We start from the raw sequence: 56,021 nt of genomic DNA, 5'->3' as shown, positions 1-56,021 counted from the left end.
GCGTGTCGTAGCTGCGGCGCCATACCAGCACCTGCTCGTCGCCGTACTTGGCGGCGGTCTCCGCCTTGTCCAGGCCCTGCAGCGCGCCGTAGTGGCGTTCGTTCAGGCGCCAGTCGTTCTTGATCGGCAGGTACATCATATCCATCTCGTCCAGCGCCAGCCACAGCGTGCGTACGGCGCGCTTCAGCACCGAGGTGTAGGCCAGGTCGAAGGTATAGCCGGACTCTTTCAGCACCTTGCCGGCCGCCTTGGCCTCGGCGACACCCTTTTCGGTCAGGTCGACGTCGGTCCAACCGGTAAAGCGGTTCGAGAGGTTCCAGGTGGACTCGCCATGGCGCATGAATACGATTTTATACATGTGAACTATCTTCAATAAAGGAGTGGACGGGACGGAAAACCGATGCTTTAAGAACTCTTCCAGCTTCTATTTTATAATGCGCGGATTGACTTAAACCATTGGAACCCTGTGAAATTCTTCATCGACAATATTTTACTCATCGCCATCGTGCTGATTTCGGGCGGCGCCCTGCTGTGGCCGGCCCTGACCCGGCGCGGCAAAAACGCGACCCCGCAGGACGTGACGATGTTGATAAACCGCAGCAAAGCCACCATTGTAGATGTACGCGATGCGAAGGAGTTTGCGGAGGGTCACTTGCCGGAAGCAAAGAATATCCCCCTGGCCGAGCTCGACAAGCGCATCGGCGAACTGGACAAGTTCAAGAGCAAGAGCGTGGTTGTGGTGTGCAAGAGCGGCGCGCGCGCCTCGTCGGCAGCGGCCAAGCTGGCCAAGGCCGGCTTCGCGGACGTAGTCAATCTGGACGGTGGTATTGCCGCATGGCAAAAAGCCGGCCTGCCATTGGCAAAATAAGAGGAAGGAAACAAGATGACTACCGAAGTGATCATGTATACCACCGCCGTATGCCCGTACTGCATCCGCGCCGAGCGCCTGCTGGAAGCCAAGGGCGTCACCGGTCTGAAGAAGATCCGGGTCGACCTGGATCCGGAGCAGCGCATGCTGATGATGCAAAAGACCGGCCGCCGCACCGTGCCGCAGATCTATATCGGCGAGACCCATGTCGGCGGTTTCGACGATCTGTATGCGCTGGATCAAGCTGGCGGTTTGTCGCCCTTGTTAAATGGCTAACGGCCCTCAAATACAACGCGCGGGCGGAAATCCTTTGAAACCATAATGGTTTTGATACAATTGCCCTCGCGTTTGATTTGAGCTGTCTTTCAAGCCATACCAAAACATCATTTGAGCGGCGCGTGCCGCTCGTTTTCACTATAACGAAAGCGTTCCATGTCTGAAGAAAACCTGCAACCAGTATTCCAAATCCAACGCGTCTACCTGAAAGACATGTCGCTGGAACAACCGAACTCGCCAGCAATCTTCCTGGAACAGGAAGCCCCGACCATTGAAGTCGCGCTGGACGTCGGCGCCGAGCCACTGGCCGACGGCATCTTCGAGTCGACCGTCACCATCACCGTGACCGCCAAAGTCAAAGACAAAGTCGCTTTCCTGGTTGAAGGCAAGCAAGCCGGCATCTTCGAAGCACGCAACATCCCTGCGGACCAGCTGGATCCGCTGCTGGGTATCGGCTGCCCGAACATCGTCTACCCTTACCTGCGCGCCAACATTGCCGACGTGATCACCCGTGCCGGTTTCCCACCAGTGCACCTGGCTGAGATCAACTTCGAAGTGTTCTACCAGCAGCGCATGCAAGCGATCGCCGAAGCGGCCGCGGCAGCACCAGCCGCCGATGGCGCGACCACGCACTAAGATGGTCCACGCTGCCGGACTCCGCGTCCGGCAGCAGTTTCACCCGACACGCCGCGCCTCCGCGCGCTGTCCCTCAGCAAGGTAAGCAATGACTATTCCCCGTTTGATCGCTGGTCTGACCATGATGCTGGCCGCAGCCGCCAGCCAGGCGTTCGACTTCAAAACGGTAGGCGCCGCCCCCGTCATCCTGTATGACGCGCCCTCGACCAAGGGCGGCAAACTGTTCGTCGTCCCGCGCGGCGCGCCGCTGGAAGTGGTGCTGGCCTACGGCGAATGGCTCAAGGTGCGCGACGTCAGCGGCGAAGTGGCGTGGACCGAGGCCAAGGGCCTGAGCGCCAAGCGCAACGTCATCGTGCGCGTCGCCAACCTGAAAATCCGCGCCACGCCGGACGACGCCGCCGCCGCCGTGTTCAGCGTCGACAAGGGCGTGCTGCTGGAATTGAGCGAAGCGGCCGCCGGCGGCTGGATCAAGGTGCGTCATCGCGACGGCCTGGTCGGTTACGTCAAGAATTCCGAAGTCTGGGGCATATAATTGCCGTAGCGGCGCCTCCCCTCAGCGCCGAATGAGATCCCATGCAAGATAAAACCAGCAAACAGGCGGCCAGCGTCCGCAAGGTGAGCGTGCTCGGCGCAGGCGCCTGGGGCACCGCCGTAGCCATCGCCCTGGCCCAGCGCCACGACGTGCTGATGTGGGGCCGCAACAGCGCCGCCCTGCAGGCCATGGGCGTCGCGCGTGAAAACACCGACTACCTGCCCGGCTATCCGTTCCCGGCCGGCCTCGGCGTCGCGGCCGACTTCGACGCCGCGCTGGCCCACGTGGCCGGCGACGACGGCCTGCTGATCGCCGCCTGTCCGGTGGCGGGGCTGCGGCCGTTGCTGGAGCAGCTCAAGCCGCACGGCATCCGCCACGTGGTATGGCTGTGCAAGGGCTTTGAATACGGCACCGGCCTGCTGCCGCACCAGATCGTGCGCGAAGTGCTGGGCAGCGGCGTCGCCGGCGGCGCCTTGTCGGGACCGTCGTTCGCGCAGGAAGTGGCCAAGGGCCTGCCGTGCGCGCTGACCATCGCCTCGGACTCGGCGGCGCTGCGCGAATGCGTGGTCGCGGCGGTCCACGGCGGCAACATCCGCGTGTACTCCAGCGAAGACCTGGTCGGAGTCGAAGTCGGCGGCGCGGTCAAGAATGTGCTGGCGATCGCCACCGGCGTGGCCGACGGCCTCGGACTGGGTTTGAATGCGCGCGCCGCGCTGATCACGCGCGGCCTGGCGGAAATCACGCGCCTGGGCACGACGCTGGGCGGCCAGACCGAAACCTTCATGGGCCTGACCGGCATGGGCGACTTGATTTTGACGTGCACCGGCGACCTGTCGCGCAACCGCCGCGTCGGTCTCGGCCTGGCGCAAGGCAAGTCGCTGGATGTGGTGGTACAGGAACTGGGCCACGTGGCCGAAGGCGTACCGTGTTCGAAAGCGGTACGCGAACTGGCGGCCAAGCTCGGCGTCGACATGCCGATCACCAACGCGGTCGCCGGCGTCCTGTTCGACGGCGACCAGCCGCAAGCGATGGTCGCCCGCCTGCTCTCGCGCGACCCGCGCGACGAAAAAGCCAAGCGCTAAACTCCGGGGTCAGGTCCAAAACCCGGACACGGCCCCGGCAATAGCAGCCGATACGGACCAGCTCGTGTCCGGGTTCTGGACCTGACCCCGGATTATGACCGAGGATTACTCTTCGACGTCTTCTTCCTTGGCTTCGCGCATCCAGGTTACCAGCGGGTAGGCGTCTTTCAGCCCCTGGGCGATCATCGGTACCAGCAGCTCGGGCTTGTTCATCGGGACGTCGATCTCAGTCCAGACGAAGAAACTCTTCAGCTTGATGTATTCGATGTGCTCGTGCTCGGCATCGAAGCCTTTCGGTGGGCGCATCAGCTTGCCTTCGTTCTGGATGTCGCCGTAGGTCGCCTTCAATTTCTTGTTCTTCAGCACCTTGCTGAAGCCGGCCGCGTCGTCGACCATATGCTGGCGCAAGGCCTTCAGCCGGTGCGGCGGCGGCATGTATTCGCCGGCGCCGAACAGCAGCTTGCCGCTGCCGTCGATCTGCATGTAGTAGGTCGGCCCGCCGGCCTTGCTCGGGCGGCGCAGGTCGTTCGGCGCCACCGCCGCCGAGAAGCGCGTCTTGTACGGGCTCTTGTCGTGCGCGAAGCGCACGTCGCGGTTGATGCGGAACATCGCCTTCTTCGGATTGCAGAATTTGACCGCCGGATCGAACTTGCCCAGCTCGACGATCATCTCCGTCACCACTTGCAGGAATTCTTCGCGCAGGATGTCGTAGCGGGGCTTGTTCATGATGAACCAGGGACGGTTGTTGTTGTCCGCCAGTTCCTTGAGGAATTGCGTCAGGTCGCGCAGATGCATGTTTTGGGAAGTCCTTATTTGGCGCTGGCCGGACGCTTGCCGACCGTGATGTCCAGCGTGGTTTCGCGGCTCTTGCGCAAGACCGTCATTTTAGCTTTTCCGCCGGGAACGAGTTGGGCGATCAAATTCAGCATGCCGTTGGTGTCGGTGACCGGCTTGTCGTCGACCGACAGCAGGATGTCGCCCGGCTTCATGCCGCCCTTGTCGGCCGGGCCGTTGCGCACCACGCCGGCGATGATGGCGCCGCTTTGCCGCTTGAGCCCGAAGCTGCTGGCCAGCTCCGGCGTGATCTCCTGCGTCTCGACGCCGATCCAGCCGCGCACCACGTGGCCGGACTTGATGATGGCTTCCATCACCGACTTGGCGGTCGAGACCGGGATCGCGAAGCCGATGCCGACCGAGCCGCCGGTCTGCGAATAAATCGCCGAGTTGATGCCCAGCAGGTTGCCGCTGGCGTCCACCAGCGCGCCGCCGGAATTGCCGAAGTTGATCGCGGCGTCGGTCTGGATGAAGTTCTCGAAGTGGTTGATGTGCAGGTTGTTGCGCCCCAGCGCGGAGATGATGCCCATGGTCACCGTCTGGCCGACGCCGAAGGGGTTGCCGATGGCCAGCACGACGTCGCCCACCTGCGCCTGCTCGGCCTGGCCCAGCACGATCACCGGCAGCTTGTCCAAGGCGATCTTGATGACGGCGAGGTCGGTCTCGGGATCGGTACCGACCACCTTGGCGGCGGCCTTGCGGCCGTCGGCCAGCGCCACTTCGATGTCGTCGGCCGCCTCCACCACGTGGTTGTTGGTCAGGATGTAGCCTTGGGCCGAGACGATCACGCCCGAGCCCAGGCTGGCTTCCTCGTCGTCGCCCTCGCCGTCGCGGTCGCGGTCGCCGAAGAAGCGTTTAAAGAAGGGATCGCGCAGCAGCGGATGCTTGCCGCGCTTGGGTTTCTTGCTGGTGACGATGTTGACCACGGCCGGCATGGCGCGCCCGGCCGCCGCCCGGTAGGACCCGGACGCCGACACCGGCGGCTTGGCCGGGCCGGCCTCCAGCATCGCCGCCGGATGGTCGAGACTGCCCATCTGCTGGACGCGCACCGGCGCGCTCCGCTCCGGCGTCACCGCCGAGTAGACGAAATACAGTGCCAGTACGACGGTCACCGTTTGCGCAAACAATAACCAGAGTCGTCGCATAGCTTCCAGCCTGCCGCCCTAGAGGCGGCGTCCTATCATTTCTTGAGGGAGTCGCGGATTTCGCGCAGCAGCACGATGTCTTCCGGCGTCGGCGCCGGCGCGGCGGCGGCTTCCTCGGTTTCCTTGGTCGTGCGCAGCGTGCGCGCCTTGTTCATCAACCGCACCATCTGGAAAATCACAAAGGCCAGGATGACGAAGTTGAGCAGGATAGTAGCAAAATTACCGTAAGCGAATACGGCGCCCAGTTTTTTTGCTTCCACCAGGCTGAGGCCGGTCGCCTGGCCGTTCAGCGGCAGGTAGTAGTTGGCGAAATCCAGGCCGCCGAACAGTTTGCTGATCGGCGGCATGATGATGTCGGCCACCAGCGAATCGACGATCTTGCCGAAGGCGCCACCGATGATCACGCCGACGGCGAGATCGACCACATTGCCCTTCATTGCGAATTCTTTAAATTCTTGCATCATTGCCATTTTTTTATCCTCGCGGTGTGGTCAATTGTGAACAAAACTGCGTCTGGATCATACTATTTTTTCAATTAGATTCCAAACACGCTTGCCCTTTGCGCATTTGGACAGCGATTTACGTTATAAGTTTGACTTGCATCAATATTCATTGTCCATGCTTGCGTCTGCGCGCCCAAAATGGTGCGCAAACGGGCTGAATTGGGGTTACAGCAACGTTTTTGCTTTAATTCGTAACACGGTTACCTTATAATTTAAGGTTGCTAGAAGCTATATTCGTGCTTCAACAAGTTTTCAGTTTTCAGGTTTGTACACGGTTTTCAGATTTTGTTCGCACTTTGACTGATTGGGGTTTGTATGAGTAACGAAAAGCAGGTCGATTCCGGCCGCCGCGGATTGCTCGTCGCAACAGGCGCGGCGGGTGGTGTAGTGGGTCTGGCAACCGCCGGAGCGTTGGTAAGCACTTTCCAGCCGTCGGAGCGCGCGAAAGCCGCCGGCGCACCGGTAGAGGTGGATATTTCCACGCTCAATCCCGGCGAAATGAAAACCGTTGAGTGGCGCGGCAAGCCGGTCTGGATCATCAAGCGCACGCCGGAAATGGTGGAGTCGCTGAAGAAGACCGACGGCAAGGTGGCCGACGCCGACTCCAAGCGCAATCCCGAAGAATTCACACCCGAGTACGCCCGCAACGAATGGCGCTCGCGCAAACCTGAAATCCTCATCGCCGTCGGCATCTGTACCCACCTGGGCTGCTCGCCGTCGTCGAAATTCACCCCGGGCCCGCAGCCATCGCTGCCGGACGACTGGGAAGGCGGCTTCCTCTGCCCTTGCCATGGCTCGACCTTCGACATGGCCGGCCGCGTGTTCAAGAACAAGCCGGCGCCGGACAATCTGCAAGTCCCGCGTCATATGTACCTGAGCGATACCAAGCTGGTCATTGGTAAAGACGAGAAAGGCGAGGCGTAAATCATGGCGGCTTTCAAAGAGACAAAATTCCCCGCAGATGCACCAGCCGCACAAAAAGCCTTGGGCTGGGTCGATGACCGCTTCCCGCTGACCAAGCTGTGGAACGACCAATGGGGCAAGTACTACGCTCCGAAAAACTTCAATTTCTGGTACATCTTCGGCTCGCTGGCCATGCTGGTGCTGGTGCTGCAGATCGTCACTGGCATCTTCCTGACCATGCACTACAAGCCGGACGCCAACCTGGCCTTCGGTTCGGTCGAATACATCATGCGCGAAGTGCCATGGGGCTGGCTGGTGCGCTATATGCACTCGACCGGCGCCTCGGCCTTCTTCATCATCGTCTACCTGCACATGACGCGCGGCCTCTTGTACGGTTCCTACCGCAAGCCGCGCGAACTGATCTGGCTGTTCGGTTTCGCCATCTTCCTGTGCCTGATGGCCGAAGCGTTCTTCGGCTACCTGCTGCCATGGGGCCAGATGTCGTACTGGGGCGCGCAGGTGATCGTCAACCTGTTCGGCGCGATTCCGCTGATCGGACCTGACCTGTCGCTGTGGATCCGCGGCGACTACGTGGTGTCCGACGCCACCCTGAACCGCTTCTTCGCCTTCCACGTGATCGCCATCCCGCTGGTGCTGCTGGGTCTGGTGGCCGCCCACCTGATCGCGCTGCACGAAGTCGGTTCGAGCAACCCGGACGGCATTGAAGTGAAGGACAACCTGGGCGCCGACGGCCACCCGGTCGATTCCATCCCTTCGCACCCTTATTACACGGTGCACGACCTGTTCGGCGTGTCGGTGTTCCTGCTGATCTTCAGCACCGTGGTGTTCTTCGCCCCGGAAATGGGCGGCTACTTCCTCGAGTACAACAACTTCCTGCCGGGCGATTCGCTGAAGACCCCGCTGCACATCGCGCCGACCTGGTACTTCACCGCGTTCTACTCGGTGCTGCGCGCCACCACGGCCGACTTCATGTGGGTGCTGATGTTCTTCGTCGCCGCCTATGTGGTGTTCGTGTGGCTGAAATCGCAACTGCCGCGCCTGGTCAAGATCGCCATCGCCGTCATCGCGCTGGTGGCCATCGTCGGCATGCTGCCGCAGATCCTCGACGCCAAGTTCTGGGGCGTGGTGTTCTTCGGCGGCTCGGTGGTGATCCTGGCCTTCCTGCCATGGCTGGACAAGTCGCCGGTCAAGTCGATCCGCTACCGTCCGGACTGGCACAAATATGTGTACGCCGTGTTCTTCATCTCGTTCCTGACGCTGGGCTACCTCGGCACGCTGGCGCCGACCGACACGCGCACCATCGTCTCGCAAGTCTGCACCCTGCTGTACTTTAGCTTCTTCCTGTTCATGCCGTGGTGGAGCGCCATGGGCACGTTCAAGAAGGTCCCTGACCGCGTTGTGTTCCACGCGCACTGATCGACGACCCGGCTAAAGTACATAAAGGACACGACATGAATTTTGCTAAGAAACTCCTCGCTACCCTGGCATTGTTGCCGGGCCTGGCCCTGGCCAACGAAGGCGGCGTCGCGCTCGACAAGGCGCCGGACCGCTCGAACAACATGGCCGCGCTGCAGCATGGCGCCAAACTGTTCGTCAATTACTGCCTGAACTGCCATAATGCGTCCTCGATGCGCTACAACCGCCTGCGCGACCTGGGCCTGACGGAAGAGCAAATCAAATCCAACCTGCTGTTTACCGGCGAAAAGGTCGGCGAAATGATGACCACCACCATGAAAGCGAGCGATGCGAAAGCATGGTTCGGCGTGGTGCCACCGGATCTGTCGGTGATTTCGCGGGCCAAATCGTCGGGCGCCGGCACCGGCGGCGACTACCTGTATACTTACCTGCGGACTTTCTACAAGGACGACACCCGACCAACCGGCTGGAACAATCTGGTGGTCAACAATGTGGCGATGCCGCATGTGTTGTGGGAACTGCAGGGTGTACAAAAGGTCAAGATGGAAGAAGTGGCCGACCCGCACGAACATGGCAAGACGACGCACCAGTTTGCCGGCTTCGAGCAGGTGTCGCCGGGCAAGCTGAGCAAGTTGGAATATGAAACTGCGGTGGCCGACCTGGTCGGTTACATGGAGTGGATGGCGGAGCCTGCGGCGCAGACCCGCAAACAACTGGGCGTATGGGTCGTGCTGTTCCTGACCGTATTCGCCTTCCTGGCATGGCGCCTCAACGCGTCGTTCTGGAAAGAAGTGAAATAATAGAGAGCGCCGGCTGGCCGGCGCTTGTTTTGCGATGCCCGCGCTGGCGGGCGATCGATCCGGGGTGATCCGTTTTCGGGTTCACCCCCTTTGTTCTTCTAAGGAACTATAAAAATGATGGTTCTCTACTCGGGTACGACCTGCCCATTCTCGCAACGCTGCCGCCTGGTCCTGTTTGAAAAAGGCATGGACTTTGAAGTGCGCGATGTCGACTTGTTCAACAAGCCGGAAGATATCTCGACCATGAATCCGTATGGTCAGGTGCCGATCCTGGTCGAACGCGAATTGATTTTGTACGAATCGAATATCATCAATGAGTACATCGACGAACGTTTCCCGCATCCACAGCTGATGCCGGCCGACCCGCTGATGCGCGCCCGCGCGCGCCTGATGCTGTTCAACTTTGAAAAAGAGTTGTTCGTTCACGTGCACGTGCTGGAAAGCGAACGCGCCAAGGGCAACGACAAGAGCCACGACAAGGCTCGCGCGGAAATCCGCGACCGCCTGACCACGCTCGCACCGCTGTTCCTGAAGAACAAGTACATGCTGGGCGATGAATTCTCGATGCTGGACGTGGCCGTCGCGCCGCTGCTGTGGCGCCTGGACCACTACGGCATCGAACTGTCGAAGACCGCGGCCCCGCTGATGAAATACGCCGAGCGCATCTTCTCGCGCCCAGCGTACATCGAAGCGCTGACGCCGTCGGAAAAAGTGATGCGCCGCTAATCGCGGACGCAGCTCGTCTTACTTGAAGTGTAGCGGCGCGTTTGCCGGCCTTGACTGGCGGCGCGCCGTGTTCTACAGCAGCCCTGGAATACCATGTCCGAAATCTCAACCAAGCCCTACATGCTGCGCGCCATCTACGAATGGTGCACCGATAGCGGCTACACGCCCTACCTCGCCGTCAAGGTCGACGCCTCGACCACGGTGCCGATGGAATACGTCAAGAAGGGCGAAATCGTCCTCAACATCAGTTTCGGCGCCACCTCCGGCCTGAAGATGGACAACGACAGCATCCGCTTCCACGCCCGCTTCGGCGGCGTCTCGCGCGAAATCTACGTCCCGGTCAACAACGTCATGGCGATCTACGCCAACGAAAACGGCCAGGGGATGGCGTTCGAACCGCAGGTCGGTGGCCCGGCCGAAGCGCCGCCGCAAGCGGACGAAACCAGCGCCCCGGCGCCGGTGCTGTCGGCTGTTCCGGCAGCGCCGCCGCCGGCGCTGGCAGAGGCGAAAACCGAGGCGCCAGGCGCCCCGGACGACGATAGCGACCCGCCCAAAAAGGGCGGCCGCCCAACCCTTACGCGAATTAAATAGCGTATAATTCGCCCCGTACAAGTTTCGCCGACTTAGCTCATTTGGTAGAGCAGTTGATTTGTAATCATCAGGTGGCCAGTTCGAAACCGGCAGTCGGCACCAGCAACATCGCTCTCAAAGCCCAGCCCTCACCGGCTGGGCTTTTTTGCTATTCAGGGTGGCGCTTTAATGACGGACGATAGCCGCCGCATGCGATTCGATAGCAATATGCAATCACTCGAATATCGCTATCTGATATATTCGGTTGGAACTGTGCTTTGCGCTCCGACCCCGCGCACCTCGCCACAGCACCATCACCCAGCCCCGTGCCCCTCTTGTCCGCGAAGCGGAAATTATTCTGATACACGGCTCAGTATGCTACTACGAACGAATCTAGATATGGCCCAAACCGTCGAAAACGGCTTAGTGGTGGATGAAGTGCACGGCTCTGCATCGGCTTGGAAGTACCTTGCCGAGCACGGGGTGCCGACGCAGGTGATTTTGCGTATTCTGGTCTCCCAGGCCCGCCGGCGACAAACCGACCCCATCTACTCAACGAACCCGCGCTGAGAAATAGAAGCGGACAGGCGGCGCGGCGTCCGGTATGTCGAAATCACGCTTGGATATGCATAAATATTCCGCGCGGCTGCGCGGCGGTAAGAGAATCTCTGCGCTACACTGGGCTACCCATTACCAGCCCATGGAGCCGAGACATGACCCGCAAGACCGCCGCCGATTTTGATCCGGAAGTATTGAAGCTGTTCGACCAGTACGTGCATGGCGGCATCACGCGCCGCGATTTCCTGGCGTCCGCGGCACGCTACGCCGTGGGCGGCGCCACCGCCGCCAGCCTGCTCGGCGCGCTGAGCCCGAGCTTTGCGGCGCCGCTGGTCACGCCGGAAGACAAGCGCATCAAGGCGCGTTTCGTCGAACTGCCTTCGCCGCAAGGCAACGGCACGGTGCGCGGCTACCTGGTCTCTCCCGCCGACGCAAAGGGCAAGCTGCCGCTGGTGCTCGTGGTGCACGAGAACCGTGGCCTGAATCCCCACATCGAAGACATCGCGCGCCGACTGGCGCTGGATGGTTTCATCGCCTTCGCACCGGACGCGCTGCATACGCTCGGCGGCTATCCGGGCGACGAGGACAAGGCGCGCGCCTTGTTCGGCAAACTGGACCAGGCCAAGACACGCGCCGACTTCGTCGCCTCCGCGCAGTGGCTGAAGCAGCTACCTGAGGGGAATGGCAAATTCGGCGTGGTCGGCTTCTGCTTCGGCGGCGGCATCTCCAACTACCTTGCCACGCAGCTGCCGGACCTGGCGGCGGCCGTGCCGTTCTATGGCTCGCAGCCTCCGGCTGCGGACGTGCCTAAAATCAAAGCGCACCTGCTGATACACGACGCCGGCAAAGACGAACGCATCCGCGCCGGCTGGCCAGCTTACGAGACGGCGTTGAAAGCAGCCGGCACGTCCTACCAGTACCACGTCTATCCTGACGTCGAGCACGGCTTCAACAACGACACCACGCCGCGCTACGACGCCGCCGCCGCCAAACTGGCATGGCAGCGCACGACGGACTTCTTCCGCGCCAGGTTAGCTTAGGCCGGAACGCTATTCATACTTCGCGGCGTTGCGCTGCCACTCGGGATCGTCCTTCAGCTTGCGCAGCACCGGGGCGATCTTGTTGTAGATGGCGGTCTTGGAGTGGGGCACCAGGAAGCGCCGCTCGGTTTGCCGCGACGGCAGTTCGTGCAATTGGAATTGCCCCTTCAGCGCATGCACCTTCATGTAGTAGCGCACGATGGATTCGGCGGCGGCCACGCTGTCGACCCGATGCAGCCGCAGCTTCTCCAGGTTGTGCTCGTCGCTGATGGCGTCGCTGCGGACCAGGCCCTGCCTGCGTATCCAGTCGTCCAGGTCGGGATAGCTATAACCCAGCACCATGCCCAGCGAGCGGCCGGACAGCGCGCCCGGCACCGAGGCGCTGTAGGCCTGGCCGGGCGGCAGCACGACCACGTAGCGGTCCAGCGCAAACGGCGCGGTCCACAAATATTTTTTCTGCGCGACGTCGTCAAACCAGTGCGGCATCATGCCGATGACGATGCCGTCCAAGCCGCCGCTTTCAACCTGCAGCTGCAGCCGCTTGCGTGGCAGGTAAATCAACTTGAAACTAAGGTTGTCCAGCTTTTGCCGGTTCAGGTATTCGACCATGTCGGCGTAGATGCCGCGCCCATCGTCAAGCAACAGTGGCGCCACACGCGCGCTGGTGTAGACGTTGACCACTTCGCCCCGGGCCGCCCCGTGGAGTGCGCCGGCATACAACATTATGAAGATAACCATCAGCCTGTTCATGCGCGACTCCGTTTCACTACCGCAGAGTATAACGCTGCTCGAATGCACGGATGCGTGAAAAGGGCCCGCAAATTTTGCGGGCCCTTTTGCTTTAGGACTTGGCGAACGCCAGGAAGTCGGCGTTGAACTTGTCCTTGTGCGTATCGGTCAGGCCGTGCGGCGCACCTGGGTAGATGATCAGCTTGGCGTGCTTGACGATGGCGGCCGAGGCTTTGCCCGCCGCATCGATCGGCACGATCTGGTCGTCGTCACCGTGGATGATCAGGGTCGGCTTATCGAATTTTTTCAAGTCGTCGCGGAAGTCGGTTTCCGAGAAGGCCTTGATCGAGTCATAGGTGTTTTTATGACCGCCCTGCATGCCCTGTGCATACCACGCCTGGATGATGCCTTGCGACGGCTTGGCGCCCGGCCGGTTGTAGTTGTAGAACGGACCGGAGGCGATGTCCAGGTAGAGCTGCGCGCGGTTGGCGACCGAGCCGGCGCGGATGCCGTCGAACACTTCAATCGGCAGGCCGCCTGGATTGTCGGCGGTTTTCAGCATCAGCGGCGGCACCGCCGAGATCAGGCCCAGCTTGGCGATGCGCTTGGTGCCGTGGCGACCCACATAGCGCGCCACCTCGCCGCCGCCGGTCGAGAAGCCGGCCAGGATGATGTTCTTCAGGTCCAGCGCTTCGATCAGCTGCGCCAGGTCGTCGGCGTAGTGGTCCATGTCGTTGCCATCCCACGGCTGGCTCGAACGGCCATGGCCGCGACGGTCGTGGGTGATGACGCGGAAGCCGTTGTTCGCCAGATGGAAGGCTGCCGATTCCCAGCTGTCGGCATTCAGCGGCCAGCCGTGGCTCAGGATGACCGGTTGGCCTGTGCGCGGACCCCAATCCTTATAGTAGATCTCGACGCCGTCGCGGGTGGTGATGGTGCTGGCGGTCTTGGCGACCGCGCCGCCGCGAATCGCTGGCGCGGCTTGCACGCTGCCGCTGGACAATGCTGCCAGTGGTACGGCGACGGCTGCTACTGCGGCGGTGGCGCCACCGAACAGGGCGGAACGACGGGAGATGCTGACTTGGTCTTGGGTATCTTTGCTCATGATGGACTCCGTATTTAGTAGATAACGATTTAGTAGCGAACTATGTTTTTACAGCTTCCGGGGCGGTTGATTGCTGCCCATGTGCTCAATATATATCGCGCACTATTCAATAGCAAGCTATTTTTTAAGATTTTTATGGACCGCCCGGAAGCGGCCCGGTGTTTCAGGATTTGGCAAAGGCCAGGAAGTCGGCGTTGAACTTCTCCTTGTGCGTGTCGGTCAGGCCGTGCGGCGCGCCCGGATAGATGATCAGCTTGGCGTGCTGGACGATCTTGGCCGAGGCTTTGCCCGCCGCATCGATCGGCACGATCTGGTCGTCGTCACCGTGGATGATCAGGGTCGGCTTGTCGAATTTTTTCAAGTCGTCGCGGAAGTCGGTTTCCGAGAAGGCCTTGATCGAGTCATAGGTGTTTTTATGACCGCCCTGCATGCCCTGTGCATACCACGCCTGGATGATGCCTTGCAACGGCTTGGCGCCCGGACGGTTGTAGTTGTAGAACGGACCGGAGGCGATGTCCAGGTAGAGCTGCGCGCGGTTGGCGACCGAGCCGGCGCGGATGCCGTCGAACACTTCAATCGGCAGGCCGCCTGGATTGTCGGCGGTTTTCAGCATCAGCGGCGGCACCGCCGAGATCAGGCCCAGCTTGGCGATGCGCTTGGTGCCGTGGCGGCCCACATAGCGCGCCACCTCGCCGCCGCCGGTCGAGAAGCCGGCCAGGATGATGTTCTTCAGGTCCAGCGCTTCGATCAGCTGCGCCAGGTCGTCGGCGTAGTGGTCCATGTCGTTGCCATCCCAGGGCTGGCTCGAACGGCCGTGGCCGCGACGGTCGTGGGTGATGACGCGGAAGCCGTTGTTCGCCAGATGGAAGGCTGCCGATTCCCAGCTGTCGGCATTCAGCGGCCAGCCGTGGCTCAGGATGACCGGTTGGCCGGTGCGCGGACCCCAATCCTTATAGTAGATCTCGACGCCGTCGCGGGTGGTGATGGTGCTGGCGGTCTTGGCGACCGCGCCGCCGCGAATCGCTGCTGCGGCTTGCGTCTCGCCGCTCAGGGCTGCAAGCGGCAGGACCACGGCGGCGGCGGCAGCGCCGGCGCTGCTGAACAGCGCGGTACGGCGGGACAGGTTGACGGTTTCGTTGGAGGTTGCGTTGTTCATGATGTTCTTCCTTTTAGTCGATGTATGGATAACCAGTGTTGTGCTACAGTCGTTTGTGACTGCGGCTGCGATGGAGTGAATCTTAGGCTTGCGATCACGTTTGTGGAACAGACACCCCTGCAAGACGACTTTGCAAATATGCAGACCCCCTCATGGCGACAAGCAACGACTTCGACTGGAACGACATCCCGCTGATCCTGGCGCTGGCCCGCAGCGGCAGCATGAGCGCCACCGGCCGCCAGTTGGGGGTGGACGCCTCCACCATCAGCCGCCGCATCGCCGCCGCCGAGAAGGCGCTCAAGCTGCGCCTGTTCATCCGCGATAACACCGGCTACCAGTTGACCGACGCCGGCCAGGTCTTCGTCGAACATGGCGAAGCGGTCTACGGCAACGTCCAGAGCATGCTGCAAGCCTCGTCGCAGGAGGCCGACGCCACCGCCGGTCCGGTCAACATCACCTCCATCGACTTCCTGTTCGACTACTGGCTGCTGGACCACGTTCCCGCGCTGCACGCCCAGCACCCGCATCTGCAGCTGACGCTGCAGGCGGAGAACCAGAACCTGTCCTTCACCCGCCGCGAGGCCGATTTCGCCCTGCGCCTGGGCAAGCCGGGCGAGGATGCGGCGCTGGTGATGCGCAAGCTGGGCGACCTGGGCTTCGCCGTCTATGGCCACGCCCAGTTCGCCGACACGCCGCGCGCCTGCTGGGGCACGCAACCGTGGATCGCCTATGACGACACGCTGGCCGGCACTGCGGAAATGCAATGGCTGGCGCAGATGGACCCGCAGCCGCGCAAAGTGCTCAAGGTGAACAGCCTGAGCACGATGGTGCGCGCCTGCCGCGCCGGTGTCGGCATGGCGCTGCTGCCCTGCCTGATGGGTCAGCAGGAGGGCCTGCAGCGCATCGGCGCCGGCGTCGAGGTGCAGCGCGATATCTGGCTGCTCAGCCACCGCGACGCCGGTTCAATCGCCCGCTTTAAAACCGTCTCCGCCTGGCTGTCGCAGCTCTACGCCAGCAACCAGGACCTGCTTTGCGGCGCGGCGCTCAGTCGCTAAACCCGCTAAATCGCATTCTGACCCCTCGTTTTTGCAGTTCGTCACATCCCGGTGGATGGACGGATAGCCCTTGTCTATAGTTCACTCAACGCAACGAACTATTCACCCACAAGGAGCTCAAAATGAACATCGCAAAAAACATGGAAGCCATCTTCGTAGCCGCTATCGTCATCGCCAGCGCTACCACCTTCGCCACCGCCGCCGTCCCTGCATACGTGGCGGCACCAGTCGCCGCCAAGGCGGACACCAGCAAGATGCCAGTGGTGACCGTCACCGCCAAGCGCCTGACCGCCGCTGAAAAAGCCGCACTGTAATCCCACCGACGACAACGGAGCGCATGATGAAAAACCACCTGAAGGCTGCGATGCTGGCCACGGTCCTGAGCTGCGGCGCACACGCCGCGCTGGCCGCCGATGTGATCAGCGAAAGCCGCAGCGTCGATGCGCGTGCCGTCAACATCGATCTGGATGGCGTCATCAGCCTCAAGGTCAAGCAAGGCGCCGTGGCATCACTGACGATCTACGGTGAAGCCGATGCGCTGAAAAAAGTGGTGATCGAACAAAGCGGCGAGACGCTGCACATCGGTACCACGAAAATGAACACCTTCAACTTCGGCAACAAGCGCGAACTGCGCGCCGAACTGACGCTGCCGAATCTGCGCGCGCTGGCATCGAGCGGCGTGGGCGCCACCGAAGTAAGCGGCTTCAAAGGCGACAATCTGCGCCTCGCCCTGGAAGGCGCGGGCTCGGTCAAGGTCAATGCGCAGTACCGCAACGTCGATGTGCGGCTGGGCGGCGTGGGCGGCATGACCGTCGATGCGGGCAGCAGCGACAACGTCGACCTGCACCTGAACGGCGCCGGCCGCATCGAGATGAGCGGCCAGACCAAGCAGCTGCACGCCAGCCTTGGCGGCGTGGGCAGCCTGGATGCGCAGCAGCTGCGCGCCGACACCATCGACGTCAACATGACCGGCCTGGGTAGCGCGTCCGTGTACGCCAAGAGCAGTGCCAATCTCAAATTAACCGGCCTGGGTTCAGCCACCGTGTACGGCAACCCGACCAATCGTAATGCCAGCGCCCGCGGCTTGGGCAGCGTGAGCTGGCAGTAAGGAATGCGCCGGCCCTGGCGGCCGGCTGCAGCAGGAAACACATGGGTGTGTTTTTACCGTCCGGGAGGATGATCTCCACTCGGACGGTTTTTTTATTTCAGATACCGCACGTCGTGCCCCAGCACGATGCGCATGTCGGCATAGGCCGGATTGCCGCGCAACCTATGCAGCGGCAGGCCAAGACGCTGTCCCAGTTGCCGCGCCATCGCGGTTTGTTCGCGCTGGTATTCGATGCGGCTGAGCGGCACGGTGAACGGGCGCACGTTGGTCAGCCGCACCGTCTTCAATCCATCGCCATCCAGCGAACGTGCCAGCCGAGCGGCGGCACCGGCAACGCCGTTGCCGTTGCTGATCTCCAGGCGGATGACGGCCGATCCCGGCGCGGCAGCCGGCGGCAATGGCGCCTGCGCGGCGCCGCTCGCCGGTATGCGCAGCACTTCCACCAGCGCCGCGCCGATCCGCCGCACCTGCGTGCGCGGCATGGCAGCGGCTTCGGCGACGCGCGCATCCTTCCGCTCCTCCTTTAGCTCCTCCTTCAACCGCGCGTAGTCGTCGCGGATGTCATGCGCGCGCAGCGTGGCCGCCTGCAGATACATGGTCGCCGCGCGTTCACGCTCGCCGCCGGCGGCCAGTACCGCCGCCAGCTGCTCCCAATTCGCCGGATCCAGCGGATCGCGCACACAGGTCCTTTCCAGCGCGGTGATATCCGCTTCGACCGGCGCCATGGCTGTCGTCTGCATGCCGCCGCACGCCATCAGCAGCGCGCCGGCGCATGCCGCGCCTAGTGTCTTTTTCATGCTGGCCTCCTAGTGTGGAATGACAGACGGCAGCACCATGCGGTAGATCTGTATCCCCGCAGGCCCGATCAGCACCAGCATCAGCGTCGGGAAAATGCAGAAGATCAGCGGGAAAAGCAGCTTCAGCGCGATCTTGGCCGCTGCCTCCTCGGCCAGCACGCTGCGCTTGCTGCGCAGGTTATCCGAATGCACCCGCAGCGAATCGCCCATGCTGGTGCCGAAGCGTTCCGACTGGATCAGCATCGCCACCAGCGTATCGACATCCTCGACGCCGCTGCGCAAGGCCAGGTTGCGCAAGGCGCGTTCCTTGGTGAAGCCGGCGCGCATCTCCATCAGCACCAGTTGCAGCTCCTGCGCCAGCGCCACGCTCTTGATATGGATCTCGCCGGCCACCTTGGCCAGCGCGCGCTCCAGGCTCAGGCCCGCTTCCACGCACACCGTCAGCAGGTCCAGCGCATCGGGGAAAGTTTCGAAGATCTCGCGGCAGCGCGCTTCGGCCTTGTGCGACAGGACGGCGTTCGGCAGGTAGTAGCCGATACCCGCCACCAGCAACAGCAAATACATGAAGCCCTTGTGCGACTGGTCCAGCGTGACCGCGCCGAACAACGCCAGCAGCGCCGGCAAACCCAGCGCCAGCAGCGTCTTGGCGGCGAAGTACAGCGACGGCGCCGACGCGCTGCGCCAGCCGGCGTTCATGAAACGGGTACGCAACGGCGAACGCTCCCAGCCCTCCTCCGGCAACGACAGGCGCGAGATCGGCTGCGCCGCGTGCGCCACCTTCTCGACCCAGCCGCCGGCGCCCGGATCGGAGTTGGCCGCAGTCGGCTCCACCACCTCGTTCAGGCGCTCGCGCAGCGCCACCGGGGCAAACGCCATCAGCGCCGCCACGGCGATGGCTGCGGCCACCAGAAAGACGATGGCCAGGAAGACGATCTGCGATCCGCTCATGTGTTTCTCCTGTCGCTGTCAAATTCAGATACGGATGCGTATCAGCTTGCGCATCCACAGCACGCCGCCACCGGCGATGGCCACCGCGTACCACATCAGCCGCACGCCGACGGGATCGGTCCACAGCACGCGCACGTAGGCAGGATTGGACAACGCCATCAGCGCCAGCACGCCCAGCGGCAGCAGGCCCAGTATCCAGGCCGACATGCGGCCCTCGGCGGACATCACCCGCACCTGCGCCAGCAACTTGAGGCGCGCGCGTATCAGCCGGCTGATGTTGCCGAAGACTTCGGCCAGGTTGCCGCCCGACTCGCGCTGGATCAGCACCGCGATCACCAGGTAACGCAGGTCGGTCAGCGGCACGCGCAGCGCCAGGTTGTGCAGCGCCTCGTTCATCGGCACGCCGTAGTTGACCTCCTCGTAGGCGAACTTGAATTCGCCGGCGATCGGCTCCGGCATCTCCTCGCCCACCATCTGCATCACGTTGGCGAAGGAATGGCCGGCGCGCAGTGCGCGGCCGAGAAAGTCCGCCGCCTCCGGCAGCTGTTCCTCCAGCTTGCGCAGGCGCGCGCGGCGCGCGCGCATCAGCATTATCAAGGGCAGCCCCCCCGCCAGCGCCAGTGTGCCGATGGCCGGCACCAGCGGCATGCCGGACATCCACGGCAGCAGCAGGCCAATCGCCAGCATCAGCAGCGTACCGCCGAGGAACTGCGCCACCGACCAGCGCACGCCCGCCTGCAGCAGCAGCCTGTCCAGCAGCGCCAGGCGGGCGATGCGGCGCAGCTGTTTTTCCAGCGCCGGGTTGCGGCTGTAGGTGCGGCGCTTGAGGATGTCGATCCGCTCGCTGCCGCCGTCGGCGCTGGCCGCCATCAAACGCAGCCGCTTGCCGATGCGTCGCGCGGCGCTGCCGTGTGCGCCCGACCACCACAGCCAGGCGCCTTCGATCATCAGGATCACGGCGGCGAACAGGAACACCGTAAATGCGGTGAAGATGACATCCATGGCGGCTACTCGTAGATCTTGTCTGGGTCGAACACGGAGTCCGGCACCGCGACGCCGAACATGCGCAGCCGGTCGGCAAAGCGCGGCCGCACACCGGTCGCGTAAAAACTCCCCTGCACCGCGCCGCTCGCATCGACGCCCTTCTGCTCATAGCGGAAAATCTCGTGCATGGCGATCACCTCTCCTTCCATGCCGGTCACCTCCTGCAGGCTGACCAGCTTGCGCGTGCCGTCGGTCAGGCGCGACACCTGCATCACCACCGTCACGGCGGAGCAGATCTGCTGGCGCGTGGCGCGCGGCGTCAGGTTGACGCCGGCCATGCCGACCATGTTCTCCAGCCGCGACAAGGCGTCGCGCGGGGTGTTGGAGTGGATAGTGGCCAGCGAACCTTCATGGCCGGTGTTCATCGCCTGCAGCATATCGAGCGCCTCGGCGCCGCGCACCTCGCCCAGGATGATGCGGTCGGGCCGCATGCGCAGCGCGTTGCGCACCAGCGAACGCTGGTTCACCTCGCCCTTGCCCTCGATATTCGGCGGCCGCGTCTCCAGCCGCACCACGTGCGGCTGCCGCATCTGCAGCTCGGCCGCATCCTCGATGGTGACGATGCGCTCGTGCGCGGGGATGAAGCCGGAGATCACGTTCAGCATGGTGGTCTTGCCGGATCCGGTGCCGCCGGAGATCAGGATATTGATCTTGGCCTGGCCCAGCGCCTGCAGCACCTGCATCATCGGCGGCGTCAGGCTGCGGTATTCCAGCAGGTTCTCGACCGTCAGCGGATTGACCGCGAAGCGCCGTATCGACAGGATCGGCCCATCGATCGCCAGCGGCGGGATGATGGCGTTGACGCGCGAGCCGTCCGGCAGGCGCGCATCGACCATCGGGCTCGATTCGTCCACGCGCCGGCCGACCCGCGAAACGATCTTCTCGATGATCTTCATCAGGTGCGCGTTGTCGTTGAAGGTGACATCGGTCAGTTCCAGCTTGCCGGCGCGCTCGACGTAGACCTTGCTGCAGGTGTTGACCAGGATGTCCGACACGCCGGGATCGGCCAGCAGCGGCTCCAGCGGACCGAAGCCCAGCATCTCGTGCTGGATGTCGAGCACCAGGCTGTGGCGCTCGTGCTGGTTGAGCACGATGCGCTCTTCCTCGATGATGCGCTGGACCAGCAGCGCCAGCTCGTGCTTGAACTGCTCCGGCGTCAGCCGCTTCAGCCGCTCCAGGTCGATGCGGTCCAGTATCGTCTGGTGCATGCTCTTCTTCAGCTCCTGGTAGGCGGCCGCCGCCAGTCCCGGCGGACCGTTGCTGCCCTGGCGGCCGTCATCCGCGGTGGCGAGGCGTTCGCGTAAGCTCATCTCATCTCCCCTGCTAATCGTGATCGTTGCGGCCGAACAGCCGGTCGAACAGGCCCTTGCTTTCCGAGACGCGGCGCGCCGTCACCAGCTCCACCAGCTCCGCCAGGCTGCGTGCCACCGTGCTGCTGCGCGACAGCTGCAGCACCGGTATGCCCTGGTTGACCGAGTCGGTCGCCGACAGGTAATCGTTGGGCACCGTGTGCACCACGTCCGCGCCCAGCGCCTGCTCCAGGTCCATCAAGCGCAGCTTGCCGCCCTTTTCGTAGCGGTTGACGATCAGGCGCGTGCGGTCGCTCGGATAGCCCAGCGAGCGGAAAATGTCCAGCAAACGGCGACCGTCGCGGATGTCGGGCAGCGCCAGTTGCAGCACCGGGTAGATGGTGTCCGCCTGGTCCAGCGCGCGCAGCGAGATGGCGTCGATCTGGCGGCCGACATCGAGCACGATGTAGTCGTAGTGCTGGCGCGCCACGCGCAGGATGGTGTCCATATGCTCCGGCTTCATGTCGACCACGCGATTGGGATCGTCCGCCGCCGCCAGCACGCCGAAGTTGGAAGCCACGTGCACCAGGCAGGAATCGAGGAAAGAGCCGTCCATGCGGCTGATCTGCGCGCAGATGTCGGACAGTGTCATCGCCGGCTTCTGGTCCGACACGTATAGCGTGGCGTCGCCGAACTGGCCGTGCAGGTCGATCAGCAGCACCTTCTTGTCGGCCAGCGCGGCCAGCGCATAGCCGAAGTTCGTCGACAGGAAAGTCGCGCCGCTGCCGCCTTTGCAGGAGATGAAGGCCAGCACCTTCCCGTCGCGCATCTCGCTCACGCCCGCCGCCACTTCGATGCGGTCCATCGCCTCATGGAAGGCGCTGTACACCAGCGGCAGTTGCAGCACCTCGCGCATGCCGGCGCGCATGGCGCGTATCAGCAGGTCCTGCTGTGGCTCGCGCGTCAGCAGCATGAAGGAGGCCGTGGGATATTGCTTGCTCAGGCGCTCGACCAGGTCGCCCTCGTCCGGCTCGACGTCGCTGGCGTCGAACACCACCAGCTGCGGTGCTTCCGGCAGCGTACGTTCGACCGCGTCGCGCAGGCCGCTGCGCGACGCCACCAGTTGTACCGCCGGCATGCGCGACGAACCTTGCGCGGCGATTTCCGCGTGCAGCAGGGCGTCACTACTGATCATCAGTGCTTTCATGTCCTGCCCCTACTTCGCGCCGCTGACGCCGATGGTGAAGCTGGACGGCTGCGGCGCCGGCTCGCTGGACGCTTTCTGATAGCGCTCATAGGCGGAGCGCGCCGCGCGGCCGTCCATGCCGGCCACCGGATCGGCGTTGCGGCCCGCATCCGGACGGATGGTCTGCTGCGCCAGCGCGACGCGCACGTCGGCGCCGAAATGGCTGTCCCATTGCGGGGTGGTCTGGACCACGGCGGAAGTACAACCGGACAGCGTCGCCGCCGCCAGCAGGTAGAGTGGGTATCGCATGATGGTTCCTTGGTTATTTGCGTTCCGCACCCAGGACCGGCGGACCTTCCATCTGGCCGCCGAGGAAAAGCCGGGCGCGGCTCGGTGTGGCGACGCTGTCGGTAGGCAGCTTGTAGTTGGCCGGAAGCGGCTGCACCAGGCGGGGGGTGACGACAAACAGCAGCTCGGTGCGGTCCTGCTGGAAGTCTGTGCTGCGGAACAGCGCCCCCAGCACCGGCAGCTCGCCCAGGATCGGCAGGCCGTGGATGTTGGTGGTCTGGTTGTTTTTTATCAGGCCGCCGATGGCGAAACTCTGGCCGTCGAACAGCTCCACCGTGGTGGCGGCGCGACGCGTGGTAATCAGCGGCAGGATGGAACCGCCCGAGAACCCCGCCGCCGAGATGCCGATGCCTTCTCGCGACAGCTCGGAGACCTCCGGCGCCACGCGCAGGTTGATGCGGCCGCCCGCCAACACCGTCGGCGTGAAACGCAGGCCGACGCCGAACTCCTTTTCCTCCAGCGTGACCTTGTTGTTGTCCTGCGCGACCGGGACGAAGATCTTGCCGCCGGCGAGGAAGCTGCCTTCCTGGCCGCTGATCGCCATCACGGTCGGTTCGGCCAGGATGCGGACCAGGCCATCCTGCTTGTCGGCACCGAGGGCGAAATTGTCGCCGGTGGCCTTGCCGACAGTGAGCAGGCCTTTCAAGGTGCCGCTTAAAAAATTCGAGGTCAGCGCGGTGGCCCAGCTGCCGCCGCCGAACCGCAGCGCCAGGTTGGACTCAAGCTTGTCCAGCAGCGACTTGGAGACTTCGGCGATCTTCACCTCCAGCATGACCTGCTGCGGCGCGCTGATGTTGAGGAAGTTGACGATGCGCGTGCCGGCCTGCGCGGCTTGCGCGGTCGACGGCTGCGCTGCGGCGGACGGCGCGGCGGCGGCCTTCTCCCCTTTGGCGGTATCGAGCGCCTGCGTGGGACGGCGCACAAAGGCTGTCGCCAGCTCCAGTGCGCGCGATGCGGCCTGCGCATCGCTCACCATGCCGCTGAGGACCAGCGTGTCGCCGGCTGCGCTGACGTGGATGTCCTTTTGCTCCGGCATCAGTGCCGCCAGCGACTGCTGCAGGGCCCCCGGGTCGATGCCGACCACCACTTCGATCACATTGCACAAGCCGCTGCGGCCCTGCACGATCATATTGCTGCTGCCGATGTCGACGCCCACCACATACAAGGTATCGGGCGCCACCAGCATCGCCTGCAGCACGGCGGGATTGCCGACGCTGCGCGCCTGCACCGCTTCCGGCATGCGCATCAGCGTGGACTTCCCCAGTTGCAGCGACATGCCGCCCGGTGCCGCCGCCTGTCCGCTGCAGCGCAGGCCGCCGCTGTCGCCCGCCGCCGGCGAGGCAACGGGCGCCGCCGCATGCAGCGGCAGCGCCGGAATCAATAGTGCCAGCAGCGCGCAGGAACAAGCGCGCCGTGCGTGCTGCGGAATGCGCGCGATGCGGCCTGGCGGCGCGGCGTGTGGGCGTGGGTCCATGGCCGGCTCACAAGCATTCCTGCGTGCGTTGCACGCCCGCGATGACGCCGATGCAGGCGCGTGGCGTGGCCGATGCCAGTTGCGCGCGCGGTTTCGGGGGCGCGGCAGGTTCAAGCGGCGTCTGCGCGGGCGCCGGGGCGGCAGGCGCTGCGTGCGCGCCGAGCAGCGTGCTCTTGGTCGCGCCGTCCGTCACCCCGGGGCGCGGATCGACCTGGTTGCGCAGCACCAGCGACAAGGTGCCGACGCTGCGCGCCAGGTCCAGGTTCTCGGCCTGGGCCGGCGTCACCTCCAGCGTGACGGCATTGACCACGCGCGGCTTGGTCTCGTCGCGCCCCACTTCCTGCGCCACCGCCAGCACCAGTATCCGCTCCAGCACGATCTTCGAAATCGCATTCTCGCTGCCGCCCCCGGCCGACTGCGTATTGACGATGATGTCGACGAAATTGCCCGGCAGCGCAAAGCCGGCCACGCCGACCACGTCGTTGACGCGCACCGTGATCGCGCGCTTGCCTTCGGAGATCAACGCCGACAGTCCGCCCAGCGTGCCGGCCGGCGCCAGCTTGGCTTCGCTCAGCGGCTCGTCGCGCAGCACGCTGGTTTTCAGCACCCGCCCGACCAGCTTGGCGGCGTCGGTCAGCGCGCCGCGCGGCAGGCTGTCGGCCGGCCAGTCCAGCGGCTTGAGCATCTCCGGCGTCAGGCGCTGGCCCAGGCTGACGTCGGCCGCGGCCACCACGATCTTGTTCGAGGAGCCTGGCGTTTGCCGCAGCAGCCAGCGCGAGGCCAGCACCACCGCCGCCAGTCCGAACACGACGGCCAGCGCCATCATCAACAGTGCGCGCCGGTTCTTCATGCTATCCGCGCCTCCAGCTGGCCGGCGCCGCCAGGCAGCGTGTCGCAGGTGGCGAACATGCTGATCCAGGCCTGGTCCAGCGTGGCGATCGACAGCCGCGCGGGCTCGCCCATGAAGCCGGCGAAATCGGCGATGCGGCCGATGATCTCGCGCGGATAGCAGGCCAGCAACGGCAGGCCGCTGCCCGCGTGCAGTTCGTCGAGCAGATGGCGCAACGCCGCATCGTCGTAGGCCACGCCGTTGCTCAGGCACTGCTGGCGGAACAGGGTGCGGTAGTTGGCGGCGCTGAGCGGCCCCACCGGCACCTTGTAGCCGACGCGGCGCAGGGCTGCGGCGTCGAGCAACGACTCCGGCGCCGCGCTGGTGGCGAACACCAGCCGCATGCGGCACGGCGCGTTGAAGTGATAGCCGCCGGCCAGCGACAACTGGCTGCGCGCCAGCTCCTGCGCCTGCGCGAAGCGGTTCAGCAGTTCGGCCGCCGGCATGCGCTGGCGTCCGAGGTCGTCGACGATCAGCAGGCCGTTGTTGGCCTTCAGCTGCGGCGGTGCGCGATAACAGCCGCTGTGGCTATCCAGCTGCAGATCCAGCATGTCGGCATCCAGTTCCGCGTCCAGCGCCACCACCGGCCGACCGCACAATACCCAGCGCGGATCGCTGCTGCGCCGTTCCTGCAGCTGGCGCGCCTGGCGCTGAGGCAGGCCACGCGGCGGGCAGTGCAGCGCCGGGTCGTAGACCTGGACGATGTCCTGCCCCACCACCAGCGCGTGCGGCACGACGATCAGCCCCGGCAGCAGGGCGCCCAGCCGGCGCGCCAGCAGCGATTTGCCGCCGCCGGACGGGCCGTACAGCAGCATGGTGCGGCCCGAATACATCGCCGCGCCCAGCATGCGCTGCACGGCCGGCGCCAGGAAGTCGTCGGCGAATTCGGCGGCCAGTTCATCGGCGCACGGCTGCTGCGCCTGGCCGGCCTGGCGCTCGACCATCGCGCGGTAGGCCTCCAGCGTGACGGGCGCCGGGCCGACGTAGGGACAGCGCTCCAGCCACGCGCTGGCGCGCTGCTTGCCGGCGCCGGTCAGCTGGTACTGCACGTCGATGTCGGACTCGCCGCGCCACGCCACTTCGGCCACGTGTTCGCTCACCATGAAATCGAGCACTTCGCGCAGCACGTTGATCGACAGGTGCAGCCTGGCGGTGAGCACCGGCAGATGGGTTTTGCCGCCGACGTACATCGCCTTGGCGATCAGCTCGACGATCAGTTGCTGCGGCAGGCCGGTATCGCGCACCGATTTCGGCTGCGGCGGCAGCACGTCGTCCGGCTCGGCATCGAGCGGCTGCGTATAAGGCGATGGTGGTTCTAGAGCAAGCATGATCATCTCCGCAGAGAAATTTGTTACGCTGAGGAATCAAGTTTATCGGGCCGTGCTTGGGGTACATTGACATGCAGCAAGAGAGTCGCCGTCTTGCATCAGCGATGCCCCCACGCCACCACGCCGACGGTGCCGAGCGCGATCGCCAGGCCGTAGGGAATGCCGCCGACGCTGGCGGACGGCGCCAGCGGCACCGGCAGCAGCGGCATGCCGAGCAGGCGCAGCAGCAACGGCGTGCAGATCTGCGCCAGGTTGCGGCCGCTGTCGCGCCAGCGGCCGCTCAACAGCAGCATCAGCAGCGCCATCAGGCCGCCGATCAGGTAGGACAGCACGGCGATCTGCAGCGCCGCCAGCGGCCCGCTGAAGGCGCCGACCATGGCCATCAGCTTGACGTCGCCGGCGGCCATGCCGCGCAGCAGGTACAACGGCAGGAATAAAAAAAAGCCGGCCAGGGAGCCGGCCAGCCATTGCGACACGGGCGCCCAATGCGGCCCGCCAAGCAGGTGCAGTATCAGCGCCAGCAACAAGCCGCTCAGGATCAACACATTGGGAATCTTGCGCATCGCCAGATCGGTCACCGCCGCTTGCGCAACCAGGCAAATCAGAATCACTTCGATGGCGTTGAACATGGCATGTCTCCGTCGAAAGGCTTTCCAGCCCGATCGCGACTGGAAAGCCCGCCGCCTTACGGCGTCGTGATGCGGGTCGCGATGGCTTGGAACGCCGTGCCCAGCGCCGGCGTCAGAAAGCCGAACGCCGTGACCACGGCGGCCACCATCGTTGCCGCGATCAGGCCGTATTCAATGGCCGTGATGCCGTCCTCGTCGCGTGCAAACCCCTTTGCTGCTGCAATAAGCGAGTTCATGATGTACTCCCAGGTTGAGTCATAAAAAAACCCCTGGCGCGGGCGGCCGGCTGATGCTGTGCCGCCGTTACCGCGCCATTGGGGTCACTATACGGACCGGGGGCAATGGGAGAGTTGACGTGACGCAAGTTTTCCATGTGGAATTATTTTATGCGCTATGATGAAAATATCTCAGCCGGACACACGTGGCCGCTGGCTTATGTCAAACTGCATCAGTTTTCATGCTAGTACGCTGGAAACCATGTGCGGCCGGAAACAGCTGTCGGAAAAAGGTCGCATTCAATGGCAATGGAAGTTCTTTTTCGCACACATGAATTGCCTTGATTGCAAAAAGCTATTATCCTGCTTAGCTGTTCTTTGGAAAGGCCCCGTGTTCAAGCTTCACAGTGCGCCTGACTATCAAAGATATTGGCTTGATAGGCGTGAACAAAAACGTGGCGGACGCAATGCTTGTGTGATTATTTTCCAGAGAAGAAAATGGATTCCCTACTGAAACACATGGTGGACATGACCGGTCACCGCGATCATACGATGCTCGACATCTCGGTGATCTCGGCGGTGCAGGAGCTTGCCCGCGCCAATCAGGTCCGCGTGCTGACCCTGGCCACCGTGAGAGGGAAGATTTTCGTCCGGCCGCGCGCCATCATCAGCGCCGGCGAAGCGGCCCGCATGGTCGACACGTCCGACCTGCACAATCCTGGCATCCCCATCGAGCGCATCCCCGCGCTGGCGCAGTGCATTGTCCGCCACGAATCCGGCGCCGATATCGCCAACGAAGCGGGCGAGCACACGCTGTGGCTGCCGATCTGGCTGGGCGACAAAGCGGACACTTGCCTGGAAATCGTCAACCCGACGCCGTACACCAGCGATACCATCCATGTCATCGGTGGCATCGTCAGCGTCTACCGCAATTTCCAGAACTTGCTGGACTACAGCGAACGCGATTCGCTGACCGGCCTGCTCAACCGCAAGACCTTCGACGACCAGCTGGCCAAGATGCTGGCCGCCAGCACCGAGCAGGATTCGATCACGCTGCCGGGCGAAGCCGAGCGCCGGCATCACAGCGACGAGGAAAAACAATGGCTGGCCGTGGTCGATGTCGACCATTTCAAGCACGTTAACGACAGATTCGGGCATTTATACGGCGATGAGGTGCTGATCCTGATCGCCAACCTGCTCACCTCCTCGTTCCGCGCGCAAGACCGCGTGTTCCGCTTCGGCGGCGAGGAATTCGTCGTCCTGCTGCGCTCGACCACCCTGGACAACGCCAAGAAGATCATCGACCGCTTCCGCATGAACGTGGCGTCGCATGACTTCCCGCAAGTGGGCAAGGTCACGGTGAGCGTGGGCTTTGTCAGCATCAGCGCGCTGGAGGCGCCGGTGATCATCCTGGGACACGCCGACCAGGCGCTGTACTACGCGAAAAGCCACGGCCGCAACCTGGCCTGCCACTACGACGAACTGGTCACCGGCGGCCTGCTGCAGACCATCGAATCCAACGATACCGCCGAATTCTTCTGATTTCCGGGGTTCAGGCTTCGGCCAGGGTCAGGAAACGCATGGGATCGACGTTCCACTTGGCTGCCGACTCGTGGCCGACGATCTTGTCGCCGCCGCCAAAGCCCAGTCCACGCGACAAATCGATGGTTTCCGGCTTGATGTAGAGATTCTTCTTGGTATTGAAGAAAACATTGACCTTGGGCGCCAGCAGATTGGTTTCGTGTGGTTCGATTACCACACCCAGGCGCCCGGACTCCAGCAACACCATCGTGCCGACCGGATAAATCCCCACGCAGCGCATGAATTCCTGCGCGTACTGCGGGTTGAAGTGGAATTTGCTCCATTCGTAGATCTTGCGCAGCGCCGCCGCCGCCGACATGCCCTTGTGATAGCAGCGGTCCGCCGTAATGGCGTCGTACACGTCGACAATCGCCGCCATCTGCGCCAATTCGCTGATATCGTCGCCACCCTGCTTGTCCGGATAGCCGCTGCCGTCGCGCCGCTCGTGGTGGTGCAGCGTGATGTCCAGCGGAATCGGGCCGACGTCCGGCGACTGGCGCAGGATGTTGTAGCCGTCCTGCGGATGGCGCTTGATGATGGCGAATTCCTCATCCGTCAGCGGACCCGGCTTGTTCAGGATGGCGTCCGGCACCAGCGCCTTGCCGGTGTCGTGCAGCAGGCCGCCGAGCCCGGCCTGATGGGTAATGTCGGCCGGGATATTGCGCGAGCGACAAAATGCAACCAGCAGCGTACAGACGCTAACGGAGTGCAAAAAGGTGTAATCGTCTTTGTTCTTGATCCGCAGCAGGCCGACCAGCGCGCCCGGGTTGCGCAGGATGGATTCGGTGATGTTCTGCACCACCGGCTGCACCTGGTCCAGTTCGATGGCCTTGCCGAGGCGGGCATCCTGCATCACGGTGCGCACCAGCGTCGATGCCTGGTGGCGGATCTGCACCGCGCGCTTCATCTCCTCGCCCAGCGAGACGCGGGTGACGACCGGCGCCTTGGCGACGATTTCCACGATCTCACGCTCGGTTGCTGCTTGCGCTTCGGCCAAGGTGGGTGCATCCTGCACGTCCAGGCCTTTGGAGCTGTCTATGACAACGTCGTGAATGCCGGCGTTGTGGATCTTGCGGATTTCATCTTCGCTGGACAGCAGGAAACGGTTCCGTACGAACGGATGGGTCATCCAGTCGCAGCTCAGGTCATGTATGTACATGCCTACTTTTAGCTGGGAAGAGTCGACTTTCTTTAACATACGGATACCCACAAAGAGAGACTGCGGCAGCGGAAGCGTGCTGGTAGAAGTATAACAAATAGTTTCCTGCCGGGATTAGATTTACACATGCCACGGCTTGTTTGTCTATGCTAACACCGCCGCCCACTTATTGATGTAGCACATTTTTTCTACATGGAATTACGCCAACTTCGCTACTTCGTTGCCATCGTCGACCACGGTTCGCTGTCGCGCGCCGCGCTGGTGCTGCACATCGCCCAACCGGCGCTGACGCAACAGCTGCGCCAGCTGGAAGAGGAACTGGGCGTGCAGCTGCTGCACCGCTCCGCCCAGGGCGTGCTCAGCACGGACGCCGGCAAGATCTTCTATGAGCACGCGCAAGCCATCCTCAAGCAGGTGGCCGACGCCCGCTCGGCCGTCGCGCAATCGGCCGAACGGCCCAGCGGCAGCGTCACGCTGGGACTGCCCCACAGCATCTCGGGCGCGCTGGCCCTGCCGCTGCTGACCGCGGCCCGCGCCCAATACCCGGAAATCACGCTGCAGCTGACCGAGGAACTGACCGGCAACCTGGCCGAGCAGCTCAAGTCCGGCCGCGTCAACCTGGCCGTGCTGTTCGACGACGGCCAGCTGGCGCAGTTCGCCACCACGCCGCTGGTCGAGGAAGAACTGCGTTTCATCTGCCGCACCGATGCGGCCTATGCGCAAGGTGAGCATTCACTTACCCTGGAACGGGCGTTGCGCACCACGCTGATCCTGCCCGGCCTGCAGCATGGCGTGCGGCCGCGCATCGAGAGCGTGGCGCGCGCGGCCGGCCTGGCGCTGGCCAATGTCATTGAAATCAATTCCATCGCCATCCTCAAGTCCGCGCTGCTGGCCGACATGGGCGCCACCATCCTGCCGTCGGCGCCGGTACTGGACGAACTGGAGCGCGGCACCCTGCGCGCCCAGCCCATCCACAGCCCGGCGATCTCGCGCACTGTTGTTTTATGCGCATCCAAGAACATCCCGCTGACCAATGCGGCGGCGGCGGTCAGCCGGCTGGTGCAGCAGGTCAGCGCGCAGTTGTGCGCGGGCGGCACCTGGCCGGGCGCCAAGGCGATCGGCTAGGCCATCAGTTTTTCTTATACCCCCATCGGCAAACGGTATTTCCGTATACGTCAAGCAGCGCTCATACTTCGCTCCAAAGCAGATTTTTTAAGCCTAAAATATCTGTACCACCGCTAACCATGCGGCTTATGGCCTGATCCTGGCGCGCCTACCCGGCGCCACCAAGCTTGGGCGCGATCTGATACCAAAAACGGAGACACCGCCATGCCAGATAACATCACGGCAAACGGCCCTGCAATGTCCGCACCGGACGACAGCGCCGCATCCCGACTCACGACCGTGAGCCTCGACGACAAATACACAGCAACCAAGGGCGACATCTTCCTCTCCGGCATACAGGCGCTGGTGCGCCTGCCGATGATGCAGCGCGTGCGCGATGAAGCAGCGGGCCTGAACACGGCCGGTTTCATTTCCGGCTACCGCGGCTCGCCGCTGGGCGGCCTGGATGAAAACCTGTGGAAGGCCAAGCCCCACCTGGAAGCGCATCATGTGCAGTTCGTCCCCGGCGTGAACGAGGACCTGGCGGCGACCGCCGTGTGGGGCTCGCAGCAGGTCGACCTGATCGGCGAAGCCAGGTACGACGGCGTGTTCGCCATGTGGTACGGCAAAGGCCCGGGCGTGGACCGCTGCGGCGACGTCTTCAAGCATATGAACCACGCCGGCACCTCGAAACACGGCGGCGTGCTGCTGGTGGCGGGCGACGATCACGGCGCGTATTCGTCGACGCTGCCGCACCAGTCCGACCATCTGTTCTCGGCCTCGATGATCCCGGTCCTGTATCCATGCAATGTGCAGGAATACCTGGACCTCGGCATCCACGGCTGGGCCATGTCGCGCTTCTCCGGCTGCACGGTGGCGTTCAAGGCGCTGGCCGACACGGTCGAATCGTCGGCCTCCGTCGACGCCGATCCGTTCCGCGTCGAAGTCAAGATCCCGCACGATTTCGTCATGCCCGAAGGCGGCCTGAATGCGCGCTTGTCCAGCATCCCGCTGGGCCAGCAGGCGCGCAACCAGGAAGCGCTGATGCAGGACTATAAGATCTACGCAGCGCTGGCCTATGCGCGCGAGAACAAGCTGAATCACACCACCATCACCAGCCCGAACGCCAAGCTGGGCATCATCGCCTCCGGCAAATCCTACCTGGACGTGCTGGAAGCGCTGGAAGAACTGGGTATCGACGAGAAGATGGCGGCCGACGTCGGCCTGCGCCTGTTCAAGGTCGCGATGCCATGGCCGCTGGAGCCGGACAGCGTGCGCGAATTCGCGCAGGGCCTGGACGAGATCCTGGTGGTCGAGGAAAAGCGCCAGATCGTCGAATATCAATTGAAGGAACAGCTGTACAACTGGCGCGACGACGTGCGTCCACGCGTGATCGGCAAGTTCGATGAAAAAGGCGAATGGGTCGCGCCGCGCGGCGAATGGCTGCTGACGTCCAAGGCCGACTTCTCGGTCTCGCAAGTGGCGCGCGTGATCGCTTCGCGCGTAGCGCGCCTGATCTCCGATCCGGTCACCTGCGATCACATCAAGGCCCGCCTGACCTTCCTCGACGCCAAGGACGCGGTGCTGAAGAAAGCCATCAGCACGCCGTTCCGTCCAGCGTTCTACTGCTCCGGATGCCCGCACAACACCTCGACCAAAGTCCCTGAAGGCAGCCTGGCGCTGGCCGGCATCGGCTGCCACGTGATGGCGACCTCGATCTACCCCGAGTTCAACAAGCTGACCACGCACATGGGCGGTGAAGGCGCGCCGTGGATCGGCCAGGCCGCGTTCTCCAAGATCCCGCATGTGTTCCAGAACCTCGGCGACGGCACCTATTTCCACTCCGGTTACCTGGCGATCCGTGCGGCGGTGGCGGCCAAGGTCAACATGACCTACAAGATCCTCTACAACGACGCCGTCGCCATGACGGGCGGCCAGCCGGTGGACGGCATCACCTCGGTGCCGATGATCGCGCAGCAGATGGCCGCTGAAGGCGTCAAGCGCATCGCCCTGGTGACCGAAGACCTGAACCGCTACACCGACCGCAGCGCGCTGCCGTCCATCGTCAGCCTGCACGACCGCAAGGACATGGACGCGGTCCAGCGCGAGCTGCGCGAGATCGGCGGCGTATCGGTGCTGATCTACGACCAGACCTGCGCGGCCGAGAAGCGCCGCCGCCGGAAGAAAGGGGAATTCCCCGACCCGGCGAAGCGCATGGTCATCAACGAAGCCGTCTGCGAAGGCTGCGGCGACTGCGGCGTGCAATCGAACTGCACGTCGATCCTGCCGAAGGAAACGGAATTCGGCCGCAAGCGCACCATCGATCAATCGTCGTGCAACAAGGACTACTCGTGCGTGAAGGGCTTCTGCCCGAGCTTCGTCACGGTCGAAGGCGGCGCGCTGAAGAAGACCAAGACCGGCGTCACCAAGGACAATAGCGACGACGGTTTCGGCGCCCTGCCGGAACCTGTGCTGCCGTCGTGCGAGCAGCCGTACAACATCCTGATCAACGGCATCGGCGGCACCGGCGTGATCACCGTCGGCGCCCTGATGGGCATGGCCGCGCATCTGGAAGGCAAAGGCGCGTCGGTGCTGGACATGACCGGCATGTCGCAGAAAAACGGCTCGGTCACCTCGCACGTCAAAGTCGCGAAGACCCCTGCCCACTTGCGCGCGCAACGCATCGCCACCGGCGAAGCGGACGTCATCCTCGGCTGCGACATGCTGACCGCCGGCGCCGCCGACGCGGTCTCGAAGATGCGCCCGGGCCGCACGCTGGCCGTGATCAACCTGCACGAGCAGCCGCCAGGCACCTTCGCGCAGAACGCCGACTGGCAGTATCCGGTGGAAGAAGTGCGCGCGCTGATCGAGGAATCGGTCGGCGCCGGCGCCGCCGATTTCATCGACGCCACCAAGCTGGCCACCGCGCTGATGGGCGACTCGATCGCCGCCAACCTGTTCATGCTCGGCTACGCATGGCAGAAAGGCCGCATCCCGCTGAAGGAAGCATCGCTGCTGCGCGCGATTGAACTGAACGGCGTCGGCATCGCGTCGAACAAGAAGAGCTTCCTGTGGGGCCGCCGCGCCGCCGTGGACCTGAAGCGCGTCGAGCGCGTCGCCACGCCTGCCCAAGCGATCATCGTGCAGATGCCGCAAAGCCTGGAGAACGTCATCGCCAAGCGCGTCGAGTTCCTGACCGCCTACCAGAACGCCGCCTACGCCTCGACCTACGAGCAGCTGGTGTCGCAGGTCCGCGCCAAGGAAACGGCGCTTGGCCTGGGCAACAAGCTGTCCACCGCCGTCGCCAAGTACTACTTCAAGCTGATGGCCTACAAGGACGAATACGAAGTCGCGCGCCTGTACACGGACGGCCGTTTCGTCGAGCAGTTGAAGCAGCAGTTCGAGGGTAACTTCTCGGTCAAGTTCAACCTGGCGCCGCCGATGTTCGCCAAGAAGGATGCCAAGGGCCATCTGGTCAAGGCGGAATTCGGCTCGTGGATGTGGGGCGCGTTCAAGCTGCTGGCCAGGTTCAAGGGCCTGCGCGGCGGTGCGTTCGACGTCTTCGGCTACACCGAAGAGCGCAAGATGGAGCGCGCGCTGATCGCCGAGTACCGCGAGCTGGTCGTCGTGCTGATGGACAAGCTGACGCCGGAAAACCACACCGTCGCCGTCGAACTGGCCGGCCTGCCGGAAAAAGTGCGCGGTTTCGGCCACGTGAAGGAAAAGGCCGTCGCCACCTTCCGCACCGAAAAAGCCCGTTTGCTGACGCAATTCAGCCAGCAACGCGCCGCCTAAGCCGCCACGTCGTCCCCGCGAAAGCGGGGACCCATAGAACGCATGCTCAGCATGGGTCCCCGCCTGCGCGGGGACGACGATTTTTCGCTTGACTTGACGTTAACGTAAACGTCATATAATGAATCGATAAAGCATAAAAGCACAAGGGACACCAATGAACGACCTCTCCGCTCCTCAAATTGCAGCCGTGCCGGATCAGCCGCGCCTGGCCAACAAAGTCCGCTTCGTCACCGCGGCCTCGCTGTTCGACGGCCACGACGCCTCGATCAACATCATGCGTCGCATCCTGCAATCGAACGGCGTGGAAGTGGTCCACCTTGGTCACAACCGCTCGGTAGACGAAGTCGTCACCGCAGCGCTGGCCGAAGACGTGCAAGGCATCGCCATCTCCAGCTACCAGGGCGGCCACGTCGAATACTTCAAATACATGATCGACCTGCTGCGCCAGCGCGGCGGCGCGCACATCAAAGTGTTTGGCGGCGGCGGCGGCGTCATCGTCCCCGACGAAATCGCCGACCTGCACGCCTACGGCGTCACCAAGATCTTCAGCCCGGAAGACGGCCAGCGCATGGGCCTCGTCGGCATGATCCAATGGATGGTGCAGCAATGCGACATCGACCTGTCGCAATACTCGCCAACTTCGCTGGCGCCGCTGCGCGAAGGCGACATCGCCGACCGCCACCGCCCGCTGGCGCAGCTGATCACGGCGCTGGAAAACGAAAAAGCCTCCCCTGCCCTGCGCGCCGAAATCCTCGCCGCGGCCGAAGGCTTGGCCGTGCCGACGCTGGGCATCACCGGCACCGGCGGCGCGGGTAAATCCTCGCTGACCGATGAACTGATACGCCGCATCCGCCTCGACCAAGGCGACGCGGTCAACATCGCCATCATCTCGATCGACCCGTCGCGCCGCAAATCCGGTGGCGCGCTGCTGGGCGACCGTATCCGCATGAACGCCATCAATGCATGGGCCGGCCAGACGCGTGTCTTCATGCGATCGCTGGCCACGCGCGAAGCGGGCTCCGAGATTTCGCAAGCACTGCCGGACGTTATCGCCGCCTGCAAAGTCGCGGGCTTCGACCTGGTAATCGTCGAAACTTCCGGCATCGGCCAGGGCGACGCCGCCATCGTGCCGCACGTCGATGTCTCGATGTACGTGATGACGCCGGAATTCGGCGCCGCCTCGCAGCTGGAAAAAATCGACATGCTCGATTTCGCCGACTTCATCGCGATCAACAAGTTCGACCGCAAAGGCTCGCAGGACGCGCTGCGCGACGTCGCCAAGCAGTACCAGCGCAACCGCGAGATGTGGAGCAAGCGCCCGGAAGAAATGCCGGTCTACGGCACGCAGGCGTCGCGCTTCAACGACGACGGCGTCACCTCGCTGTATCAGGGGCTGCTGCCCAAGCTCGCGCAATTCGGCCTGCAAGCCAAGCCGGGCAAGCTGCCGGCGGTCGACGTGCGCTACTCCAGCGGCAAGAACGTCATCGTGCCGCCTGCGCGCGCCCGCTATCTGGCGGAGATCGCCGACACCGTGCGCGGCTACCACCGCTTCACGCGCAAGCAGGTGACGCTGGCGCGCGAACGCCAGCAACTGACGGAATCCAAGCGCATGCTGGCCATCGCCCACAAGACCGCCGACTTCGATGAGCTGATCGCCGAGCGCGACGCCGAGATGGACGGCGGCGCCAAGAAGCTGCTGGCCCAATGGCCGGACATGCAGGCCGCGTATGCGGGCGATGACTATGTCGTCAAGATTCGCGACAAGGAAATCCGCACGCGCCTGATCCAGCACACGCTGTCGGGCACCAAGATCCGCAAGGTCGCACTGCCGCGCTATGAAGACCATGGCGAAGTGCTGCGCTTCCTGATGCTGGAGAACGTGCCGGGCTCCTTCCCGTTCACGGCCGGCGTGTTCGCCTTCAAGCGCGAAGGCGAAGACCCGACGCGCATGTTCGCCGGCGAAGGCGATGCCTTCCGCACCAACCGCCGCTTCAAGCTGGTCTCGACCGGCATGGACGCCAAGCGCCTGTCGACCGCGTTCGACTCGGTGACCCTGTACGGCGCCGATCCGGCGCTGCGTCCCGACATCTACGGCAAGGTCGGCAACTCCGGCGTTTCGATCGCCACGCTGGACGACATGAAGGTGCTGTACGACGGCTTCAACCTGTGCAGCCCGAGCACCTCGGTATCGATGACCATCAACGGCCCTGCACCGACCATTCTCGCGATGTTCATGAACACCGCCATCGACCAGCAGGTCGACAAGTTCGTCGAAGAGAACAAGCGCCAGCCTAGCGCCGATGAAGCGTCCAAGATCAAGGACTGGGTACTGCAGAATGTGCGCGGCACCGTGCAGGCCGACATCCTCAAGGAAGACCAGGGCCAGAACACCTGCATCTTCTCGACCGAGTTCTCGCTGAAGGTCATGGGCGACATCCAGGAATACTTCGTCCACCACCAGGTGCGCAACTTCTACTCGGTATCGATCTCCGGCTACCACATCGCCGAAGCGGGCGCGAACCCGATCTCGCAGCTGGCGTTCACGCTGTCGAACGGTTTCACGTTTGTGGAGGCGTATCTGGCGCGCGGCATGCACATCGACGACTTCGCGCCCAACCTGTCGTTCTTCTTCTCGAACGGCATGGACCCGGAATACACGGTGCTGGGCCGCGTCGCCCGCCGCCTGTGGGCCGTGGCGATGCGCGACAAGTACGGCGCCAACGACCGCTCGCAAAAGCTCAAGTACCACGTGCAGACGTCGGGCCGTTCGCTGCACGCGCAGGAGATCGACTTCAACGACATCCGCACCACGCTGCAGGCGCTGATCGCGATCTATGACAACTGCAACTCGCTGCACACCAACGCCTACGACGAAGCGATCACCACGCCGACCGACGAATCCGTGCGCCGCGCGCTGGCGATCCAGCTGATCATCAACCGCGAATGGGGCCTGGCCAAGAATGAGAATCCGAACCAGGGCTCGTTCATCATGGAAGAGCTGACCGATCTGGTGGAAGAAGCCGTGCTGCAGGAGTTTGAACGCATCGCCGAACGCGGCGGCGTGCTGGGCGCGATGGAAACCGGCTACCAGCGCGGCAAGATCCAGGAAGAGTCCATGCTGTACGAGCACCAGAAGCACGACGGCACCCTGCCCATCATCGGCGTCAACACCTTCCGCAATCCGAAAGCGACGGGCGAGCCGCAGAAGATCGAACTGGCGCGCTCCACCGACGACGAAAAGCAATCGCAGCTCAAGCGCCTGGAAGACTTCCACGCTCGCAATGCGGGCGCCGCGCCGGCATCGCTGGCGGCCCTGCAGCAAGCCACCATCGACAACGCCAACGTGTTTGAAAAGCTGATGGACGCCGTGCGCGTCTGCTCGCTGGGCCAGATCACGACGGCGCTGTTCGAAGTCGGCGGCCAGTATCGCCGCAATATGTAACGCTACTCGAAGTGAGGCCCGGCACCCTGCCGGGCCATCGCATCATCGGCGTTACTTTCATGACCGCCAGCCGCCGCAGGACCGAGCGTGCATAGCGGCGCTGGTTGGCCGGTGGAACGAACCGAATGTATCAGCCCCTTGGCCTCGTAAAAATGCAGCGCCGATAGCGCCACGCCGCTACGCTCGGCCAGCTCGCCGAGGCCCAGTTCTTTCGGTTGATCGAAAGTCCTTGACCTCAAGTTAAGCAGCCACGTCGTCGTGGCGGAAGCGCCCGCCCGCATCGTCTACATCTCCGGCCAGGGCGGCGAAGACGCAAGCGGCGTGCTATGCGAAGACTTCGCCACGCAAGTTCAGCAAGCGCTCAGCAATTTGCAGACCGCCCTGCAGGCAGCCAACGCCAGCCTCGCCGATGTCGCCAAGATCAGCGCGCTGATCGTCGACCACAGCGAAGCGCGCCTCCACATCTTCAGCAGCGCACTCCGCGCCGCCTGGGGCGACCATCCAGCTCCCGCCTGCACACTGATCCCCGTGCCGCGCCTTGCGCTCGACGGCATGCTGTTTGAGATTGAGGCAACCGCCGTGCCGGCAGCGCAGCAAGAAATATACTGAACTGGCGACGGCGGTTCCGCCGCCTCATCAGTTTTCCATTACTGGCCCAGCAAAATCTCGCCTTGCAGCACGCCAAGCATGTAAGCCCGCCAATCCCCAACGGCCTGGAAGCCCACGGTTTCCAGGTAGCCCACACCATTGGCATATTGCCCGGAAGTGTCCGTGAAATCAGCAGGAAACTCCCCGCACAGGCTGCCGTTAGGATTGTTAAATGTCCCATCCTTATACCAAGGCTGCGCATCTCCAGACAACGCAGGCGCGGAACCAAGCGGGGTAACGATCTGAGCATACGATCTGGAAATCGGGATCGTCACCGTGGTGCTGTCGTCCGGTTGCGCGACGATGGAGGGAAACGGCTGCGGATCGGTCAACGTCATATCGCCGGTGATGAATCTGGCATTCCAGCCGCGCTGCTTATTCGGCGATACGAAATAGCCATAAACCATTGGCGGCGTGTAATTCATCTCGCCCAGGACAAAACCCGCGCCCGTAAAGGCGCAGCCATCGTTCAAATTATAGAATTGCCATACCCAGCCATTATAAGGAGTAGGATCGTTCACGAAAGGAACGGGCTTGGCTGTGCCTCCGGAATTGTCCAGGCTCGACATCATCAGTTGGTGATCTATCCACGCCGTGCTTCCAGCGCCCACGGTGTAAATATTGCCGCCTACGGTGACGCTTCCCTCCACCAGCAATTGCGGCCAACTATAGTAGATCCCCGGTGTCGGCACGGTCGTAATACCGGTACCATTGCCAGTGCTGTCGAATAAATTCGGCACACCCTGGAGGAAAAAGGCACTTTCCGTGTCGACCAAGCTGCTGTTGTGATTCAAGCGGATATCGATCACCATGTTATCGCCATCGTTGACGGCGACCGACAGCGGCAGCACATCGGGCGAGCCCGAGAGCGAATCCGGTCCGCATTGAAAATAAAAACTTTCACCTGGAGTGCTGTAGCTCAGACTCCCTCCCTTCGCCGGCCACTGGTGATTCGGGCTGCGCCGGTAAATGGCTTTGTTGTCCGGCATATCGACCGTGATGGTGACGACATTATCAGCCACCATGACCTGCTCGTCCGACCATTCCGCATCTTTTTGGGCCTGCAATCCAATACTGCGTATTTTTTGGGTAGACAATAAAATCGATAACCGGCCTTGGCGTCCCTGCTGGTCGGTCACGTTCATGTGCGCCCCCACCCAATACCATTCCAACCCCATGTCGGCATGCAGATGATGATCATGAGGAAATTTCAGGGGGTATGCCAGCGTTGGATAGTGCATATCCACGGAGCGTGCCCTTCCCAACAGCGAGGAGATCATGAATATCTTTTCTCCCGGGGCCGTTGCAGACGGAGAGTCCAGATGACCGGCCGCTTGCAGCAGCATCTCGTAATCCGGAATCTCGACCGGTCCGTGGCCATCCGGATTCGGTACTGCCGCTACGGCTCGCCGGACAGTTTCCAAGTACTTCTGAAGTACAGGCGCAACATTTTGCATGACAGGGGAGGTCGCTGCGGCGACATTTTTCGCGTTTTGCATCGCTGGCATTCCTTGGCTTATCTATCTGCTGGTGGCATGGGGAAAGAAAAACTCAGGCCAGCGTACAGCAAAAGAATCGTCGGATTGTCATCAATAATCACCGCTGAGAAATGACTATGCAAATCAAAGAAACAGCAGTCTAGATACAATGGCGGCCCACTGTCGCTCCCGGCAGCAGCACCGGCTGCCACAGCTCCTGCAGTTCGGTGGCAGGGGTGCCGTCGACCAGCGCCTGCAGCATGTCGATCATGCGGGCGCCGGCTTTGCGCGGGTCCGGCTGGTCGATGGTGGTGACGTTGGCGCCGGCCAGCGTGTCGGCCATGTTGCCCCAGACGATGACCGACATCTCCTTGCCGATATCCACGCCGGCATCCAGCAGCGCGCGCACCGCGCCGACGCCGGACAGGTGGTTGTCGACGATGACCGCTGTCGGCCGCGGCGAGCAGGCCAGCAACTGCTGCATGGCCTGGTAGCCGCTGCGGCGGTCCAGCGTGTCGGCGATCAGGTAGCGCGGATCGGCGGACAAGCCCGCCGCCGCCATCGCGGCGACAAAACTGTCCTTGCGCTGGCGGGCGAAGTTCAATTCCAGCGGTGCGCTGATCAGCGCCACCCGCTGATGGCCCAGCGCCAGCAGGCGCTCCATCGCCATGCGGATGCCCGCCGCGTTGTCGTAGTCGAACCACGCATACGGCGCATTCAGCTCCGTACGGCCATGCGCGACAAACGGGAATTTGGATTTGCTCAGGAACGCGATGCGCTCGTCATGCACCAGCGTGCGGCCGACGACCAGGCCATCGACCCGGCGCCCGCGCACGATCTGCTGGTACGACGGCTGCTCCGCCGCCGGCGACACCGGCGCGATGATCAGGTTCTTGTTGACCTGTTCCAGCGCGGCCGACATGCCGGCCACCACATCGAGGAACATCGGATCGCCCAGGTCCGCCGGCAGCAGCGGATAGATGATCCCGAACACATTGGTGCGCCCCAGCGCCAGCGAGCGCGCCATCGGATTGGCCTGGTAGCCAGCCTCCTTGGCCGCCTTCAGAACGCGGTCGCGGGTGCGGACGTTCACCTCTGGGTAACCGTTTAACGCCCGGCTCACCGTGGTCTTCGATATACCCAGTTGATGTGCGAGGCGCTCCAGATTCATAGACAAGTGCTCAATGTTGACTGCTGATTATAGCGGTGGCGTCGAACCCGCCGCCACCCTCATCGACTGCCCTTTTGAAGAAATACAACATAACCAGCACGATCGAGATGGGCACCAGCGTCAGGTAGAAGGCGAAATGACCGCTGAAATTGCCGAACACATAGCCGGTGATCAGCGAGCCGGTGGTGCCGCCCAGCGCCGAGAAAATCACCAGCAGCCCGGTCATCGCCGAGTGCTGGTTCTTCGGCAAGGAGCTGAGCATCACCGAGTTGATGCCGGGGTAGATCGGCGCCATGAACAATCCGATCAGCGGAAACAAAAAGGTCGCCAGCGGCGCCGTGGCCCAGGTGATGTGCGGATCGGCCACCACATCATGCGTCAGCGGCAGCGCCAGCAGCACCATCGCCGCCATGCCCAGCACGCAGGCGTTCATCACCGGATACCAGTTCAACTTGCGCATCAGGACACCGGCCGACAAGCGCCCCACCGCCAGGCACGCGGCGAAGATGCTGGTCACTTCCACGCTCATCGCCGCCGGCAGCTTGAGGATTTCGTTGTTAAACGTCGGCAGCCAGGTGCCCACGCTTTGCTCGATCAGCACATACAGGAAGGCGGTGATCACGAACACGCATACCAGCGGCTTGAAGAACAGCTTGAGCATGGCGGCGAAATCCTGCGCGATGCTGCGGCCCGCCGGCAGCGCGGCCATGTCCTCGTTGAATGGCGTGGACAGCAGCAGCAAGAACGTCACCGCGCACAGCACGGCCAGCACCCAGTACACCTGCAGCCAGCTTTGCGACAGCGGATTGTGCGAGTCGATGAAATAGCCGAACACCCAGTACGCGCTCAACACGCCGACCATGAAGAAGCCTTCCAACAGATTCATGATGCTGGCGTGCTGCTTGCGGTCGGCGGCGATCAGGCCCAGCGTCGAGTACACCGACACCTTCACCAGCGCGAACGAGATGCCGACGCACAGGAACAGCAGCTTGGTGGTGGCGAACGATGGCAGCAAGGGCATCGCCACGCAGGCCGCGGTGACGATGGCCAGCCCGGTCAGCATGGCCTTCTTGTAGCCGAGCCGCGGCAGGAAGGACGCCACCAGGAACGACACCACCGCAATCGGCAGATCCTTGAACCCTTCCAGCACGCTGGCGCTGGATTTGCTCACGCCGTAGTTGCTGATTACCTGCAGGATGACCGTGCCGACGCTGTTCAGCAGGATCGCGAAAACGAAGTAAATCAAAAATAGCGCAAATAGAATGCGATGGTTCTTCATGCTGCTGTCTCCGGATTTTTTATTATTTATATTATTTAGTAGGCGGCGAGATTGAATTCGCTCAGGCTCGTGATGACGACGTCCGCTTCAGTCAGCACGAAGGGATGGCCTATCCCCAGCGCGAACATGCCGGCGGACTTGATCGCCGCCACGCCCGCCACCGCGTCCTCCACGCCGAGACAGTCGGCCGGCCACACGCCCAGTTCCCGCGCGGCCTTGAGGAAGATTTCCGGATCCGGCTTGCCACGCTCGATGGTGGCCGCATCGACCACATAATCGAATTTATCCGTGATGCCCAGGCGGCCCAGCACCGTAAAGGCGTTCTTGCTGACCGATGCCAGGCCGATGCGCAGGCCGGCCGCGCGCACCTTGTCCAGCGCCGCCACCGCACCCGGCAGCAGGTCCGACGACGACATCGTCGAGATCAGCTCCTGGTAATGGAGATTCTTCTCGTCCGCCAGCGCCAGCTTCTCCGCCTGCGTGTAGACCCGCTTGGACGATGCCAGGATCAGGTCCAGCGATCCCATGCGGTCGATGCCCTTCAGGTTTTCGTTGAACGCATGATCGAAATGCACGCCCTGCGATTCCGCCAGGCGCTTCCACGCCAGGTAATGATAATGGGCGGTATCGGTGATCACGCCATCCAGGTCGAATATGACTGCTTTAAAACGGCTCATGCAAAACTCCTCGATTGCTTAGGCTGCGACAGGGTCAGTGCGACGGCTTCGTCGCCATGCATGAAGTCCAGCACCTCGCCTTGCAGCAGACGGTATTCCGCGCGGCCCGGCTCCACGTGCACTTCCAGCAGCGCACCCTTGAAATGAATCTTGAACGTGTAGTGCTGCCACTTGGCCGGCAGCGACGGCGCAAACTTCAACTCGCCGCCGACCACGCGCATGCCGGCGAAGCCGTAGGCCACGCCCATCCACGTGCCGGCCATCGCCGCCGTGTGCACGCCGTAGTGCGTATTGCCGTGCGTGTCGTCCAGGTCGAGGCGCGCGGTCTCCATGAAGTAGTCATAGGCCTTGTCCTGGTAGCCCACTTCCGCCGCGATGATGCTGAAGATGCAGGAAGAAAGCGACGAGTCATGCGTGGTCACCGCCTCGTAGTAATCGAAGTCGCGGCGCTTGTCTTCCAGCGTGAACTGGTCGGACAGCAGCAGCAGCGCCAGCACCACGTCCGCCTGCTTGCATACCTGGTGGCGGTAGATCACCATCGGGTGATAATTCAGCAGCAGCGGATAATTTTCCTTCGGGGTGTTGGCGAAATCCCACACTTTCTTGGACAGGAAGCTGTCGTCCTGCGCATGGATCCGCAGCGCCTCGTCGTACGGAAGATTCATCAGCGATGCGGCGCGGCGCCATGCGGCCGGCTCGTTCGCGTCCAGCGCCGCCAGCGCGGCGATGCGCGCTAACTCCGCCGGCTCTTCGGCCTGCAGCTGCTCCGCGATCGATGCCGCGAAGTTCAGGTGCATCTGCGCCATCGCGTTGGTGTAATAGTTGTTGTTGATGAGGGCCGTGTATTCATCCGGGCCGGTCACCTGGTTGATGCAGAAGCGGCCTTCGCGGTCGTAGCTACCGATGCCCATCCAGATGCGCGCCGTCTCCATCACGATTTCCGCGCCGTGCTTGACCAGGTATTCCTGGTCGTCGGTCGCTTCCATGTACAGCTTGATCGAGTAGGCGATGTCCGCGTTGATGTGGTACTGCGCGGTCCCGGCCGGGAAGTAGGCCGAGCACTCGTCGCCGGCGATGGTGCGCCACGGGTACAGCGCGCCGGTGGCGTGCGACATCTGGCGCGCGCGCTCGCGCGCTTTCGGCAGGCCGGCGTAGCGGTACTCCAGCAGCTTGCGGGCGATCTCCGGCTTCGAGTACAGGAAGAACGGGAAGATGTAGATCTCCGTGTCCCAGAAATAGTGGCCCTCGTAGCCCTCGCCCGTCACGCCCTTGGCAGAGATGTTGGTCTTGCCGTCGCGCCCCACCGATTGCAGCAGGTGGAACTGGTTGAAGTGGATGCCCTGCTGCAGCGCGTCGTCGCCGGCGATCTGCACGTCGGCCTGCTGCCAGAAGTCGGCCAGGTACTGTTCCTGCGCCAGGCGCAGTCCATCGAAGCCGCCCGCCTTGGCGCTGGCCAAGGTGTCCTTGCTGCGCCACATCAGCTCTTTCGCGTCGTAGTCGCGCGACGAGTAGTAGCTGCCGAATTTATCCAGGCGCACCGATTGGCCAACGCCCGCCTGCAGCTCCCAGGTCTGCGTCAGGCGCTGGCCGTCCTGCGCGGCCGCCGGCGGCAGCTCGGCGCTCAGCGTCGTCTCGGTCGCGCTGATCAGCGTGAAACCGCTGTTGTGCGTCTTTTGAACCAGCGCCGAGAAGCTGCCGGTCTGCTCGCTGTCGATCATGTGCAGCGTCGGCCCGGAGATCGCCGAACCCACGCGCGGATCGTCGCCGGCTTCCAGGTTCTTCACCGCGCCGTCCAGCGCCGACACCAGCCGCATGCGGCCCGCAAAATTCAGCGACGTCACCTCGAACGCGATCGCGAACAAGTGCTTGTTCTCGAAGCACACCAGCCGGCGGCTGTGCACGCGTACGCTGCGGCCCTGCGGCGAGGTCCACTCCACCGTGCGCGCCAGCACGCCGGTGCGGAAATCCAGCACGCGCTCATACGCCTGCACGCTGCCGGTCAGCAGATCGAAACGCTCGTCCTCCAGCCACAGCTCGATACCCTTCGCGTTCGGCACATTCAGCATGAACTGGTTGACCTTGGCCAGGCCGTAGGCCGCCTCCGGATACTGGATCGGCTCCGACTCATAGAAGCCGTTCAGGTAGGTGCCGTCCAGCGAGGTACCGGCCGGGCCGCTGTAGCCCTCCTCCCCCGTGCCGCGCAGGCCGATGTAGCCGTTCCCGAGCGCGAACAGCGTCTCGTCGAGGAAATGGGATTCGGTGTCGAAGTGGGTCTCCCGGATACACCAGGCTTCGAGGGGATAAGTGTGTTGTTGCACAGCGTATTCCTTAAAATAAGCGATTCAAAGCGGTTTGAATTTTAAAAAATGCCGGTTTTTAGAGGTTTTTGGCATTTTCAGGGGAAAGCGAAAACTAGGTCTGGCGTACCATCAGCGTGGTCGGCAGCATTTCTGAAGCCACTGCATGGCCTTCGATCAGGCCCAACATCTTCTTGGCCAACAGCACGCCGCCATCGCGCAGATACTGGTGCACGCTGGTCAGCGGCGGCACGAAACTGGCCGCGCCGGGCGTATCGTCGTAGCCGATGACGGAGACATTCTCCGGCACCCGCAAATTCTTCTCGGCCAGCGCGCGGATCGCGCCCATGGCCAGCAAATCGCTGGCGGCAAACACGCCGTCGAAATTGGCGCCCTTCTTTTTCAGCAGCGACGAGATGCTGTCGAAACCCGCCTCGAAGGTGAAGGCTTTCGGACGGATGATATGCACCGCGGCCCGTCCGCCCATCGCATCGATAAAGCCGGCGCAGCGTTCCTGCACCTCGGCGTGATCGACGTCGCCCAGGAACACCAGCTTCTGGCGGCCCTGCGAAATAAAACGTTCGGCGGCGCTGATGCCGCCCTTCCGGTTGTCCGAACCGACCACGATGTAGTCGGTGTCCGGTTCCGGCGCGCCCCACACCACCAGCGGCATGCCGGTCTGCTGCAAGGTGCGCACCGCCTCGCCGTGCGAGCCCTGGCCCAGCAGGATCAAGCCATCGGCGCCCTGCACCGGCGCGGTGTTCATCAACTGCTTGGACGTCAGCACCACGCTGTAGCCGGCCGTCGTCAATTCCTGCGTGATGCCGCCCAACAGCTCCAGCGGATACGGATCGGACATCGGCCGGCCCCGCACGGGTGTCATTTCCACCACAACCGCCACCGAATAACTGCGGCCCATGCGCAGGTTGCGCGCGCTCACGTTCAAGCGATAGCCCTGTTGCTCGGCCAGCGCGCGGATTTTTTCGCGCGTTTCCACCGTCACCAGCGGGCTGTCGCGTAAAGCGCGCGAGACGGTGATCTTGGAGACGCCGGCCAGCTTGGCCAGGTCTTCCATCGTCAGTGCTGTTTCGCTTTTGCGGGCTACAGTCTTATTCGAGGGCATCGGGGTTCACAGGGTTAAAAACAAGGTTTCGGACGCATTATGACAGAAATTTCAAATCTGTCGCGAAAAATGACATCGATAACATTTTAATTGACATCGATATCATTTCTTGTTTCAATGAGCATTCTTCGCCAAACGGGCGGAAGACGGGGATGGAACTGCCTTAGGCTGCAACTTGGGTAGAGCGCCGTCCAGGAGACGATTTTCCCTAATAAGAAAGCACAGACCATAATGAAAAGCCAGAATCCGTTCTTGTTATCCGCCGTCGCGGCCGCAGTCATCACACTGCTGAACCAGACCGCCGCCGCCCAGGAGCAGGCCGCGCCGCCGGCCGAGCCGGCCACCACCAAGGAAGTCGCCAGCGAGATCCAGCAAGTCGTCGTCACCGGCGTGGCGTCGGCGCGCGGCGTGCGCAAGGTCGACTCGGCCTTCTCGATCACCACCGCCAGCGAGGAACAACTGAAGCAGGCCTCGCCGAGCAGCACCGCCGACATCATGAAACTGGTGCCGGGCGTGTATGCGGAATCGACCGGCGGCCAGTCCGGCGCCAACATCGAAGTGCGCGGCTTCCCGTCGGGCAGCGATTCGCCGTTCGTCTCCGTGCAAATGATGGGCAACCCGATCTACCCGCCGCCGACGCTGTCGTTCTTTGAAGGCTCGTCGGCCTTCCGCCTGGACGACACGGTCGAGCGCGTCGAAGTGCTGCGCGGCGGCCCGTCGACCATCTGGTCCAACGCCCAGCCCGGCGCGACCATGAACTTCATCCTGAAGGAAGGCAGCGACACGCCGGAAGGCACGGTGCGCTTCACCACCGGCACCGGCAGCCTGCGCCGCGTCGATATGTACTACGGCGGCAAGATCAGCGACGGCTGGTACGGTTCGGTCGGCGGCTTCTACCGCAAGACCGACGGCGTGCGCGACGCCGGCTTCCCGGCCGACGACGGCCACCAGATCACCGCCACCCTGACCCGCAACCTGGACCAGGGCAAGCTGACCTTGTACGCCCGCAGCACCGACGACAAGAACGCCTTCTACACCGGCGTGCCGCTGATCTCCAGCAACGGCGGCCGCACCATCACCGAGTTCCCGGGCTTTAATCCCTTGACCGGCACCCTGATGAGCGGCGAGATGCGCAACTTCACCATCGAAGCGGCGCCAGGCAAGACCCTCAACAAGGACCTGGGCGACGGCCGCGGCCTGAAGGCCACCGTGTTCGGCGCCAACTTCGACCAGAAGATCGGCGATTGGAGCGTGTCGAACAAGTTCAACCGCTTCGACGGCGACCTCAACACCAACGCCATGTTTACCGGCAACAACCCGCTGTCGATGACCGACTACCTGAACGCCGCCATCGCTTCGGCCAACAGCAACGCGGCCGTGGTCGCGGCGGCCGGCGGCAAGCTGGCCACGGCCGCCACCGCCACCTACGTCAAGGGCGGCGCGGTCGCCGGCAACCAGCAAGTGGTGCAGGCCGGCCTGTGGTCGGTGGAAAAACAACTGAAATCGTTCACCGACGAACTGCGCGTCAGCAAGGACATCGGCTACAACAACACGCTCACCGTGGGCGGCTACTTCGCCGACTACTCGTCGCACGACGTCTGGTATCTGGGCAACAGCCACCTGATGACGGCCGTGCCGCAAGCCAGCCTGATCAATGTCACCTTGAACAACGGCGTGATCGTGTCGAAGAACGGCACCGACGGCAACGTGTTCTACGCGCCGGTGGCGTCCTACGACGGCCGTAACACCGCCGGCTTCATCTCGGACGAGTGGAAAGTCAACGACCGCATCAAGATCGACTTCGGCATGCGCCACGAGCAGCAGAAAATCAGCGGCACCATCTCCAACCTGACCTCGGCCGACACCGACAACAACCCGCTGACCGTGTACAACAACGGCACCTCGATGCCGGACGGCTCCAACACCTACTTGAGCCGCACCGACAGCGCCAACTCGTTCACCATCGGTGGCAACTACAAGCTGGCCAAGGACACCGCCGTGTTCGTGCGCGCCAACCGCGGCCATACCTTTGTATCGTTCGACGATATCCGCGGCGCCGGCAACCAGACCGCGGCCAACGACCGCAACATCTTGCCGACGCCCAAGGTCAGCCAGTATGAAATCGGCTTCAAGACCGCAACGCAGCTGTACAGCGCATATATCAACGCCTTCCATACGGAATTCGACGGTATCGCGTTCACGCAGATACTCTCGAACGGGCAGGAGCTGCATTCGATCAGCGGTTCCAAAGGCAATGGCCTGGAGTTTGAAATCGCCGTGCGTCCGATCGAGAACCTGCAACTGGCGCTGACCGGCGACTACCAGAAATCGGAATACCGCGACAATCCCGACACCGCCGGCAAGACCGTGCAGCGCCAGCCGAAGCTGCAGTTCCGCTTCACGCCGACCTACAAGATTCCTTTCGGCGACGGCAACTCGGCCAAGATCTACGGCACCTACACCTCGATCGGCGAGCGCTGGGCCGACCAGGCCAACCAGCAATACCTGCCGTCCTACCGCACCATCGATGCCGGCGTGCTGTTCTCGCTGGGTGAAAAAATCGAAGTGCGCCTCAGCGGCACCAACCTCAACAACGAGCTGGGCCTGACCGAAGGCAATTCCCGCCTGACCACCGGCGGCACCGGCCCGATCAACGCGCGTCCGCTGTTCGGCCGCACCTGGGAAGCGTCGGTCCTGTACCGCTTCTAACCCTATAGTCCCCCTCACAGGCAAGGCGCAGTCAGCCTTGCCTTTTTTGTTTTTCTAGCCTAATCTGCAATAGATCGATATCCGAATCGATCCTGCCTCATTATGTCCAGAATTTTGCACAGGGGAAATAAAAGTGGCGACGCTCTCGTCCGTCAACGCGCTGCAAGCATCGGTTGCACAGGCTGAAAGGCAGGTGCAGCAGGATCAGGTGCGCGTCAGCCAGGACGCCAGCCGGCTCGATGCCAGCCGCAGCCAGCTGGCCAAGGACAAGCAAACGCTGAGCGATACCCAGCGCCAGAGCAATCAGGCGGCGCAGCCGCCGTTGGAAGCGGCGCCCGCCGTCAACCTCGACAACGCCATCGAAAAGCCGTCGCGCGCCGAGCAAGCCCTGCCGGCCGACCTGGCGCCGCCCAAGCCGCAGGTCAACACGCTGGGCCAGACCATCGGCAAGTTCATCAACGTCGTCGCCTGATTAGGCGGCGGCGGCCTCGCGCTCCTTCAGCGGTTCCCACCATTTATCGTCCGCCAGCGGCAGACGGATATCCAGCGCCTTGCCGATTTCCGGCGTGGCGATCGGCAGGCGGCGCTCGGCCGCCAGTTCGGTGATGCGGTCGAACGGGTCATGCCAGGCGTGCAGCGACAAATCGAAGGTGCCGTTATGGATAGGCAGCAGCACCTTGCCGCGCAAATCGATATGCGCCTGCAGCGACTCTTCCGGCTGCATATGCACGTCCGGCCACTGCGGATCGTAGGCGCCGGTCTCCACCATGGTCAGGTCGAACGGGCCATACTTGCGGCCGATTTCCTTAAAACCGTCGAAATAGCCGCTATCGCCGCTGAAAAATATCCGTACATCGCGGTCTTCAATCACGAACGACGCCCACAGCGTCTTGTTGCGGTCGCCCAGGCCGCGGCCCGAGAAATGCTGGGCCGGCGTCGCCACCAGCTTCACGCCGGCCACATGCGTGCTCTGCCACCAGCTCAGCTGCTGCACCTTGGCCGCCGGGATGCCCCATGAGATCAAACGGTCGCCCACGCCCAGCGTCGTGATGAAATGCTCGGTCTTGGCGGCCAGCTTCTTCACCGCCGCGAAGTCCAGGTGGTCGTAATGGTCGTGCGACAGGATCACGCCCTTGATCGGCGGCAGTTCCTCGATGCTGATCGGCGGCTGGTGGAAGCGTTGCGGACCGGCCCACTGCACCGGCGACGCGCGCTCGGAAAACACCGGATCGGTCAGCCAGAAATGGCCGTTCAGCTTGAGCAATACCGTCGAGTGCCCGAGGCGAAACAGGCTGCGATCCGGAGCATCCAATAACTGCTGCTGCGTGATCGCGTGAACGGGAATGGCTTGGGTGGGCACCGTGTCCTTCGGCTTGTCGAAAGCGAAGCGCAGCATGATGCCCAGCGTCTTGAAGAAACCCATCTTGTGCATCTTCACCGGATTGCGGAAACGGCCATTGCGCGCGCGCGGCGCGCTGGGCACGGACAGCCCGTCCAGGTCGTTGACGGCGGATTCGGCGATGACGGATGGATAATTCATGATCGATACTCCAGGGAGTTAGAATGTACACTACACAGTGTAGTTCTTATTTTTGAAAAAGTAAACTAGTCGGTGTAAAATAAAGGCATGAACGCGCCCCTCAAACTCACCGACCGCAAACGCCAGGCCATCGTCGAAGCCGCCATCGCCGAATTCCGCTCCGGCGGCTTCGAATCCACCAGCATGGACAAGATCGCCGCGACGGCGGGCGTCTCCAAACGCACGGTGTACAACCATTTCCCTAGTAAAGACGAACTGTTCGCGCAAATATTGCATGAGCTGTGGATCAGTATTTCGGCGATGGCTTTCCCGCCCTACGATCCGGGCGCGCCGCTGCGTGAACAATTGCTGGATGTGCTGGGCCAGAAGATGGATATGCTGCAGGACGCGTATTTCCTGGACCTGGCGCGGGTGGCCATCGCCGAAGCGATCCACTCGCCGCAGCGGGCGCAGGAAATGGTGGCGCGGCTGAGCGCCAAGGAAGAAGCCGTCACCACCTGGCTGCGCGCCGCGCAGGCCGACGGCAAGCTGCTCAAGGCCGATCCGTTCCTGGCCTCGCAAATGTTGCAAGGCCAGCTGAAGACCTTCGCCTTCTGGCCGCAGGTCACGCTGAACCAGCCGCCGCTGGATGCGGCCACGCAGAAAAAAGTGGTCGAAGCGACCGTCGATATGTTCCTGGCCTACGCGGGCTAGGCAAACGCCACGGAATAAATCGGCGGCAAGGTGGTCGAGATGGTCTGCCACTGGCCGCCGCCGTCCTCCGACAGCCAGGCGCCGCCGGTGGTCGATCCCATCAGCAGGACCTGGCCGTCATCGCTGACCGCCAGCCCGTGGCGATACACCAGGTCATAGCAATGATGCTGCGGCAAGCCGCCGCGCCAGGCGGTAAAGGTCTTGCCGCCGTCGGTGGTGCAGGTCACCGCCAGCGCCGCGTGCGGCGGAATGCGCTTGCTGTCCGCCTCGGCCGGCACGAACCACGCCGTCTCGCCGTCGTGCGGATGCACCGCCGTCACGAAACCGAAGTTCGACACCGGCGCCGCCGGCACGATCTCGCTCCAGTTGGCGCCGTTGTCGATGCTGCGCCAGATGCCGTTGTGATGCTGGCACCACAGCTTGTCCGGCTCGGACGGACAGCGCACGATGCGGTGCGGGTCCTGCACCGCCTGCGCGTCGGCCAGCTCCGGCGGCATGTAATTGGCCGCCATGCCTTTCGCGCGCAGTGACCAGGTCTCGCCGCCGTTCTCCGTCAGCCAGGCGCCGCCGCAGGACACGCCAACCAGCACCGAGTTGCTGTTGCGCGGATCGACGCAGATGCTGTGGATGCCCGGCACATCGTAGCCGCCGCCGAACCACTGCGCGCGCTCCGGCACGTTCCACAACGACTCCATCAGCTGCCAGCTGTCGCCGCGGTCCCTGGAGCGGAACAGGCCACCCGGCAGGGTCCCGGCCCACAGCACGCCCGGCTGGTCCGGCCCGCCGGCCGCCAGGCACCAGATCTGCCGCAGCTTCCACTCGACCGGATCGTCGCTGTGCTCCGGCTTGACCGGAAACGCCGGCACCGCCACCTCCACCCAATCGTTGCTGCCGGCATCGCGCCGGTGCAGCTTGGCGCCGAAATGGCCGAGATTGAGCGCCGCGTACAGCGTGCCGTCGCGCCGGTCCGGCAACACCATCGACACCGGATCGCCGAGGAAGTGCTGTTGATCGAGCAGCCACGCCTCATGCGTGCGATAGACTTCGAACAATCCTTTGCGGGTCGCGATATAGGCGCGGTCGGACATATCAGCCTCCTGAAAGAGCTTGCAAGATATAGACTTTGGAATGCGGCGCGAGCTTATCGTTCAATATTTTTCGCTCGCGGGTGCGCTGGCCGTCGATGAAGATCACCACGTTCTCGCGCAGATGGCCCTGCTCGTCGAGCACGTAGCCGCGCAACCGTGGATGCTCGGCAAATGTCGCGTCGAGCGCGCTGCGCAGATCGTCCGCCTCGGTCTCCACCTGCGGCACGGTCATGAAGCGGCCCAGTTGCTGGGTAAAAATCAGTTGCGCCATTATTGGATTTTTTGATCTGGTCGACTGTCTTCCAGATTCTATGCCGTTTGGCGCTAAAATGAAAATGCGTCAACCATTGGAGCCATGCATGACCATTACGCCGCAAGAACTGGAACTGCTGATGCAGGAAGTGGAGAAGGAAGATCCGATCGATTTCGCCGACCTGCCGTTTGACGAACATGATTTGCGCGGACTGATTTCCAACCATCTGTGCGAGATGGCCGATGCGATGGAAAACTTCAGCGATGAAGACAAGCACCTGACCTTGCTGGCCGTGGCGGCCAAGCTGGTGCTGGAGAACATGGTGCTGAACATCCAGCTGATGCGGCGCCACGGCGTGCCGCTCAGCGAATCGACCGACGCGCTGCTCAAGCGCCTGCGCAAAGGCGAGTGAGCAGCGGAAAGTCCGGGCTCAAGCGGCCGGCGGGAAGTCCAGCGTCGTCACATTGACGCGGTTGAACAGATTGGTGAACGTGATGCTGGCGACCGCCAGCAAGGTATCGACGATCTGCGCATCGCTGTAGCCCGCCGTCTTGACGGCGGCGACAACCTCGGCCGGCACGTCGCCGCTGGTGGTCACGACCGTGTGCACGAACGCCGCCAGCGCATCGATGCGGGCGTCGCCGCTGGCGCGGCCGTGGCGCACGCCCTTGATGGCGTCCGCGCTCAGGCCGGCCTTGCCGGCCATCAGCGTATGCGCGGCCAGGCAATAATCGCATTGCGCATCCTGGCTGACGGCCAGCTTGACCGCTTCGATTTCCTTCGCGCCCAGGCTGGATTTGCGCAGCGCCGCATCCAGGTCGAGGGCCGCTTCCAGCGCGACCGGGCTGTTGCTGCCGACGGTGAGATAAGCGTTGGGCACCTTGCCGATCGCGCCCTTGATGGCGGTGAACAGTTGGGCGGCGTGACCGGTGGCTTCCGAGGCGGCTTGGGTGTACAGGCGGGACATGATGTTACCTTTCGGTGTGAGTTGGTATGAAGCACAGTTTAGGCATCCGGCATGTGATTATGAATGCCTGATCTGCTCTATAATTTGCTCTATCGTCTCAAGACCTGAAAATGGACGCTCTCAGCCAACTGCTCGCCCTGTACCCGATGCGCACCGCGCTGGATGTGCGCTGCCACTTCGGCGCGCCGTGGGTGCTCGACCATCCGGGGGGCGCCGACGGCGTCGCGCCCTATCACCTGATCGTGCGCGGCGAGGCGCGCTACGGCGAACTGCCGCTGCAAGCCGGCGACATCATCGTGTTCCCGCACGGCAGCGCGCACCAACTCCACCTCGGCGATCCGGCCGCCACCTCGCCTCGGCATAGCACGCCCGGCCTGCTGCGCTTTGACGGCAACGACGGCGACGGCCCGGCCACCGACATCCTGTGCGGCGAATTCCGCTTCGACGCGGACGCCGGCCTGCTGGCCGCGCTGCCGCCGGTGCTGGTGGTGCGCACCGCCGATCGCACGGACGCGGCCAGCCTGCGCCACCTGATCGGCATGCTGCAAGCCGAGGCGGAAACGCCGCGCGCAGGCTCGGAAGCCATCGTGCGGCAACTGGCGTCGGCCCTGTTCGCGCTGCTGATACGCTGCTGGCTGGAACAATCGCTGGCGGTGCCGGGACTGTTCGCGGTGATGGCGGAACGCCGCCTGCAGGCCGCTTTGAACGGCATGCTGGCCGCGCCGCAGCAGCCGTGGTCATTGGCAGACCTGGCGGCGGCATGCCATATGTCGCGCGCCACCTTCGCGCGCTTGTTCACCAAGGCCGCCGGCGCTACCCCGGCCGCCGTGCTGGCGCAGCTGCGGATGGCGCGGGCGGCGCGGCTGCTGGAGACGGGCCGCAAGGCGGGTGATGTCGGCGAAGCGGTGGGCTACCAGTCGGAGGCGGCCTTCAACCGCGCCTTCAAGCGCCAATACGCCATCGGCCCCGGCGCGTATCGCCGCCAGCCAGCCGCGTAGTGACAATCTGCGTATATTCGTACCACCTTTTATGTGAGAATCAGCAACCTTCTTTTCGGCATATTTTCCATGGCAAATATCGACATCCGTCTGAACCTCTCGACCATCAACGCCTTCAACGCCCACAACGCCGGCGTCGGCACGGTCAGCCTGGTCGACACCGTCGACCTGCTGTTTCAGGCCAGCTACAACTTCGGCAACAACCATGCCGGCTACACCACCGGCCTGTTCAGCGGCGACAGACTGCAACTGCAATTTCCAGATGGCGCCTACAGCCAGTATTACGGCGTGTCGCTGGCCAATCCCAACGCCACCACAGGCGAGGCCACGGCCACCAACATGGTCAACGAACAGCCGTCGGCCTACCGCCTGAACGTGAGCGGGTACATGAACTACCACTATGCGTCCAACGCCGACGGCAGCTTCATCTTGCAAAACACCGGCGGCACGATTAACTACGCCGACCTGCAGACGCTGCTGCCCACCACCAGCCCTGGCTACGACGCCACGCTCGGCAACGTCGATCTGGGCGTGGGCGGCGCGATGACGCTGTCGCAGTCTGGCGATCTTTCCGGCAGCATCACCTCGCTGACCACCCGCGCCGACATGCTGGTCCGGACGGGCGAACTGACCGGCAATTTCAGTGTCAACGGCAACGTGAACAGCATCGGCCAGGGCCTGAGCAGCGCCAGCGTCTCCGGCGTCGCCGACGCCTTCATTGAACAATACACCGACGGCAGCGTGGTCAGCCTAAGCAACCTGGCGCTGGCCATCAACGGCAATACGGTGGTCAGCGAAAAACTGCTGTT

54 protein-coding genes, 1 tRNA gene and 2 pseudogenes (2 of these 57 cut by a window edge) are annotated in these 56,021 nt (G+C 63.2%); 27 read left to right on the top strand and 30 right to left on the bottom strand.

Annotated features, from left to right (window positions below; genetic code table 11):
- On the bottom strand, window positions 1-358 hold the 5' portion of the coding sequence (gene gpmA, locus ACEN9F_RS20080) for a 2,3-diphosphoglycerate-dependent phosphoglycerate mutase (protein ID WP_413422646.1). It extends 389 nt beyond the left edge of the window; the window shows 358 of its 747 coding nt (coding positions 1-358); its start codon is at window positions 356-358; its stop codon lies off the left edge, out of view.
- Window positions 359-466: 108 nt separating this feature from the next.
- Between gpmA and ACEN9F_RS20075 the strand changes: the two genes are divergently transcribed.
- The 5 genes from ACEN9F_RS20075 to ACEN9F_RS20055 all read left to right on the top strand — a co-directional run bounded on the left by ACEN9F_RS20075 (window position 467) and on the right by ACEN9F_RS20055 (window position 3,394).
- Window positions 467-868, top strand: a complete 402-nt coding sequence (locus tag ACEN9F_RS20075; RefSeq protein ID WP_413422644.1) for a rhodanese-like domain-containing protein — start codon at window positions 467-469, stop codon at window positions 866-868.
- 15 nt (window positions 869-883) lie between these two features.
- Window positions 884-1,144 (top strand): glutaredoxin 3, encoded by a 261-nt coding sequence (grxC, locus tag ACEN9F_RS20070; protein ID WP_413422642.1) that lies wholly within the window; start codon window positions 884-886, stop codon window positions 1,142-1,144.
- Window positions 1,145-1,300: 156 nt separating this feature from the next.
- Window positions 1,301-1,780 (top strand): protein-export chaperone SecB, encoded by a 480-nt coding sequence (gene secB, locus ACEN9F_RS20065; protein WP_413422640.1) that lies wholly within the window; start codon window positions 1,301-1,303, stop codon window positions 1,778-1,780.
- An 88-nt stretch (window positions 1,781-1,868) separates the two neighbouring features.
- Window positions 1,869-2,312, top strand: a complete 444-nt coding sequence (locus ACEN9F_RS20060; protein WP_413422638.1) for an SH3 domain-containing protein — start codon at window positions 1,869-1,871, stop codon at window positions 2,310-2,312.
- A gap of 41 nt (window positions 2,313-2,353) precedes the next feature.
- Complete coding sequence (locus ACEN9F_RS20055) at window positions 2,354-3,394, top strand: NAD(P)H-dependent glycerol-3-phosphate dehydrogenase (protein WP_413422636.1); 1,041 nt, start codon at window positions 2,354-2,356, stop codon at window positions 3,392-3,394.
- A gap of 105 nt (window positions 3,395-3,499) precedes the next feature.
- On the opposite strand, the gene ACEN9F_RS20050 is transcribed toward ACEN9F_RS20055, so the two are convergent.
- Genes ACEN9F_RS20050 through mscL form a run of 3 tightly spaced genes read right to left on the bottom strand, consistent with a single transcriptional unit; the run spans window position 3,500 to window position 5,843 of the window.
- Window positions 3,500-4,189 carry a DUF2461 domain-containing protein gene (locus tag ACEN9F_RS20050; protein ID WP_413422634.1) on the bottom strand — a complete coding sequence of 230 codons (690 nt, stop codon included), beginning with the start codon at window positions 4,187-4,189 and terminating at the stop codon, window positions 3,500-3,502.
- Window positions 4,190-4,203: 14 nt separating this feature from the next.
- The gene (locus ACEN9F_RS20045) at window positions 4,204-5,373 is read right to left on the bottom strand and encodes a Do family serine endopeptidase (protein ID WP_413422632.1); all 1,170 of its coding nucleotides are present in this window, start codon (window positions 5,371-5,373) and stop codon (window positions 4,204-4,206) included.
- A gap of 35 nt (window positions 5,374-5,408) precedes the next feature.
- A complete protein-coding gene (gene mscL / locus ACEN9F_RS20040) occupies window positions 5,409-5,843 on the bottom strand; it encodes a large conductance mechanosensitive channel protein MscL (RefSeq protein WP_413422630.1) in 435 nt (144 codons plus the stop codon).
- 348 nt (window positions 5,844-6,191) lie between these two features.
- Between mscL and petA the strand changes: the two genes are divergently transcribed.
- The 8 genes from petA (at window position 6,192) to ACEN9F_RS20000 (ending at window position 11,910) form a co-directional block, all read left to right on the top strand.
- Window positions 6,192-6,800, top strand: a complete 609-nt coding sequence (gene petA, locus ACEN9F_RS20035) for a ubiquinol-cytochrome c reductase iron-sulfur subunit (protein WP_413422628.1) — start codon at window positions 6,192-6,194, stop codon at window positions 6,798-6,800.
- Window positions 6,801-6,803: 3 nt separating this feature from the next.
- Window positions 6,804-8,216, top strand: a complete 1,413-nt coding sequence (locus ACEN9F_RS20030) for a cytochrome b (RefSeq protein WP_413422626.1) — start codon at window positions 6,804-6,806, stop codon at window positions 8,214-8,216.
- A gap of 35 nt (window positions 8,217-8,251) precedes the next feature.
- Entirely contained in the window at window positions 8,252-9,016 is a 765-nt protein-coding gene (locus ACEN9F_RS20025; protein ID WP_413422624.1) for a cytochrome c1, read from the top strand.
- A 114-nt stretch (window positions 9,017-9,130) separates the two neighbouring features.
- On the top strand, window positions 9,131-9,742 hold the full coding sequence (locus ACEN9F_RS20020) for a glutathione S-transferase N-terminal domain-containing protein (protein WP_017877976.1): 612 nt from the start codon (window positions 9,131-9,133) through the stop codon (window positions 9,740-9,742).
- Window positions 9,743-9,835: 93 nt separating this feature from the next.
- Window positions 9,836-10,333: a ClpXP protease specificity-enhancing factor gene (locus tag ACEN9F_RS20015; protein ID WP_413422622.1), complete on the top strand. Its 498-nt coding sequence runs from the start codon at window positions 9,836-9,838 to the stop codon at window positions 10,331-10,333.
- Between the two features lie 26 nt (window positions 10,334-10,359).
- A tRNA-Thr gene (locus ACEN9F_RS20010) sits at window positions 10,360-10,435 on the top strand.
- Window positions 10,436-10,711: 276 nt separating this feature from the next.
- Window positions 10,712-10,882, top strand: a complete 171-nt coding sequence (locus ACEN9F_RS20005; protein WP_413422620.1) for a hypothetical protein — start codon at window positions 10,712-10,714, stop codon at window positions 10,880-10,882.
- 143 nt (window positions 10,883-11,025) lie between these two features.
- Window positions 11,026-11,910, top strand: coding sequence for a dienelactone hydrolase family protein (locus ACEN9F_RS20000; RefSeq protein WP_413422619.1), 885 nt, complete (start codon window positions 11,026-11,028; stop codon window positions 11,908-11,910).
- Between the two features lie 9 nt (window positions 11,911-11,919).
- On the opposite strand, the gene ACEN9F_RS19995 is transcribed toward ACEN9F_RS20000, so the two are convergent.
- The 3 genes from ACEN9F_RS19995 to ACEN9F_RS19985 all read right to left on the bottom strand — a co-directional run bounded on the left by ACEN9F_RS19995 (window position 11,920) and on the right by ACEN9F_RS19985 (window position 14,900).
- On the bottom strand, window positions 11,920-12,648 hold the full coding sequence (locus tag ACEN9F_RS19995) for a substrate-binding periplasmic protein (RefSeq protein ID WP_413422617.1): 729 nt from the start codon (window positions 12,646-12,648) through the stop codon (window positions 11,920-11,922).
- Between the two features lie 103 nt (window positions 12,649-12,751).
- The gene (locus tag ACEN9F_RS19990) at window positions 12,752-13,744 is read right to left on the bottom strand and encodes an alpha/beta fold hydrolase (RefSeq protein WP_413422615.1); all 993 of its coding nucleotides are present in this window, start codon (window positions 13,742-13,744) and stop codon (window positions 12,752-12,754) included.
- 163 nt (window positions 13,745-13,907) lie between these two features.
- A complete protein-coding gene (locus tag ACEN9F_RS19985) occupies window positions 13,908-14,900 on the bottom strand; it encodes an alpha/beta fold hydrolase (protein ID WP_413422613.1) in 993 nt (330 codons plus the stop codon).
- A gap of 152 nt (window positions 14,901-15,052) precedes the next feature.
- Here ACEN9F_RS19985 and ACEN9F_RS19980 point away from each other — a divergent pair, with 152 nt between their 5' ends.
- The 3 genes from ACEN9F_RS19980 (at window position 15,053) to ACEN9F_RS19970 (ending at window position 17,063) form a co-directional block, all read left to right on the top strand.
- Entirely contained in the window at window positions 15,053-15,955 is a 903-nt protein-coding gene (locus tag ACEN9F_RS19980) for a LysR family transcriptional regulator (RefSeq protein ID WP_413422611.1), read from the top strand.
- Window positions 15,956-16,077: 122 nt separating this feature from the next.
- On the top strand, window positions 16,078-16,269 hold the full coding sequence (locus tag ACEN9F_RS19975) for a hypothetical protein (RefSeq protein ID WP_413422609.1): 192 nt from the start codon (window positions 16,078-16,080) through the stop codon (window positions 16,267-16,269).
- 23 nt (window positions 16,270-16,292) lie between these two features.
- On the top strand, window positions 16,293-17,063 hold the full coding sequence (locus tag ACEN9F_RS19970; RefSeq protein WP_413422607.1) for a head GIN domain-containing protein: 771 nt from the start codon (window positions 16,293-16,295) through the stop codon (window positions 17,061-17,063).
- Between the two features lie 92 nt (window positions 17,064-17,155).
- Here ACEN9F_RS19970 and ACEN9F_RS19965 read toward each other — a convergent pair whose 3' ends face one another.
- The 11 genes from ACEN9F_RS19965 to ACEN9F_RS19915 form a co-directional block, all read right to left on the bottom strand.
- Window positions 17,156-17,860 carry a LytR C-terminal domain-containing protein gene (locus ACEN9F_RS19965; RefSeq protein ID WP_413422605.1) on the bottom strand — a complete coding sequence of 235 codons (705 nt, stop codon included), beginning with the start codon at window positions 17,858-17,860 and terminating at the stop codon, window positions 17,156-17,158.
- A 9-nt stretch (window positions 17,861-17,869) separates the two neighbouring features.
- Window positions 17,870-18,808, bottom strand: a complete 939-nt coding sequence (locus tag ACEN9F_RS19960; protein ID WP_413422603.1) for a type II secretion system F family protein — start codon at window positions 18,806-18,808, stop codon at window positions 17,870-17,872.
- 24 nt (window positions 18,809-18,832) lie between these two features.
- Window positions 18,833-19,810, bottom strand: a complete 978-nt coding sequence (locus ACEN9F_RS19955; RefSeq protein WP_413422601.1) for a type II secretion system F family protein — start codon at window positions 19,808-19,810, stop codon at window positions 18,833-18,835.
- 5 nt (window positions 19,811-19,815) lie between these two features.
- A complete protein-coding gene (locus ACEN9F_RS19950; RefSeq protein WP_413422599.1) occupies window positions 19,816-21,162 on the bottom strand; it encodes a CpaF family protein in 1,347 nt (448 codons plus the stop codon).
- A 13-nt stretch (window positions 21,163-21,175) separates the two neighbouring features.
- Window positions 21,176-22,348: an AAA family ATPase gene (locus ACEN9F_RS19945; protein ID WP_413422597.1), complete on the bottom strand. Its 1,173-nt coding sequence runs from the start codon at window positions 22,346-22,348 to the stop codon at window positions 21,176-21,178.
- Window positions 22,349-22,357: 9 nt separating this feature from the next.
- Complete coding sequence (locus tag ACEN9F_RS19940) at window positions 22,358-22,636, bottom strand: hypothetical protein (protein ID WP_413422595.1); 279 nt, start codon at window positions 22,634-22,636, stop codon at window positions 22,358-22,360.
- Between the two features lie 13 nt (window positions 22,637-22,649).
- Window positions 22,650-24,149 (bottom strand): type II and III secretion system protein family protein, encoded by a 1,500-nt coding sequence (locus ACEN9F_RS19935; protein ID WP_413422593.1) that lies wholly within the window; start codon window positions 24,147-24,149, stop codon window positions 22,650-22,652.
- Between the two features lie 7 nt (window positions 24,150-24,156).
- Window positions 24,157-24,999 carry a Flp pilus assembly protein CpaB gene (cpaB, locus tag ACEN9F_RS19930; protein WP_413422591.1) on the bottom strand — a complete coding sequence of 281 codons (843 nt, stop codon included), beginning with the start codon at window positions 24,997-24,999 and terminating at the stop codon, window positions 24,157-24,159.
- Window positions 24,996-26,366, bottom strand: coding sequence for an ATP-binding protein (locus ACEN9F_RS19925; RefSeq protein WP_413422589.1), 1,371 nt, complete (start codon window positions 26,364-26,366; stop codon window positions 24,996-24,998). Before ACEN9F_RS19925 ends, cpaB begins: the two co-directional genes overlap by 4 nt.
- Window positions 26,367-26,464: 98 nt before the next feature.
- Entirely contained in the window at window positions 26,465-26,995 is a 531-nt protein-coding gene (locus tag ACEN9F_RS19920) for a prepilin peptidase (protein ID WP_413422587.1), read from the bottom strand.
- 56 nt (window positions 26,996-27,051) lie between these two features.
- A complete protein-coding gene (locus ACEN9F_RS19915; RefSeq protein WP_413422585.1) occupies window positions 27,052-27,231 on the bottom strand; it encodes a Flp family type IVb pilin in 180 nt (59 codons plus the stop codon).
- A gap of 477 nt (window positions 27,232-27,708) precedes the next feature.
- Here ACEN9F_RS19915 and ACEN9F_RS19910 point away from each other — a divergent pair, with 477 nt between their 5' ends.
- Entirely contained in the window at window positions 27,709-28,752 is a 1,044-nt protein-coding gene (locus tag ACEN9F_RS19910; RefSeq protein WP_413422583.1) for a GGDEF domain-containing protein, read from the top strand.
- A gap of 10 nt (window positions 28,753-28,762) precedes the next feature.
- Here ACEN9F_RS19910 and ACEN9F_RS19905 read toward each other — a convergent pair whose 3' ends face one another.
- A complete protein-coding gene (locus ACEN9F_RS19905; protein WP_413422581.1) occupies window positions 28,763-29,989 on the bottom strand; it encodes an HD-GYP domain-containing protein in 1,227 nt (408 codons plus the stop codon).
- 153 nt (window positions 29,990-30,142) lie between these two features.
- Here ACEN9F_RS19905 and ACEN9F_RS19900 point away from each other — a divergent pair, with 153 nt between their 5' ends.
- The 3 genes from ACEN9F_RS19900 to icmF all read left to right on the top strand — a co-directional run bounded on the left by ACEN9F_RS19900 (window position 30,143) and on the right by icmF (window position 38,291).
- Entirely contained in the window at window positions 30,143-31,075 is a 933-nt protein-coding gene (locus ACEN9F_RS19900) for a LysR substrate-binding domain-containing protein (RefSeq protein ID WP_413422580.1), read from the top strand.
- A gap of 204 nt (window positions 31,076-31,279) precedes the next feature.
- Window positions 31,280-34,849, top strand: a complete 3,570-nt coding sequence (locus ACEN9F_RS19895) for an indolepyruvate ferredoxin oxidoreductase family protein (protein WP_413422578.1) — start codon at window positions 31,280-31,282, stop codon at window positions 34,847-34,849.
- 154 nt (window positions 34,850-35,003) lie between these two features.
- The gene (gene icmF / locus ACEN9F_RS19890) at window positions 35,004-38,291 is read left to right on the top strand and encodes a fused isobutyryl-CoA mutase/GTPase IcmF (RefSeq protein WP_413422576.1); all 3,288 of its coding nucleotides are present in this window, start codon (window positions 35,004-35,006) and stop codon (window positions 38,289-38,291) included.
- A 31-nt stretch (window positions 38,292-38,322) separates the two neighbouring features.
- Here the strand turns inward: icmF and ACEN9F_RS19885 are convergent.
- Window positions 38,323-38,572, bottom strand: a pseudogene (locus tag ACEN9F_RS19885) (MerR family DNA-binding transcriptional regulator); the annotation flags it as partial.
- Here ACEN9F_RS19885 and ACEN9F_RS19880 point away from each other — a divergent pair.
- Window positions 38,538-38,900, top strand: a pseudogene (locus tag ACEN9F_RS19880) (RidA family protein); the annotation flags it as partial. The pseudogenes ACEN9F_RS19885 and ACEN9F_RS19880 sit on opposite strands and share 35 nt — an antisense overlap.
- Window positions 38,901-38,938: 38 nt before the next feature.
- Here ACEN9F_RS19880 and ACEN9F_RS19875 read toward each other — a convergent pair.
- From ACEN9F_RS19875 to ACEN9F_RS19850, 6 genes are all read right to left on the bottom strand, one after another.
- Window positions 38,939-40,438, bottom strand: a complete 1,500-nt coding sequence (locus ACEN9F_RS19875; RefSeq protein ID WP_413422574.1) for a hypothetical protein — start codon at window positions 40,436-40,438, stop codon at window positions 38,939-38,941.
- Window positions 40,439-40,577: 139 nt separating this feature from the next.
- Window positions 40,578-41,588, bottom strand: coding sequence for a substrate-binding domain-containing protein (locus ACEN9F_RS19870; protein ID WP_413427117.1), 1,011 nt, complete (start codon window positions 41,586-41,588; stop codon window positions 40,578-40,580).
- Between the two features lie 10 nt (window positions 41,589-41,598).
- Complete coding sequence (locus ACEN9F_RS19865; RefSeq protein ID WP_413422572.1) at window positions 41,599-42,867, bottom strand: MFS transporter; 1,269 nt, start codon at window positions 42,865-42,867, stop codon at window positions 41,599-41,601.
- 35 nt (window positions 42,868-42,902) lie between these two features.
- Complete coding sequence (gene pgmB / locus ACEN9F_RS19860) at window positions 42,903-43,544, bottom strand: beta-phosphoglucomutase (RefSeq protein WP_413422570.1); 642 nt, start codon at window positions 43,542-43,544, stop codon at window positions 42,903-42,905.
- A complete protein-coding gene (locus tag ACEN9F_RS19855) occupies window positions 43,541-45,862 on the bottom strand; it encodes a glycoside hydrolase family 65 protein (protein ID WP_413422568.1) in 2,322 nt (773 codons plus the stop codon). The genes pgmB and ACEN9F_RS19855 overlap by 4 nt, the downstream gene beginning before the upstream one ends.
- Window positions 45,863-45,956: 94 nt before the next feature.
- Window positions 45,957-46,964 carry a LacI family DNA-binding transcriptional regulator gene (locus ACEN9F_RS19850; protein ID WP_413422566.1) on the bottom strand — a complete coding sequence of 336 codons (1,008 nt, stop codon included), beginning with the start codon at window positions 46,962-46,964 and terminating at the stop codon, window positions 45,957-45,959.
- 231 nt (window positions 46,965-47,195) lie between these two features.
- Between ACEN9F_RS19850 and ACEN9F_RS19845 the strand changes: the two genes are divergently transcribed.
- Both ACEN9F_RS19845 and ACEN9F_RS19840 read left to right on the top strand, forming a co-directional pair.
- The gene (locus ACEN9F_RS19845) at window positions 47,196-49,673 is read left to right on the top strand and encodes a TonB-dependent receptor (protein WP_413422564.1); all 2,478 of its coding nucleotides are present in this window, start codon (window positions 47,196-47,198) and stop codon (window positions 49,671-49,673) included.
- 133 nt (window positions 49,674-49,806) lie between these two features.
- On the top strand, window positions 49,807-50,145 hold the full coding sequence (locus ACEN9F_RS19840; protein ID WP_413422562.1) for a hypothetical protein: 339 nt from the start codon (window positions 49,807-49,809) through the stop codon (window positions 50,143-50,145).
- Here ACEN9F_RS19840 and ACEN9F_RS19835 read toward each other — a convergent pair whose 3' ends face one another.
- A complete protein-coding gene (locus tag ACEN9F_RS19835) occupies window positions 50,146-51,213 on the bottom strand; it encodes an MBL fold metallo-hydrolase (RefSeq protein WP_413422560.1) in 1,068 nt (355 codons plus the stop codon).
- 87 nt (window positions 51,214-51,300) lie between these two features.
- On the opposite strand from ACEN9F_RS19835, the gene ACEN9F_RS19830 reads away from it, so the two are divergent.
- Entirely contained in the window at window positions 51,301-51,906 is a 606-nt protein-coding gene (locus ACEN9F_RS19830; RefSeq protein ID WP_413422558.1) for a TetR/AcrR family transcriptional regulator, read from the top strand.
- Here ACEN9F_RS19830 and ACEN9F_RS19825 read toward each other — a convergent pair.
- Together ACEN9F_RS19825 and ACEN9F_RS19820 are read right to left on the bottom strand one after the other, a co-directional pair.
- Complete coding sequence (locus ACEN9F_RS19825) at window positions 51,903-52,994, bottom strand: WD40/YVTN/BNR-like repeat-containing protein (protein WP_413422556.1); 1,092 nt, start codon at window positions 52,992-52,994, stop codon at window positions 51,903-51,905. The genes ACEN9F_RS19830 and ACEN9F_RS19825 overlap by 4 nt on opposite strands.
- Window position 52,995: 1 nt before the next feature.
- Window positions 52,996-53,265, bottom strand: coding sequence for a MoaD/ThiS family protein (locus tag ACEN9F_RS19820; protein WP_413422554.1), 270 nt, complete (start codon window positions 53,263-53,265; stop codon window positions 52,996-52,998).
- A gap of 88 nt (window positions 53,266-53,353) precedes the next feature.
- Here ACEN9F_RS19820 and ACEN9F_RS19815 point away from each other — a divergent pair, with 88 nt between their 5' ends.
- Window positions 53,354-53,659, top strand: coding sequence for a hypothetical protein (locus ACEN9F_RS19815; RefSeq protein ID WP_413422552.1), 306 nt, complete (start codon window positions 53,354-53,356; stop codon window positions 53,657-53,659).
- Between the two features lie 18 nt (window positions 53,660-53,677).
- Here ACEN9F_RS19815 and ACEN9F_RS19810 read toward each other — a convergent pair whose 3' ends face one another.
- Window positions 53,678-54,214, bottom strand: coding sequence for a carboxymuconolactone decarboxylase family protein (locus tag ACEN9F_RS19810; protein WP_413422550.1), 537 nt, complete (start codon window positions 54,212-54,214; stop codon window positions 53,678-53,680).
- A 110-nt stretch (window positions 54,215-54,324) separates the two neighbouring features.
- On the opposite strand from ACEN9F_RS19810, the gene ACEN9F_RS19805 reads away from it, so the two are divergent.
- Both ACEN9F_RS19805 and ACEN9F_RS19800 read left to right on the top strand, forming a co-directional pair.
- Window positions 54,325-55,212, top strand: coding sequence for an AraC family transcriptional regulator (locus ACEN9F_RS19805; RefSeq protein ID WP_413422548.1), 888 nt, complete (start codon window positions 54,325-54,327; stop codon window positions 55,210-55,212).
- 69 nt (window positions 55,213-55,281) lie between these two features.
- Window positions 55,282-56,021: the 5' portion of a DUF4214 domain-containing protein gene (locus ACEN9F_RS19800; protein ID WP_413422546.1), read on the top strand. The gene runs 757 nt beyond the window's last position; 740 of the gene's 1,497 nt are visible here — the first part of the coding sequence; the start codon lies at window positions 55,282-55,284; its stop codon lies beyond the right edge, outside the window.

This window comes from Duganella sp. CT11-25, from assembly GCF_047302815.1.
GTDB lineage: Bacteria > Pseudomonadota > Gammaproteobacteria > Burkholderiales > Burkholderiaceae_D > Rugamonas.
This window is presented reverse-complemented; position numbering and strand designations above follow the sequence as displayed.

Coding starts and splice junctions, on each gene's coding strand:
- grxC (WP_413422642.1), top strand. CDS start 884: ATGACTACCGAAGTGATCATGTATACCACCGCCGTATGCCCGTACTGC.
- icmF (WP_413422576.1), top strand. CDS start 35,004: ATGAACGACCTCTCCGCTCCTCAAATTGCAGCCGTGCCGGATCAGCCG.
- ACEN9F_RS19835 (WP_413422560.1), bottom strand. CDS start 51,213: ATGAATTATCCATCCGTCATCGCCGAATCCGCCGTCAACGACCTGGAC.
- ACEN9F_RS20045 (WP_413422632.1), bottom strand. CDS start 5,373: ATGCGACGACTCTGGTTATTGTTTGCGCAAACGGTGACCGTCGTACTG.
- ACEN9F_RS19805 (WP_413422548.1), top strand. CDS start 54,325: ATGGACGCTCTCAGCCAACTGCTCGCCCTGTACCCGATGCGCACCGCG.
- ACEN9F_RS19900 (WP_413422580.1), top strand. CDS start 30,143: ATGGAATTACGCCAACTTCGCTACTTCGTTGCCATCGTCGACCACGGT.
- ACEN9F_RS19875 (WP_413422574.1), bottom strand. CDS start 40,438: ATGCAAAACGCGAAAAATGTCGCCGCAGCGACCTCCCCTGTCATGCAA.
- ACEN9F_RS19990 (WP_413422615.1), bottom strand. CDS start 13,744: ATGAGCAAAGATACCCAAGACCAAGTCAGCATCTCCCGTCGTTCCGCC.
- pgmB (WP_413422570.1), bottom strand. CDS start 43,544: ATGAGCCGTTTTAAAGCAGTCATATTCGACCTGGATGGCGTGATCACC.
- ACEN9F_RS19910 (WP_413422583.1), top strand. CDS start 27,709: ATGGATTCCCTACTGAAACACATGGTGGACATGACCGGTCACCGCGAT.
- ACEN9F_RS19865 (WP_413422572.1), bottom strand. CDS start 42,867: ATGAAGAACCATCGCATTCTATTTGCGCTATTTTTGATTTACTTCGTT.
- ACEN9F_RS19940 (WP_413422595.1), bottom strand. CDS start 22,636: ATGCGATACCCACTCTACCTGCTGGCGGCGGCGACGCTGTCCGGTTGT.
- ACEN9F_RS19925 (WP_413422589.1), bottom strand. CDS start 26,366: ATGCTTGCTCTAGAACCACCATCGCCTTATACGCAGCCGCTCGATGCC.
- ACEN9F_RS20055 (WP_413422636.1), top strand. CDS start 2,354: ATGCAAGATAAAACCAGCAAACAGGCGGCCAGCGTCCGCAAGGTGAGC.
- secB (WP_413422640.1), top strand. CDS start 1,301: ATGTCTGAAGAAAACCTGCAACCAGTATTCCAAATCCAACGCGTCTAC.
- ACEN9F_RS20025 (WP_413422624.1), top strand. CDS start 8,252: ATGAATTTTGCTAAGAAACTCCTCGCTACCCTGGCATTGTTGCCGGGC.
- ACEN9F_RS20005 (WP_413422620.1), top strand. CDS start 10,712: ATGGCCCAAACCGTCGAAAACGGCTTAGTGGTGGATGAAGTGCACGGC.
- ACEN9F_RS19995 (WP_413422617.1), bottom strand. CDS start 12,648: ATGGTTATCTTCATAATGTTGTATGCCGGCGCACTCCACGGGGCGGCC.
- ACEN9F_RS20015 (WP_413422622.1), top strand. CDS start 9,836: ATGTCCGAAATCTCAACCAAGCCCTACATGCTGCGCGCCATCTACGAA.
- ACEN9F_RS20050 (WP_413422634.1), bottom strand. CDS start 4,189: ATGCATCTGCGCGACCTGACGCAATTCCTCAAGGAACTGGCGGACAAC.
- ACEN9F_RS19980 (WP_413422611.1), top strand. CDS start 15,053: ATGGCGACAAGCAACGACTTCGACTGGAACGACATCCCGCTGATCCTG.
- ACEN9F_RS19830 (WP_413422558.1), top strand. CDS start 51,301: ATGAACGCGCCCCTCAAACTCACCGACCGCAAACGCCAGGCCATCGTC.
- ACEN9F_RS19960 (WP_413422603.1), bottom strand. CDS start 18,808: ATGAGCGGATCGCAGATCGTCTTCCTGGCCATCGTCTTTCTGGTGGCC.
- ACEN9F_RS19810 (WP_413422550.1), bottom strand. CDS start 54,214: ATGTCCCGCCTGTACACCCAAGCCGCCTCGGAAGCCACCGGTCACGCC.
- ACEN9F_RS20060 (WP_413422638.1), top strand. CDS start 1,869: ATGACTATTCCCCGTTTGATCGCTGGTCTGACCATGATGCTGGCCGCA.
- ACEN9F_RS19955 (WP_413422601.1), bottom strand. CDS start 19,810: ATGGATGTCATCTTCACCGCATTTACGGTGTTCCTGTTCGCCGCCGTG.
- ACEN9F_RS19825 (WP_413422556.1), bottom strand. CDS start 52,994: ATGTCCGACCGCGCCTATATCGCGACCCGCAAAGGATTGTTCGAAGTC.
- ACEN9F_RS19965 (WP_413422605.1), bottom strand. CDS start 17,860: ATGAAAAAGACACTAGGCGCGGCATGCGCCGGCGCGCTGCTGATGGCG.
- ACEN9F_RS19975 (WP_413422609.1), top strand. CDS start 16,078: ATGAACATCGCAAAAAACATGGAAGCCATCTTCGTAGCCGCTATCGTC.
- ACEN9F_RS19905 (WP_413422581.1), bottom strand. CDS start 29,989: ATGTTAAAGAAAGTCGACTCTTCCCAGCTAAAAGTAGGCATGTACATA.
- cpaB (WP_413422591.1), bottom strand. CDS start 24,999: ATGAAGAACCGGCGCGCACTGTTGATGATGGCGCTGGCCGTCGTGTTC.
- ACEN9F_RS19920 (WP_413422587.1), bottom strand. CDS start 26,995: ATGTTCAACGCCATCGAAGTGATTCTGATTTGCCTGGTTGCGCAAGCG.
- ACEN9F_RS20030 (WP_413422626.1), top strand. CDS start 6,804: ATGGCGGCTTTCAAAGAGACAAAATTCCCCGCAGATGCACCAGCCGCA.
- ACEN9F_RS19815 (WP_413422552.1), top strand. CDS start 53,354: ATGACCATTACGCCGCAAGAACTGGAACTGCTGATGCAGGAAGTGGAG.
- ACEN9F_RS19915 (WP_413422585.1), bottom strand. CDS start 27,231: ATGAACTCGCTTATTGCAGCAGCAAAGGGGTTTGCACGCGACGAGGAC.
- petA (WP_413422628.1), top strand. CDS start 6,192: ATGAGTAACGAAAAGCAGGTCGATTCCGGCCGCCGCGGATTGCTCGTC.
- ACEN9F_RS19845 (WP_413422564.1), top strand. CDS start 47,196: ATGAAAAGCCAGAATCCGTTCTTGTTATCCGCCGTCGCGGCCGCAGTC.
- ACEN9F_RS20000 (WP_413422619.1), top strand. CDS start 11,026: ATGACCCGCAAGACCGCCGCCGATTTTGATCCGGAAGTATTGAAGCTG.
- ACEN9F_RS19935 (WP_413422593.1), bottom strand. CDS start 24,149: ATGGACCCACGCCCACACGCCGCGCCGCCAGGCCGCATCGCGCGCATT.
- ACEN9F_RS19950 (WP_413422599.1), bottom strand. CDS start 21,162: ATGAGCTTACGCGAACGCCTCGCCACCGCGGATGACGGCCGCCAGGGC.
- ACEN9F_RS19970 (WP_413422607.1), top strand. CDS start 16,293: ATGATGAAAAACCACCTGAAGGCTGCGATGCTGGCCACGGTCCTGAGC.
- ACEN9F_RS19850 (WP_413422566.1), bottom strand. CDS start 46,964: ATGCCCTCGAATAAGACTGTAGCCCGCAAAAGCGAAACAGCACTGACG.
- ACEN9F_RS19895 (WP_413422578.1), top strand. CDS start 31,280: ATGCCAGATAACATCACGGCAAACGGCCCTGCAATGTCCGCACCGGAC.
- ACEN9F_RS19820 (WP_413422554.1), bottom strand. CDS start 53,265: ATGGCGCAACTGATTTTTACCCAGCAACTGGGCCGCTTCATGACCGTG.
- ACEN9F_RS19870 (WP_413427117.1), bottom strand. CDS start 41,588: ATGAATCTGGAGCGCCTCGCACATCAACTGGGTATATCGAAGACCACG.
- mscL (WP_413422630.1), bottom strand. CDS start 5,843: ATGGCAATGATGCAAGAATTTAAAGAATTCGCAATGAAGGGCAATGTG.
- ACEN9F_RS19945 (WP_413422597.1), bottom strand. CDS start 22,348: ATGAAAGCACTGATGATCAGTAGTGACGCCCTGCTGCACGCGGAAATC.
- ACEN9F_RS19985 (WP_413422613.1), bottom strand. CDS start 14,900: ATGAACAACGCAACCTCCAACGAAACCGTCAACCTGTCCCGCCGTACC.
- ACEN9F_RS20020 (WP_017877976.1), top strand. CDS start 9,131: ATGATGGTTCTCTACTCGGGTACGACCTGCCCATTCTCGCAACGCTGC.